The sequence below is a fragment of the Lentzea cavernae genome, from assembly GCF_014653695.1.
Classification (GTDB): Bacteria; Actinomycetota; Actinomycetes; order Mycobacteriales; family Pseudonocardiaceae; genus Lentzea; species Lentzea cavernae.
This window is the reverse complement of sequence record NZ_BNAR01000014.1, coordinates 79,595-136,074: the sequence shown is the minus strand read 5'-3', so window position 1 is coordinate 136,074 and position 56,480 is coordinate 79,595. Positions and strand designations below refer to the sequence as shown.

At 69.0% G+C, this 56,480-nt stretch carries 51 protein-coding genes and 1 tRNA gene (1 of these 52 cut by a window edge); 24 read left to right on the top strand and 28 right to left on the bottom strand.

Annotated features, from left to right (window positions below; genetic code table 11):
* A protein-coding gene (locus IE307_RS35090; RefSeq protein ID WP_191303824.1) for an amidohydrolase crosses the window boundary here: on the top strand, positions 1 to 294 show its 3' portion. It extends 918 nt beyond the left edge of the window; the window shows 294 of its 1,212 coding nt (coding positions 919-1,212); its start codon lies beyond the left edge, outside the window; it ends in the stop codon at positions 292 to 294.
* Here IE307_RS35090 and IE307_RS35085 read toward each other — a convergent pair.
* Positions 291 to 1,430: an acyl-CoA dehydrogenase family protein gene (locus IE307_RS35085; RefSeq protein ID WP_191303713.1), complete on the bottom strand. Its 1,140-nt coding sequence runs from the start codon at positions 1,428 to 1,430 to the stop codon at positions 291 to 293. The genes IE307_RS35090 and IE307_RS35085 overlap by 4 nt on opposite strands.
* An 83-nt stretch (positions 1,431 to 1,513) precedes the next feature.
* Here IE307_RS35085 and IE307_RS35080 point away from each other — a divergent pair, with 83 nt between their 5' ends.
* The 4 genes from IE307_RS35080 (at position 1,514) to IE307_RS35065 (ending at position 6,009) form a co-directional block, all read left to right on the top strand.
* Positions 1,514 to 2,104 (top strand): TetR/AcrR family transcriptional regulator, encoded by a 591-nt coding sequence (locus IE307_RS35080; protein WP_191303712.1) that lies wholly within the window; start codon positions 1,514 to 1,516, stop codon positions 2,102 to 2,104.
* Positions 2,105 to 2,109: 5 nt separating this feature from the next.
* Positions 2,110 to 3,042, top strand: coding sequence for a carbohydrate kinase family protein (locus tag IE307_RS35075; RefSeq protein WP_191303711.1), 933 nt, complete (start codon positions 2,110 to 2,112; stop codon positions 3,040 to 3,042).
* A 226-nt stretch (positions 3,043 to 3,268) separates the two neighbouring features.
* Positions 3,269 to 4,582: a citrate synthase gene (locus IE307_RS35070; RefSeq protein ID WP_191303710.1), complete on the top strand. Its 1,314-nt coding sequence runs from the start codon at positions 3,269 to 3,271 to the stop codon at positions 4,580 to 4,582.
* Between the two features lie 182 nt (positions 4,583 to 4,764).
* On the top strand, positions 4,765 to 6,009 hold the full coding sequence (locus IE307_RS35065) for a cryptochrome/photolyase family protein (RefSeq protein WP_191303709.1): 1,245 nt from the start codon (positions 4,765 to 4,767) through the stop codon (positions 6,007 to 6,009).
* On the opposite strand, the gene IE307_RS35060 is transcribed toward IE307_RS35065, so the two are convergent.
* Positions 5,999 to 7,180, bottom strand: a complete 1,182-nt coding sequence (locus IE307_RS35060; protein WP_191303708.1) for an ABC transporter permease — start codon at positions 7,178 to 7,180, stop codon at positions 5,999 to 6,001. The two genes, IE307_RS35065 and IE307_RS35060, sit on opposite strands and share 11 nt — an antisense overlap.
* On the bottom strand, positions 7,177 to 8,085 hold the full coding sequence (locus IE307_RS35055) for an ABC transporter ATP-binding protein (RefSeq protein WP_191303707.1): 909 nt from the start codon (positions 8,083 to 8,085) through the stop codon (positions 7,177 to 7,179). Before IE307_RS35055 ends, IE307_RS35060 begins: the two co-directional genes overlap by 4 nt.
* Before the next feature lie 129 nt (positions 8,086 to 8,214).
* On the opposite strand from IE307_RS35055, the gene IE307_RS35050 reads away from it, so the two are divergent.
* The 3 genes from IE307_RS35050 to IE307_RS35040 are packed head-to-tail and all read left to right on the top strand — an operon-like array spanning position 8,215 to position 10,686.
* Positions 8,215 to 8,667: a YbaB/EbfC family nucleoid-associated protein gene (locus IE307_RS35050; protein WP_191303823.1), complete on the top strand. Its 453-nt coding sequence runs from the start codon at positions 8,215 to 8,217 to the stop codon at positions 8,665 to 8,667.
* A 19-nt stretch (positions 8,668 to 8,686) separates the two neighbouring features.
* Complete coding sequence (locus IE307_RS35045; RefSeq protein ID WP_191303706.1) at positions 8,687 to 8,995, top strand: hypothetical protein; 309 nt, start codon at positions 8,687 to 8,689, stop codon at positions 8,993 to 8,995.
* A complete protein-coding gene (locus IE307_RS35040) occupies positions 8,992 to 10,686 on the top strand; it encodes a WXG100 family type VII secretion target (protein ID WP_191303705.1) in 1,695 nt (564 codons plus the stop codon). Before IE307_RS35045 ends, IE307_RS35040 begins: the two co-directional genes overlap by 4 nt.
* A 69-nt stretch (positions 10,687 to 10,755) precedes the next feature.
* Here IE307_RS35040 and IE307_RS35035 read toward each other — a convergent pair whose 3' ends face one another.
* Together IE307_RS35035 and IE307_RS35030 are read right to left on the bottom strand one after the other, a co-directional pair.
* Positions 10,756 to 12,141: a glycerol-3-phosphate dehydrogenase/oxidase gene (locus tag IE307_RS35035; protein ID WP_191303704.1), complete on the bottom strand. Its 1,386-nt coding sequence runs from the start codon at positions 12,139 to 12,141 to the stop codon at positions 10,756 to 10,758.
* Positions 12,138 to 12,713 carry a TetR/AcrR family transcriptional regulator gene (locus tag IE307_RS35030; RefSeq protein ID WP_191303703.1) on the bottom strand — a complete coding sequence of 192 codons (576 nt, stop codon included), beginning with the start codon at positions 12,711 to 12,713 and terminating at the stop codon, positions 12,138 to 12,140. The genes IE307_RS35035 and IE307_RS35030 overlap by 4 nt, the downstream gene beginning before the upstream one ends.
* Here IE307_RS35030 and IE307_RS35025 point away from each other — a divergent pair.
* The gene (locus IE307_RS35025) at positions 12,712 to 14,274 is read left to right on the top strand and encodes an FAD-binding oxidoreductase (protein ID WP_191303702.1); all 1,563 of its coding nucleotides are present in this window, start codon (positions 12,712 to 12,714) and stop codon (positions 14,272 to 14,274) included. The two genes, IE307_RS35030 and IE307_RS35025, sit on opposite strands and share 2 nt — an antisense overlap.
* Here the strand turns inward: IE307_RS35025 and IE307_RS35020 are convergent.
* Positions 14,271 to 14,627: a MerR family transcriptional regulator gene (locus IE307_RS35020; protein WP_191303701.1), complete on the bottom strand. Its 357-nt coding sequence runs from the start codon at positions 14,625 to 14,627 to the stop codon at positions 14,271 to 14,273. The genes IE307_RS35025 and IE307_RS35020 overlap by 4 nt on opposite strands.
* A 102-nt stretch (positions 14,628 to 14,729) precedes the next feature.
* Between IE307_RS35020 and IE307_RS35015 the strand changes: the two genes are divergently transcribed.
* Positions 14,730 to 15,050: a DMT family transporter gene (locus tag IE307_RS35015; protein WP_191303700.1), complete on the top strand. Its 321-nt coding sequence runs from the start codon at positions 14,730 to 14,732 to the stop codon at positions 15,048 to 15,050.
* Positions 15,047 to 15,391: a DMT family transporter gene (locus IE307_RS35010; protein WP_191303699.1), complete on the top strand. Its 345-nt coding sequence runs from the start codon at positions 15,047 to 15,049 to the stop codon at positions 15,389 to 15,391. The genes IE307_RS35015 and IE307_RS35010 overlap by 4 nt, the downstream gene beginning before the upstream one ends.
* Before the next feature lie 32 nt (positions 15,392 to 15,423).
* Here the strand turns inward: IE307_RS35010 and IE307_RS35005 are convergent, their stop codons facing one another.
* The 10 genes from IE307_RS35005 to IE307_RS34960 all read right to left on the bottom strand — a co-directional run bounded on the left by IE307_RS35005 (position 15,424) and on the right by IE307_RS34960 (position 24,046).
* Positions 15,424 to 16,431 carry an NADP-dependent oxidoreductase gene (locus IE307_RS35005; protein ID WP_191303698.1) on the bottom strand — a complete coding sequence of 336 codons (1,008 nt, stop codon included), beginning with the start codon at positions 16,429 to 16,431 and terminating at the stop codon, positions 15,424 to 15,426.
* Between the two features lie 84 nt (positions 16,432 to 16,515).
* Positions 16,516 to 17,229 (bottom strand): GNAT family N-acetyltransferase, encoded by a 714-nt coding sequence (locus tag IE307_RS35000; protein WP_191303697.1) that lies wholly within the window; start codon positions 17,227 to 17,229, stop codon positions 16,516 to 16,518.
* Entirely contained in the window at positions 17,230 to 17,673 is a 444-nt protein-coding gene (locus IE307_RS34995) for a hypothetical protein (protein WP_191303696.1), read from the bottom strand.
* Positions 17,673 to 20,489, bottom strand: a complete 2,817-nt coding sequence (locus tag IE307_RS34990) for an FtsK/SpoIIIE domain-containing protein (RefSeq protein WP_191303695.1) — start codon at positions 20,487 to 20,489, stop codon at positions 17,673 to 17,675. The genes IE307_RS34995 and IE307_RS34990 overlap by 1 nt, the downstream gene beginning before the upstream one ends.
* The gene (locus tag IE307_RS34985) at positions 20,489 to 20,740 is read right to left on the bottom strand and encodes a hypothetical protein (protein WP_191303694.1); all 252 of its coding nucleotides are present in this window, start codon (positions 20,738 to 20,740) and stop codon (positions 20,489 to 20,491) included. The genes IE307_RS34990 and IE307_RS34985 overlap by 1 nt, the downstream gene beginning before the upstream one ends.
* On the bottom strand, positions 20,740 to 21,000 hold the full coding sequence (locus IE307_RS34980; protein ID WP_030481403.1) for a hypothetical protein: 261 nt from the start codon (positions 20,998 to 21,000) through the stop codon (positions 20,740 to 20,742). Before IE307_RS34980 ends, IE307_RS34985 begins: the two co-directional genes overlap by 1 nt.
* Before the next feature lie 239 nt (positions 21,001 to 21,239).
* Positions 21,240 to 21,671 (bottom strand): hypothetical protein, encoded by a 432-nt coding sequence (locus IE307_RS34975; protein WP_191303693.1) that lies wholly within the window; start codon positions 21,669 to 21,671, stop codon positions 21,240 to 21,242.
* A 154-nt stretch (positions 21,672 to 21,825) separates the two neighbouring features.
* Positions 21,826 to 22,422, bottom strand: coding sequence for a DUF4232 domain-containing protein (locus IE307_RS34970; protein ID WP_191303692.1), 597 nt, complete (start codon positions 22,420 to 22,422; stop codon positions 21,826 to 21,828).
* A gap of 66 nt (positions 22,423 to 22,488) precedes the next feature.
* Positions 22,489 to 23,358 (bottom strand): gamma-glutamylcyclotransferase, encoded by an 870-nt coding sequence (locus tag IE307_RS34965; RefSeq protein WP_229905384.1) that lies wholly within the window; start codon positions 23,356 to 23,358, stop codon positions 22,489 to 22,491.
* Between the two features lie 343 nt (positions 23,359 to 23,701).
* Positions 23,702 to 24,046: a winged helix-turn-helix transcriptional regulator gene (locus tag IE307_RS34960; RefSeq protein ID WP_229905383.1), complete on the bottom strand. Its 345-nt coding sequence runs from the start codon at positions 24,044 to 24,046 to the stop codon at positions 23,702 to 23,704.
* A gap of 75 nt (positions 24,047 to 24,121) precedes the next feature.
* Between IE307_RS34960 and IE307_RS34955 the strand changes: the two genes are divergently transcribed.
* Entirely contained in the window at positions 24,122 to 24,880 is a 759-nt protein-coding gene (locus IE307_RS34955; RefSeq protein ID WP_191303690.1) for an NmrA family NAD(P)-binding protein, read from the top strand.
* A 459-nt stretch (positions 24,881 to 25,339) separates the two neighbouring features.
* On the opposite strand, the gene IE307_RS34950 is transcribed toward IE307_RS34955, so the two are convergent.
* From IE307_RS34950 to IE307_RS34930, 5 genes are all read right to left on the bottom strand, one after another.
* Positions 25,340 to 26,290: a LysR family transcriptional regulator gene (locus tag IE307_RS34950; RefSeq protein ID WP_191303689.1), complete on the bottom strand. Its 951-nt coding sequence runs from the start codon at positions 26,288 to 26,290 to the stop codon at positions 25,340 to 25,342.
* Positions 26,291 to 26,471: 181 nt separating this feature from the next.
* Positions 26,472 to 27,749, bottom strand: a complete 1,278-nt coding sequence (locus tag IE307_RS47525; protein ID WP_191303688.1) for a PhzF family phenazine biosynthesis isomerase — start codon at positions 27,747 to 27,749, stop codon at positions 26,472 to 26,474.
* Between the two features lie 14 nt (positions 27,750 to 27,763).
* Positions 27,764 to 29,158, bottom strand: a complete 1,395-nt coding sequence (locus IE307_RS34940) for a P-loop NTPase family protein (RefSeq protein WP_191303687.1) — start codon at positions 29,156 to 29,158, stop codon at positions 27,764 to 27,766.
* A complete protein-coding gene (locus tag IE307_RS34935; RefSeq protein ID WP_229905382.1) occupies positions 29,155 to 30,966 on the bottom strand; it encodes a dynamin family protein in 1,812 nt (603 codons plus the stop codon). Before IE307_RS34935 ends, IE307_RS34940 begins: the two co-directional genes overlap by 4 nt.
* A gap of 190 nt (positions 30,967 to 31,156) precedes the next feature.
* Positions 31,157 to 32,053 carry an IniB N-terminal domain-containing protein gene (locus IE307_RS34930; protein WP_191303686.1) on the bottom strand — a complete coding sequence of 299 codons (897 nt, stop codon included), beginning with the start codon at positions 32,051 to 32,053 and terminating at the stop codon, positions 31,157 to 31,159.
* A gap of 221 nt (positions 32,054 to 32,274) precedes the next feature.
* Between IE307_RS34930 and IE307_RS34925 the strand changes: the two genes are divergently transcribed.
* The 3 genes from IE307_RS34925 to IE307_RS34915 all read left to right on the top strand — a co-directional run bounded on the left by IE307_RS34925 (position 32,275) and on the right by IE307_RS34915 (position 38,512).
* Positions 32,275 to 33,498 carry an Hsp70 family protein gene (locus IE307_RS34925; protein WP_191303685.1) on the top strand — a complete coding sequence of 408 codons (1,224 nt, stop codon included), beginning with the start codon at positions 32,275 to 32,277 and terminating at the stop codon, positions 33,496 to 33,498.
* Positions 33,499 to 33,500: 2 nt separating this feature from the next.
* Positions 33,501 to 35,819, top strand: coding sequence for a helix-turn-helix transcriptional regulator (locus IE307_RS34920; protein WP_191303684.1), 2,319 nt, complete (start codon positions 33,501 to 33,503; stop codon positions 35,817 to 35,819).
* Between the two features lie 1,055 nt (positions 35,820 to 36,874).
* Entirely contained in the window at positions 36,875 to 38,512 is a 1,638-nt protein-coding gene (locus IE307_RS34915) for a bifunctional diguanylate cyclase/phosphodiesterase (protein WP_191303683.1), read from the top strand.
* Here the strand turns inward: IE307_RS34915 and IE307_RS34910 are convergent.
* The 4 genes from IE307_RS34910 to IE307_RS34895 form a co-directional block, all read right to left on the bottom strand.
* Positions 38,487 to 38,984, bottom strand: a complete 498-nt coding sequence (locus IE307_RS34910; protein WP_191303682.1) for a DUF2165 domain-containing protein — start codon at positions 38,982 to 38,984, stop codon at positions 38,487 to 38,489. The genes IE307_RS34915 and IE307_RS34910 overlap by 26 nt on opposite strands.
* A gap of 41 nt (positions 38,985 to 39,025) precedes the next feature.
* Positions 39,026 to 42,853 (bottom strand): nSTAND1 domain-containing NTPase, encoded by a 3,828-nt coding sequence (locus tag IE307_RS34905; RefSeq protein ID WP_191303681.1) that lies wholly within the window; start codon positions 42,851 to 42,853, stop codon positions 39,026 to 39,028.
* 260 nt (positions 42,854 to 43,113) lie between these two features.
* Positions 43,114 to 44,013 (bottom strand): LCP family protein, encoded by a 900-nt coding sequence (locus IE307_RS34900; protein ID WP_191303680.1) that lies wholly within the window; start codon positions 44,011 to 44,013, stop codon positions 43,114 to 43,116.
* Between the two features lie 46 nt (positions 44,014 to 44,059).
* Entirely contained in the window at positions 44,060 to 45,001 is a 942-nt protein-coding gene (locus tag IE307_RS34895; protein ID WP_229905381.1) for a nucleoside hydrolase, read from the bottom strand.
* Positions 45,002 to 45,029: 28 nt separating this feature from the next.
* On the opposite strand from IE307_RS34895, the gene IE307_RS34890 reads away from it, so the two are divergent.
* Together IE307_RS34890 and IE307_RS34885 are read left to right on the top strand one after the other, a co-directional pair.
* The gene (locus IE307_RS34890; protein ID WP_191303678.1) at positions 45,030 to 45,509 is read left to right on the top strand and encodes a GNAT family N-acetyltransferase; all 480 of its coding nucleotides are present in this window, start codon (positions 45,030 to 45,032) and stop codon (positions 45,507 to 45,509) included.
* 51 nt (positions 45,510 to 45,560) lie between these two features.
* Entirely contained in the window at positions 45,561 to 46,043 is a 483-nt protein-coding gene (locus IE307_RS34885) for a hypothetical protein (protein WP_191303677.1), read from the top strand.
* A 67-nt stretch (positions 46,044 to 46,110) separates the two neighbouring features.
* On the opposite strand, the gene IE307_RS34880 is transcribed toward IE307_RS34885, so the two are convergent.
* A tRNA-Arg gene (locus IE307_RS34880) sits at positions 46,111 to 46,186 on the bottom strand.
* 241 nt (positions 46,187 to 46,427) lie between these two features.
* Between IE307_RS34880 and IE307_RS34875 the strand changes: the two genes are divergently transcribed.
* From IE307_RS34875 to IE307_RS34860, 4 genes are all read left to right on the top strand, one after another.
* On the top strand, positions 46,428 to 47,195 hold the full coding sequence (locus tag IE307_RS34875; protein WP_229905380.1) for a hypothetical protein: 768 nt from the start codon (positions 46,428 to 46,430) through the stop codon (positions 47,193 to 47,195).
* Positions 47,196 to 47,205: 10 nt separating this feature from the next.
* Positions 47,206 to 47,943 carry an FkbM family methyltransferase gene (locus tag IE307_RS34870; protein WP_191303676.1) on the top strand — a complete coding sequence of 246 codons (738 nt, stop codon included), beginning with the start codon at positions 47,206 to 47,208 and terminating at the stop codon, positions 47,941 to 47,943.
* A gap of 38 nt (positions 47,944 to 47,981) precedes the next feature.
* Complete coding sequence (locus tag IE307_RS34865; RefSeq protein WP_191303675.1) at positions 47,982 to 48,575, top strand: Crp/Fnr family transcriptional regulator; 594 nt, start codon at positions 47,982 to 47,984, stop codon at positions 48,573 to 48,575.
* Between the two features lie 68 nt (positions 48,576 to 48,643).
* Positions 48,644 to 49,504, top strand: coding sequence for a hypothetical protein (locus IE307_RS34860; protein ID WP_191303674.1), 861 nt, complete (start codon positions 48,644 to 48,646; stop codon positions 49,502 to 49,504).
* Here IE307_RS34860 and IE307_RS47065 read toward each other — a convergent pair.
* On the bottom strand, positions 49,414 to 49,935 hold the full coding sequence (locus IE307_RS47065) for a hypothetical protein (protein ID WP_229905379.1): 522 nt from the start codon (positions 49,933 to 49,935) through the stop codon (positions 49,414 to 49,416). The genes IE307_RS34860 and IE307_RS47065 overlap by 91 nt on opposite strands.
* Before the next feature lie 460 nt (positions 49,936 to 50,395).
* On the opposite strand from IE307_RS47065, the gene IE307_RS34850 reads away from it, so the two are divergent.
* Together IE307_RS34850 and IE307_RS34845 are read left to right on the top strand one after the other, a co-directional pair.
* Positions 50,396 to 51,367: a hypothetical protein gene (locus IE307_RS34850; RefSeq protein WP_191303672.1), complete on the top strand. Its 972-nt coding sequence runs from the start codon at positions 50,396 to 50,398 to the stop codon at positions 51,365 to 51,367.
* Positions 51,364 to 52,074: a hypothetical protein gene (locus IE307_RS34845; RefSeq protein ID WP_191303671.1), complete on the top strand. Its 711-nt coding sequence runs from the start codon at positions 51,364 to 51,366 to the stop codon at positions 52,072 to 52,074. The genes IE307_RS34850 and IE307_RS34845 overlap by 4 nt, the downstream gene beginning before the upstream one ends.
* A 54-nt stretch (positions 52,075 to 52,128) precedes the next feature.
* On the opposite strand, the gene IE307_RS34840 is transcribed toward IE307_RS34845, so the two are convergent.
* Complete coding sequence (locus IE307_RS34840) at positions 52,129 to 55,329, bottom strand: penicillin acylase family protein (RefSeq protein ID WP_191303670.1); 3,201 nt, start codon at positions 55,327 to 55,329, stop codon at positions 52,129 to 52,131.
* A 451-nt stretch (positions 55,330 to 55,780) separates the two neighbouring features.
* On the opposite strand from IE307_RS34840, the gene IE307_RS34835 reads away from it, so the two are divergent.
* On the top strand, positions 55,781 to 56,428 hold the full coding sequence (locus IE307_RS34835) for a response regulator (RefSeq protein WP_030481367.1): 648 nt from the start codon (positions 55,781 to 55,783) through the stop codon (positions 56,426 to 56,428).
* The last annotated feature ends 52 nt before the right edge of the window (positions 56,429 to 56,480 follow it).

The window sequence follows — 56,480 nt, the reverse complement described above, 5'->3', positions numbered from 1 at the left end:
GTGCCCATTCACTTCCTGGTGCACCAGGCCACCTTGGCGGTGAAGGAGGGGTTGGACAGCGATGTCGCGTTGAAGTCGATCACGACGAACCCGGCGCGGATCATGGGGCTGGACGACCGGGTGGGGTCGCTCAAGGCCGGGCTTGATGGTGACGTGGTGATCTGGTCTGGCGACCCGCTCGACGTGATGAGCCGGGCGTTGCACGTGTTCGTGCAGGGGCGTGAGGTTTACACGTGGGACGAGGCGAAGGGTGAAGGGGTCGTGGCCGACCCCTTCTACCGTGAGCGTGGTTAGCGCAGGCCCCTGCCGATGACCAGGCGCTGGATCTGGTTGGTGCCCTCGAAGATCTGCAGGACCTTGGCCTCGCGCATGTAGCGCTCCACCGGGAAGTCGCGGGTGTAGCCCGCGCCGCCGAGCACCTGCACGGCGTCGGTCGTCACCTTCATCGCCGCGTCCGTGGCGACGAGCTTGGCGATCGACGCCTGCTGGCGGAACGGGAGTCCGCGGTCGCGGCGGCGGGCGGCCATCAGGTACGTCGCCCGTGCCGACTCGACGGCTGCCGCCATGTCGGCCAGGAGGAACTCGAGGCCCTGGAACTCGATGATCGGGCGGCCGAACTGGGTGCGGGTCTTGGCGTACGCGACTGCCTCGTCCAGGGCCGCTTGGGCGAGGCCCACGGCGCAGGCGGCGATGCCGAGGCGGCCCGAGTCCAAAGCGGACAGTGCGATCTTGAGGCCGTCGCCCTCGTTGCCGATGAGGCGGTCGGTGCCGAAGTGGACGTCGTCGAACGCGAGTTGTGCGGTGATCGAGCCGGTGAGGCCCATCTTGCGTTCCGGGGTGGCGGCTTCGAGGCCCTGGGCCTCGCCGGGGGCGAGGAAGCAGGAGATGCCTCGGCCCGCGTCCGGGGACGTGCGGGCCATCAGGGTGTAGAAGTCGGCGGCGCCGGCGTGGGTGATCCACGCCTTGGTGCCGTTCACGACGTACTCGTCGCCCTTGCGGACTGCCCTGGTCGACATGGCGGCCGGGTCGGAGCCCGCCTGGACCTCGGAGAGGGCGTAGCCGCCCAGCAGTTCGCCCTCGAGCATCTCGGGGAGCCAGCGGTCCTGCTGCTCGCGGGTGCCGAACGTGGCGAGGCCGTAGCAGGACATCACGTGCACGGACATGCCCACGGCGACCGTCATCCACGCGGACGCGACCTCTTCGAGGGCCTGCAGGTACACCTCGTAGGGCTGTTCGCCGCCGCCGAACTCCTCGGAGTACGGCAGGCCCAGCAGGCCTGACCTGCCCAGCAGGCGGAACGCGTCGCGGGGGAACTTCTCGTTCTCCTCGGCGTCCGCGGCGTGGGGCTTCAGCTCGTCTCGCGCGATCTCCTTGACCAGCGCGATCAGGTCTTCGGCCTCTTGCGTGGGGAGCAGCCGCTCGGCGGGCATCGTCGACCTCCGTTGAGTACTGTTAGCAGTACTCTAGTGCGCTGTGCAGTACAGCAGCCAGTGAATGTGGCAGGGTCCTCACCATGACGCGGGCTCTCACGCAGCGGCAGGCCGAGCTGCTCACCCGGTTGGAGGCGTTGTTCCTCACCGAGGGCTTCGGACATTTCACGCTGGACGACATCGCGGGCAGGCTGCACTGCTCGAAGTCCACGCTGTACGCGCTCGCCGGCAGCAAGGAGCAGCTGGCGGTCAGGGTCGTCGGCCGGTACTTCAAAGGGGCGGCCGAGCGCATCGAGAAGCGCATCGCGGGCCTCAACGACGTGCGCAAACGCATCGGCAGCTACCTCGCGGGCGCCGCGGAGGAGCTGAGCAAGGCCTCGGCGGCGTTCATCGCGGACGTGTCCGACTTCCCGCCCACGCGGGCCACGTACGAGCGCAACGCGCGCGCTGCGGCCGAGCGCATCAAGTCGTTCATCCAGGACGGTGTGGAGCACCACGTGTTCCGCGAGGTGCACGCGACTCTCTTCGCCGAGATGGCCGGGCTGCTCATCGAGGGCATCCAGACCGGGGTCCTCACGAAGCGGGCAGGCGTTTCGGACGCCGAGGCGTTCACCGCGCTGGGTGAACTGTTGTTGGATGGGCTCCAGAGGACGGGCGCTTCCCAGAAGGAGTAGAACGCGTGATCGTGGTTGCTGGTGAGGCACTCGTCGACATGGTGCCGGTGGGGGACGACGAGCTCACGCCGCTCGCCCCGAAGCTCGGTGGCGGGCCGTACAACGTGGCCGTCGCGCTCGGGCGGCTGGACGTGCCGACGGGCTTCCTGTCGCGGGTCTCGACCGACCACTTCGGCGAGCAGTTGGTGAAGCGGCTGCACGCGTCGAACGTGGGGACGGAGCTCGTCCAACGTGGACCGGAGAACACCACGCTCGCCGTCGTCGGCCTGACGGAGGACGGAAGCGCGCGCTACGCGTTCTACGTCGACGGCACCGCCGACCGGCTCGTCGAGGACCCCGGCCCGCTGCCCGCGGACGCGAAGGCCGTGTCGTTCGGCACGCTCTCCCTCGTCCTGGAGCCCGGCGCCTCGGTCTACGAGACGGTGCTGCGCCGCGAGAGCAAGCGCTTGCTCACGGCGCTCGACCCCAACATCCGGGCAGGGCTGATCCACGATCCGGGCGCCTACCGCGCGCGGTTCCGGTCGTGGCTGCCGGACGTCGGGCTGCTGAAGCTGTCGGTCGAGGACGCGCAGTGGCTCGCCGAGGCCGACGACGTGATCGAGATCGCAAGGACGTGGATTTCACAGGGACCCGCCGCCGTGGTCCTGACGAAAGGTGGCGACGGTCTCTCCGTGATCACGGCCACCGGACAGGTCGACGTGCCGCCCGTGAAGGTGGACGTGGTCGACACGATCGGTGCGGGGGACACGGTGCAAGGCGCCCTGCTCGCGTGGCTGCACGACCACGACGCGTTGAGCGCGGAGAAGATCCGCGGCCTCTCCGCGGAGGAATGGACCGCCGCATTGACGTACGCGGGTGCGGCCGCCGCGATCACATGTTCCCGTGCGGGTGCCGAACCGCCCTTTGCGAGCGAACTCACCGCCGCGTTGGGTGGATAAAACGGAGGATCGGACTACCGTGGGGTAGCCGCGCTAGAAACCTGGCATTGCGGATGTGATGCCGGTCCCATCTCACAGAATCGGTTCACACCGCTGCTGCGAGGCGGGCCTTCCGCCGACTAGCGTGAGTGGACTTGAAGACTCAGATCCCAACGGGGTGGTCCGAGACGACGGCTGGCCCAGCGTGGCCTGCCGCCACCCCGTCCGAGCGTTGAGAGGGACTTGAATGCCCGACGCGACGACTGCGCCGACCGACCCACAGACCGTCGCGCTGCGCCATGAGGGCGGAGAGCTCGAGATGAAGGTGGTGCCGGCGTCCGAAGGCGCCTCCGGCATCGAACTCGGCAAGCTGCTGTCGACCACCGGTCTGGTAACCCTGGACACCGGTTTCGTCAACACGGCCTCCTGCTCCTCCGAGATCACCTACATCGACGGTGACGCCGGAATTCTGCGTTACCGCGGGTATCCGATCGAGCAGTTGGCCGCGCGCTCGAACTTCGCGGAGGTCTCCTACCTCCTGATCTACGGCGAGCTTCCGACCGCCGCGCAGCTCGAGGACTTCTCCTCCAAGATCAGCAGGCACACGCTGCTGCACGAGGACCTCAAGCGCTTCTTCGACGGCTTCCCCCGCGACGCGCACCCGATGCCGGTGCTGTCGTCCGCGGTCTCCGCGCTGTCGACCTTCTACCAGGACTCGCTGTCGCCGTTCGACGCGAACCAGGTGGAGATCTCCACGATCCGCCTCCTCGCCAAGCTGCCGACCATCGCGGCCTACGCGTACAAGAAGTCGGTCGGCCAGCCGTTCCTCTACCCGGACAACTCCCTTGGCCTGGTGGAGAACTTCCTGCGGATGACCTTCGGGTTCCCGGCCGAGGCCTACGACCTCGACCCGGACCTGGTCCGCGCGCTCGACCTGCTCTTCATCCTGCACGCCGACCACGAGCAGAACTGCTCCACGTCGACCGTGCGCCTGGTCGGCTCCTCCGAGGCGAACCTGTTCGCCTCCATCTCCGCGGGCATCAACGCCCTGTTCGGCCCGCTGCACGGCGGTGCGAACAGCGCGGTGCTGGAGATGCTGGAGAAGATCAAGAACGACGGCGGCGACGTGCAGTCGTTCGTCAACAAGGTGAAGAACAAGGAGGACGGCGTCCGCCTGATGGGCTTCGGCCACCGGGTCTACAAGAACTACGACCCGCGCGCCGCGATCATCAAGAAGACGGCCGACGAGATCCTCGGCAAGCTCGGCGCCGACGACCAGCTGCTCGACATCGCGAAGCAGCTGGAAGAAGCCGCACTGAGCGACGACTACTTCATCTCCCGCAAGCTCTACCCGAACGTGGACTTCTACACGGGTCTGATCTACCGGGCGATGGGCTTCCCGACCAAGTTCTTCACCGTGCTGTTCGCGCTCGGCCGGCTCCCCGGCTGGATCGCGCACTGGCGCGAGATGATCAACGACCCGGCCACCAAGATCGGCCGCCCGCGGCAGATCTACACCGGCCCGACCGAGCGCGACTTCATCGCGATGGAGAACCGCTGATCATCAGCTAGTCTTCTGACAGGCTGAAGGCGCGTCACCGCTGGTGGCGCGCCTTCAGCCTTGCCAGGGGCCGTGGAGGGCGACGTCGTGGTGGACGTGGGGAGAACCTCGCCTGTGCCGCTTCACCCGTGCGGGGCGCCGCCCGTCATGCAGATCGCTCGCGGGCGCTTTAGCGTCGATCCGTGAGTTCTTCCCCGTCGCTCGTCTGGTTCCGCCGCGATTTGCGGACATCCGATCATCCGGCCATTCTCGTGGCCGCGGAAAGTTCACCTCGTGCACTCGCGTTGTTCGTTCTCGACGACCGGTTGCTGAAACCGTCGGGGCAGCCGCGAATCGATTTCCTGCACCGCTGTTTGCACGCCTTGAACGACGAACTGGGCGGCCGCCTGATGATCGTGCGCGGTGATCCGGTGGAGGTCGTTCCGCGCGTCGCGAAGGAGATCGGCGCGGGGAGCGTCCACATCTCCGCGGACTACGCGCCGTACGGGCACCACCGGGACGAGGCCGTCGACGAAGCGTTGGGGGACATCGAACTCGTCCGCTCCGGCTCGCCCTACGCCGTGGCGCCGGGCCGGGTGCGCAAGCAGGACGGCACGCCGTTCAAGGTCTTCACGCCGTTCCGCAACGCCTGGCTGGAGCACGGCTGGCGCAAGCCCGCCGACACGGATGCGTCCACTGTGGACTGGATGAAGCCGGAACGCACGGAGAAGATCCCGAAGGTCGAGGAGAAACTCCCGGACGCTCAGAGCCTCTGGGAGGAGTTCCGCGACGAACGGCTCGAGGACTACGACACGACCCGCGACCGTCCCGACATGGACGCGACTAGCAGGATGTCGGCGTTCCTGCGGTGGGGCGTGCTGCACCCCCGGACGCTGCTCCAGGACTGTGACGGAACGTATCGCAGCGAGCTCGCGTGGCGTGAGTTCTACGCCGACGTGCTGTGGCACAAGCCGGAGACCGCGCGGCAGAACTACGACCGCAAGTTCGACCGCATGCAGCTCGACGAGGACAAGGACCTGTTCGAGGCCTGGAAGGAGGGCCGCACCGGGTTCCCGATCGTCGACGCCGGGATGCGGCAGCTGCTGCAGGAGGGCTTCATGCACAACCGGGTGCGCATGATCGTCGCGAGCTTCCTCGTCAAGGACCTGCACCTGCCGTGGTGGTGGGGTGCGCGGCACTTCATGAACCACCTGATCGACGGCGACATCGCCTCGAACCAGCACAACTGGCAGTGGGTGGCGGGCAGCGGCACGGACGCCTCGCCGTTCTTCCGCGTCTTCAACCCGATGACGCAGGCCAAGAAGTTCGACCCGGACGGCGCCTACGTGCGGAGGTACGCGCCGGACTCGCCCGACATCGACCCGATCGTCGACCACGCGGTCGAACGCCAGGTGGCGCTCGACCGGTACCAGGCCATCAAAGCCTGAGGGCCTCGCGGAGCTTGACGCGGGCGCCGGTGCGCAGCACGGCGTTCGCGTAGACCTTGCCGCCCAGCCAGGTGATCGCGGCGATGGCCGCCAGGGCGAGCACGACCGCGAGCACGACCTGCCAGGCCGGTGCGACGCCCAGCGCCATCCGGCCTGGCATCAGGATCGGGGCGAACGGCGGCAGCAGCGACAGCACGGTGACCGTCGTGCCGGACGGGCTGCCGATCATCAGGTTGATGCCAGCCACGAACGCCACGATGATCGTCATGCTGATCGGCGTCAGCACCGACTGCAGCTCCTCCTGCCGCGACACCAGCGACGCGGCGGCCGCGAACACGGTGGCGTACAGGAAGAAGCCGAGCAGGTACCAGAGCACGCCGGTCAGCAGGGCCGCGCCGCCCAGGGTGCTCACGTCGATGACGTCGAACGCGGACGACAGGCCGAGGCCGACCGTGGAGATCACCAGCAGCTGCAGCAGGCCGACCGCGCCGAGCCCGATCACCTTGCCCAGCAACAACTGCCACGGCCGCAGGGTCGCGAGCAGGATCTCCACGACCCGGCTGGACTTCTCCTCGACCACGCCCTGCGCGACCATCGTGCCGTAGACCAGCAACGAGTAGTACAGCAGCGCGGCCACGATCAACCCGATCGCCAGGCGCTGACCTCGTTGCGGGTCAACAGGTTCCAGCGCGGTGACGTCCACCTTGACGCCCGCGAGGCTCTGCGCGACCTCCTGCGGGGTGGTGCCCGCCTCGGCGAGCTGCGCGATCAGCACCTGCTGGCGCAGCACGTCGTTCAACGTCGTCGTCAGCACCTCGTCGCCGGAGCCCTTGACGATCATCTTCAGCTCCGGCGGCGCACCGGTCACCAGCGCGTCCAGCGCGCCGTCGCGCACCTGCTGCTCGGCGTCGCCCGCGGTCGTGACGTCCCGCGTCTCCACGTCCACGCCGAACGCCCTGGCCTTCTCCCGCAACGGATCCGCGAGCTGCGTTGCCTGGCCCGACAGCCCGACGACGCTGCGCTGCTGGTCGTCGAACAGGACCGACTGCAGCACCACGTACCCGGCGAGCACGGCGATGATCACCGCGGTGCCGACGAGGAAGGACCTGGTGCGCACCTTCGAGACGAACTCGCGCTTCGCCACCAGCGAGACGGATCGGGCCGACGTCATGCGTTCCTGCCCTCGGTGGTCACCACGTTGCGGAACAGCTCGGTCAGCGACGGGCGCTGCCGGGAGAACTCGTGGACCGGGCCCACCGCGAGCGCCGCGTGCAGCACCGTCTGGTCGTCCACGCCGTCGGCGAGCTCGAGGACGCAACGCGTCCCGTTCTTCTCGATCACCCGCACACCACCCAGCGTGGCAGCCCAGTCCGTCGTCGGCGACTCCACCACCAGGCGGGGCGTGCCACCGGACCGGAGTTCATCGACCGTTCCACTGGCGACCATCGAACCGGCACCGACGATGCCGACCCGGTCGCACAGCCGTTCCACCAGGTCGAGCTGGTGGCTCGAGAACACCACGGGCACCCCGGCGGACGCCTTCTCGCGCAGCACCTGGCTCATCACGTCCACCGCGACCGGGTCGAGGCCGGAGAACGGCTCGTCGAGCACCAGCACGTCCGGCTCGTGCACCAGCGCGGCGGCCAGCTGCACGCGCTGCTGGTTGCCGAGGCTCAGGCGCTGCACCTCGTCCGAGCGGCGGTCGCGCAGGCCGAGGCGCGCGATCCAGTTCTCCGCGCTCGTGTGGGCCTCGTTGGTGCCCATGCCGTGCAGTTCGGCCAGGTAGACCAGCTGGTCGAGCACCTTCATCCGCGGGTAGAGGCCGCGCTCCTCCGGCATGTAGCCGATGCGGCGCCGCGTGTCGAAGTCGACGGTTCTCCCGTTCCACCGCACCTCGCCGGAGTCGGCGACGAGCACGCCCAGCGCGATGCGCATGGCCGTGGTCTTCCCGGCGCCGTTGCTCCCGACGAACCCGAAGAGCTCGCCGGCGCGCACGTCGAAGGACATGTCCCGCAGGGCGACGACCTCCCCGTAGCGCTTGGAGATCCTGTCGATCTCCAGCACTCCCTCAGGCACGGTGAACCCCTTCGTTAGCCCGGATGGCGGTAATCGCACTGAAAGTATCGATGAGCAGGGAACGGGTGAAACGATACGGGCGTCTACGGCGAATCGAACGAACGACCAATTCACTCAACGGGGGTGACCATGCAGCCCATCGACCCGGATCAGTGGCTCAAGCAGTACGGGGCCAAGATCGAGCAGGCCAAGCAGCACGCCGAACAGGCACGGGACCAGCTCGGTGGTGTGGGTGGCAGCGCCAGCTCACCAGACGGCCTGATCACGGTGACCGTTAACGCAACAGGTGTGTTGACCGATCTCCAGATCAAGCCCGAAGCGCGCGGCATGGACCCCAGCGAGATCGCCTCCGCGGTGCTCACTGCCTCGTCAAAGGCCCAGCGGGACGCCTCCGGGCGTGTCGTGCAGATCATGACGGACTTCGTCGGCGACAGCCCCGCTCTCGAGTTCGTGAAGGCGCAGATGCCGAACGGCTACAAGGGCGACGGAACCGACGAGGAAGAACCGAAGTCGGAGTTGGAGCGCAAGGACACGCGGCCTGACGACGACTACTTCACCAACCCGCCCGACGTCATGGCCTGAGTGCAGGAGGGGGTAAGTCGTGCAGCAGCACTTCAACATCGATCTCGACGAGCTGAGAACCCACGCCGCGAGCGTGGACCGGCTCATGGAACGGATGCGCAAGGCCACCGAGACGTGTGATCCGGGTGCCCTCACCACTGAGGCGTTCGGCGTCTTCCTCGGGTTCCTGGCCTCGAAGGTCCTCCAGGAGGCCGGCCTGTCGCAGGACATGCTGGGCAAGGCCGCCAACTCGCTCATGGACATGGGCAACGGGCTCAAGAAGACCGTCGAGCAGTACGAGCAGGTCGACCTCGACAACATGTTCGGCTTCAAGGGAGGCCGGGGATGAACGCCCCTGCGACGCAGTCCGGCAGCGGTGACACCGCTCAGCTGTTCAACACCATCTCGAACGCCTACTCGTCCATCGAGAGCGGCGACTGGGTCAGCGGCGGCCTCGGCATCGCGAACGCGGCCATGGGCATGGTCGGCAACGCCTCGAACCCGCTCAGCGGCTTCCTGTCCGCTGGCTTCAGCTGGGCCATCCAGCACGTCGACTTCCTGCGCGAGCCGTTCGACGTCCTGCTCGGCAGCCCCGAGTCCATCGCCAAGATGTCCGAGTCGTTCAAGAACGCGGGCAAGCAGGTCAAGGGCATCGCGACCGAGTACGAGAAGATCTGCGTCTCGCAGACCCGCGAGTGGCAGGGCAGGGCGGCCGACGGCTACCGCGCCGCCGCCAAGCGGCACGCGACCGGCCTGGAGACCCTCGCGAAGTCGGTCGACGGCATCGCGGGCGCGGTGAAGGGCGCCGGTGAGCTCGTCGGCACCGTCCGCAAGATGATCATGGACCTGATCAGCCAGGCCGTGTCCGACATGGTCATGAAGATCATCCAGTGGCTGGCGGCCTCGTTCCTGACCTTCGGCGCGGCCATCGCGGGCGCGATCGCGGACATCGTCACGACCGCGGTCAACTACGCGAAGAAGCTCTCCGACTTCCTGCAGAAGCTCGTCGGCTCCGTGCAGAAGCTGCTGAAGCTGGTCCAGTCGGTCTCGCAGATCGCCAAGGCCGCCGAGTCGATCATCGACGCGATCTCCACCATGGCGAACAACGCCAAGGGCGGCGCGGGCGGCGGTTCGGTCCGCAACACCTCCGGCGGCTTCGACGGCATCCGCGGCGACCAGCAGGACCGCGCGTCCTCGGGCGCGGGCGGCACGTTCACGAGCGGCGCCGGCGGCGGTTACGCCGGTGGCACGCTGCCCGCCGCGAGCGGTGGCTCGCAGGTCCGGCCCGGCTGGGAGAACCCCGGTGGCCAGGGCGGCTACCAGGGAGGTCCTGGCGGCCCCGGCACGAGCCCCGGTTCTCCCGGCAGCCCGATCTACACGCCTCCCGGCGGCCAGAGCGGCCGTCCCGGCGGTGGGGCGGGGTCCGGCTCCGGCGGCCAGTCCGGCACCGGCTACGTCCCGCCCGGCACGGGTACGGGTTCCGGCACGGGCACGAGCGGCCCCGGTCGCTGGGTCCCCGGTCACTGGGAGCCCGGCACGACCACGACGGCCGGTGGCAACACCGGGACCAAGCCTCCGGCGATCGGCGGCGTCCCGACCACGCCGAACGAGTGGTACCGCCCGCCGACCACCGACCACGCCGCGACGGCTGCCGCTGGAGGCGGCGCCGGTGGTGGCGGAGGTGGCGGCGTTCCCAAGGGCATGGGCGGCGGCGGAGGTGGCGGCATGCCCGCCGGCCTCGGCGGTGGCCCTGCCGGTGGCGGTGGTGCCGGTGGCACCGCGGCGACCCAGTTCGGCGGTGCGGCGGGCGTCATGGCGTCCGGCAGCGGCGGTGCTCAGGCTGCTCCCGCCGCCGCGGGTGGCGCCGGTGGCGCGGCCAAGGGTGGCGGCGGCATGGGCGCCGGGATGATGGGCGGCGCCCCGATGGGCGGTGCCGGTGGTCAGCAGGGCGGCAGCAACGAGCACAAGCGGAAGGTCCGGATCGAGGGCGAGGCGCTGGTCGACCCGCCCAAGGCCGCGAAGCCGGTCATCGGCGAGTGACCTCCGCGCCGATCCCGCACTGAGATCCTTGCGCTGAGAACGGGGCGTCCTTCGCGGGCGCCCCGTTTTTCACGCGTTCGCCAGGAGTTTCGCGATCTCCGGTGCTGCCTTCGCGCGGTCTTGGGGCACCAGTCCGATGCGCGTGCGCCGGTCCAGGACGTCGTCGGCGTCGAGCGCGCCCTCGTGCCGGATCGCGTGGACGACGTCGGCCTCGGTGACGCCGGGCGCGATCGGGGTGGTCGGCGCGGGCCTGTCGTCGACGAGGCGGATGTCCTTGGTGCGGCAGGGGATCTGCGTCAGGTTCGTGGCGTCGACCGCGTCCGCCGCCATCCTGCGGTACGTGGTGAGCTTGCCGCCGACGATCGTGATCACGCCGTTCGGCGCCCTCAGCACGGCGTGGTTGCGCGACAGGTCCGCGGTCCGGCCGTCGGCCTGGAGCAACGGGCGCAGGCCCGCGTAGCTCCCGATGACGTCGGCACGGGTGAGATCCCGTTGCAGCACCTGGGAAGCGGTCGTGAGCAGGAAGTCCACATCGGACTCGGGAACCACCGGCACGTCGGGGATCTCGTCCACCGGCTCGTCGGTGAGGCCCAGGTACGCGCGGCCGTTCGCCTGGGGCAGCAGGAAGGCGTAGCGGTTGCGCTCGCCGGGGACGGGGATGGTCAGCGCCGTCCCGGTGAGGCCGGCGGACCTCGCGTCGAGGACCAGGTGCGAGCCGCGCGACGGGCGCAGGTGCACCGGGGCGAGCGTGCCGGCCCAGACGCCGGTCGCGTTGATCACCGCCTTGGCCCTGACGGTGAACGTGGTGCCGGTGAGCGTGTCCTGGACCTCGGCGCCATCTCCTTGCAGCGTCACGACCTTCGCGCGGGTGATGATCCTCGCGCCGTGGCCCGCCGCCGTCCTGGCCAGCGCCACGACGAGCCGGGCGTCGTCGATGAGCTGGCCGTCGTAGCTCAGGAGTCCGCCGGTGAGCTCGTGCGGATCCAGCCCGGGAACCAGTGCCAGGGCTTCGTGCCTCGACACCCGGCGAGGGCCCGGCAGCACGTCCGACGGCGTGCGGGCGGCGATGCGCAACGCGTTGCCGGCGCGGAAGCCGGACATGACGAAGTGGCCCGCGGTGGCGTGCAGGGGGAACAGCATCGGCAGCGTGCGGGTGAGGTGCGGCGCCGTCCTGGTCATCAGGACGCCGCGCTCGACGGCGCTCTCGTGGGCGAGCCGCACGTCGCCCTTCGCGAGGTAGCGCAGGCCGCCGTGGACGAGCTTGCTGGACCACCGCGACGTCCCGAACGCCAGGTCGTGCGCCTCCAGCAGCACCGTCCTGAGGCCCCTGGACGCCGCGTCGAGCGCGACGCCCGCGCCCGTGACCCCGCCGCCGATCACGAGGACGTCGGCGACTTCCCGTTGCGCTGCTTCGAGGTCCTGCTCGCGCCGGGCGGCGTTCAGGGAGGTGTTCACGGCTTCAGGGCTCCGTCCAGCTGCTTGGCGAGCTCGTCGAGCAGGGCGCCGAAGTCGAGCCCGGACGTGGCGGGTCGCGTCGACAGGACCATCGACTGCGTGCTGAGCAGCACGACGCGCGCCTGCGTCTTGGCGTCACCGAACCGGATCGACCCGTCGAGGTGGCCCGCCTCGACCTGTGCGACGAGGAACTGCTCGACCAGCCGCTGCGTGCTGCCGAGCCGGTCGGTGAGGTACGGCAGCATCAGGTCCGCGTCGAGCTGCAGCACGCGTTGCATGAGGGGGTTGGCGTCGAGCAGCCGGATGGCGTCCACGGCCCGCTGAACGAGCTGCTCGCGGGCGTTACCGTGCCCACCGGCCCGTTCCACCGCTTCGAGGATCGCGGCGAACTCACGCGTCATCAGGGCCCGCACGAGGTGGTCGACGTCCGGATAGCGGCGGTAGAGCGTCATGCGGCTCACGTTGGCCCGTTTCGCCACGTCGGTGAGGGTCGTCCGGCGGACTCCCACCTCCAGAACACACTCACGGGTGGCGTCGAGCAGGGCTTCGTGGGTGTGACGTTGAGACGTCATGTGTAACACTGTAGCAGTGACCAGGGCTCGATGGACCTCCGAAACCGTGCCGTTGCCGCCGCATGCGCTGGCGTGGCTCAGCCAGCGCGTCGGGCTGGGCGAGCCGTTCGCCGAGGTACCCGTCGTGGTGCCTCCGTCCGCGCTCTCCGCCGACACCTTCACGGCGCTGGAGGCGGTCAGCGCGATCTCCGTCGAGGACGAGGACCGGCTCGGACGGGCCGGCGGGTTGTCCTACCTCGACCTGCTGCGCCGTCGCGGGCACGGGGAACCGGCCGTGCCGGACGCGGTCGTGCAGCCCGCCTCGCCCGAGGAGGTCGCCGAGGTGCTGCAGGTCTGCGTCGAGCACGACGTCGCCGTGGTGCCGTTCGGTGGCGGCACCTCCGTCGTGGGCGGGGTCGAGGCCCTGCGCGGGTCCAAGTCCGCCGTGGTCGCCCTGGACCTCGCCGGGCTCGGGGCGTTGGTGTCCGTCGATCCCGTGTCCCGGGTCGCCGTCCTGCAGGCCGGAGTCACCGGTCCGGAGGCCGAGCGGTTGCTGGGGGAGCACGGGTTCACGCTCGGGCACGTGCCGCAGTCCTTCGAGCGGGCGACCATCGGCGGGTTCGCCGCCACCCGGTCCGCCGGTCAGGCTTCGTCCGGCTACGGGCGGTTCGAGGACATGGTCGAGTCGGTCCGCGTCGCCACGCCCGTGGGGGAGTGGGTGGCCGGCGCCGCCCCCGCGTCGGCCGCCGGGCCCGACCTGAAGCAGCTCGTGCTGGGCAGCGAAGGGCTCTTCGGCGTCATCACCGAGGTGTCGCTGCGGGTCCGGGCCAAGCCCCGCGCGCCCCGGTACGAGGGTTTCGTCGTCGACGGCTGGGAGGCCGGGGCGTCACTGGTGCGGTCCCTGGCCCAGGCCGGGGCGCTGGCCGACGTCACCCGTCTGTCCGATGTGGACGAGACGGAGGTCGCGCTCGAGATGGCGGGCTCCAAGGCCGACGTCGTGAAGAAGTACCTGAAGCTGCGCGGGGTCAAGCAGCCCTGCCTGGTGATCCTGGGCTGGGAGTGCCGGTCCCGTGCCGCGACCACGAGTGTTTTGAGGGAGCACAAGGTCGTGCGGCTCGGGCGGGCGATGGGTGCCTCGTGGCTGCACGGGCGGTTCAACGGGCCCCGGCAGCGGGACGCCCTGCTGGACGCCGGAGTCTGCGTCGAGACGCTGGAGACCGCCACCCACTGGTCGAAGGTCTCCGAGCTCCGCGACGCCGTGCGGGACGCGTTGGTGGCGGAACTCGGGAACCCCGTTGTCATGTGCCACATCTCGCACGCCTACGAGACCGGGGCCTCGCTGTACTTCACCGTGCTGGTGCCCAGGGACCTCGCCGATCCCGTGGGGCAGTGGGCGAAGGCCAAGGTCGCCGCGTCGGACGGGATCTCCCGGCTCGGCACGATCACCCACCACCACGCGGTGGGCCGCGATCACCTGCCCTGGCTGGACAAGGAGATCGGGGCCATCGGGGTCGACGTGCTGCGCGCGGTGAAGGACCGGCTCGACCCGACCGGGATCCTGAACCCCGGCAAGCTGATTTAGGGCGCGGGGAGCGCGCTGACGTCCCGGCGGAGCGCTTGCAGGACGTCGAGCTCGCGGTCGATGTCGCGCCGCTTGGCCTCGAGCCTGGCGACCTCCTGCGACAGCAACGCCTCCATGACGCCGGTGCGCTCCTCGGGATCCGCCTCGAGGCACGGGAGCAGCTCGCCGATCGTGACGCTGCACAGCCCTGCGGCGAGCAGGTGCTGGATCATCACGACCCGCTCGACCGCGGACGGCTCGAAGACCCGCCACCCTCCCGCGCTGCGCGTCGAGCGGATGAGCCCCTGCTCCTCGTAGTAGCGCAACGATCGGGCGCTGACGCCGCTGGCCTGCGCCAGTTCGCCGATGCGCATGGGTCCTCCCGCCGCTCGGTCTTGCACTTGACACCAGTGTGAAGTCCCACCCTTGCCGGAGTGTTCCGCACGTGCTCGTGCGGGCCCTCCGAAAGGACTTCCATGCACTGGCTCCACCTCGCCGTCGCCGTCGTCTTCGAGACGGCGGTGGCGATCTGCGCGGGCAAGGCACGAGGCTTCGCCCACCGCGGCTGGACCGCCGCCACCCTCGTCACCGGCGGGCTCGCCACCTTCTTCCTCAGCCGCGCCCTGCTGACGTTCGACGTCGGGGTGGGCTACGCCCTGTGGACCTCGCTCGCCGGCGTCGGCATCACCCTGCTCGGCGCCCTGGTGTTCGGCCAGCGGCTCACGTGGCGCAAGGCCGCCGGCATCGCGCTCGTCATCGGCGGAGTGGTCGGGCTGCAGCTGGCCGGTGCGGCATGAGCGCCGACCGCACTGCCTGGCCCACCCTGCTGCTGGCCGGGGCCTTCGAGGTCGGTTACGCGCTCTCCGTCGGCGGCAGCGACGGCTTCACGGACCTGGCGTGGTCGCTCGTGGCCGTGGTCTTCTTCCTGCTCACCCTGTGGACGCTCAGCCTGGCGCTGCGCACCGTCGAGGTCGGCATCGGGTACGCCGTCTGGGCGGGGATCGGCGCCGTCGGGGCCGCCGTGCTCGGCCCGGTCTTCTTCGACGAGACCCTCACGCCGGCCAAGGCCGGGTGGCTGGCCGTGATCATCGCCGGGGTCGTCTGGCTCAAGCTCGCGGACCGCCCCGAACGGGAGTGAGGCCGCCCTCGTGACGGGCGGCCTCACGACGATCAGAAGCGGACGAGCATCTTGCCGGTGTTCTCGCCGCGCAGCAGGCCCAGGAACGCGGCCGGGGCCTGGCGGACGCCGCCCTCCACGACGGTCTCGGAGTACTTGAGCTCACCCGAGGCGATCCAGGCGGCCACCTCCGAGACGAACTGCTGCTGCAGGCCCTGGTGGTCGCCGACCAGCATGCCGCGCAGCGTCAGGCGCTTCGAGAGGACCTGGATGATGTTGCGCGGGCCCGCCGGGGGCGTGTCGGCGTTGTACTGGGAGATCGCGCCGCAGATCGTGACGCGGCCGTTGAGGTTCAGGGAGCTGATGGCGGCCTCGAGGTGCTCGCCGCCCACGTTGTCGAAGTAGACGTCGATGCCGTCGGGGGCCGCCTCGGCCAGCTGCTCGGCGACCGGGCCGTCCTTGTAGTTGAAGGCGGCGTCGAAGCCGAGCTCCTCGGTCAGGTACTTGACCTTCTCCGCCGAGCCCGCGGAACCGATGACCCGGGAGGCGCCCTTCAGGCGGGCGATCTGGCCCACGACCTGGCCGACGGCACCGGCCGCACCGGAGACGAAGACGACGTCGCCGGGCTTGAACTCCGCGGTGACGAGCAGGCCCGCGTAGGCGGTCAGGCCCGGCATGCCCAGGACGCCCAGGTACGTGGTGAGGGGAGCGACGTTCCCGTCCACCTTCACGGCGTGCTTGGCGCCGACGACGGCGTACTCGCGCCAGCCCAGGCCGTGCAGGACGTGGTCGCCCACGGCGAAGCCCTCGGCGTTGGAGGCCACGACCTCACCGACCGCGCCACCCTCGAGAGGAGCGCCCACCTGGAACGGCGGGACGTACGACTTGACGTCGTTCATGCGGCCGCGCATGTACGGGTCCACGCTCATGACCACGTTGCGCACCAGGATCTGGCCTTCGCCCGGGGTCGGCACCTCGACCTCGGCGATCTCGAAGTTCTCGTCGGTCGGCCAGCCCTTCGGGCGGGACGCGAGCCTGACTTCGAGTGCGGTGCTGGTCATGGTCGGACCATCTCCATTCGTCCATTTTGCGGATCAGTTATCCGTTTCAACCGCCCGTCACCGACGACTGTTCCGGAATGTGACCTAGCCCGCAGGAAGAAGCGTGGTGACGTCCCGGTAGGCGAAACCGAGCTTGCGGTACAGGGCGATCGCCGGAGCGTTGTAGTTCTCGACGAAGAGCGCGCACGTGCCGTACAGGCTGAGCAGGGAGGACGTGACGAACTGGCAGACCAGGCGGCCCAGGCCCCGGCCCGTGTGGGAGGGGTGGACGGCCACGCCCATCATGAAACCGACGTCCGCGGACGACCAGGCCTCGGCCGCGGTGGCCACCAGGTCGCCGTCCACGTGCACGCCCGCCCAGCGGCGGACGCCCTTCTCGCCGGGCCACGCCCAGGAGTCCGGGTTGGCCTCGCGCAGCAGGGGTTCCACACCGGCCGGGGTGGTGAGCCAGCAGGCCTGCTCGGGCAGGTCCAGCGCACCCGCGCGGTCCATCCAGCCGAAGGGCTTGTCCTCCACCCAGGGGGTGGGCATGACGGACATGACTTCCAGGGCCAGCGGGCGTTCCATCAGCGGTCGCAACTCCACGCCCCGGCCGTGTGCGGCGAGGAGGGACGCCACGCCCTCCGCCGGGCCGGAGAGGACCAGGCGGCGGCGCCGGGTCAGGGCAGGGGCGTGCACGGCCACGGCACCGTTGTGCTCCCATGCGGCACCGCCCGACGACAGCGCCTGGGCCGCCCAGCGGACCAACGGGTCGTCACTGGCGTCCTGCACGTCGGCGGTGGTGCGTAAGCGGCGCACTCAGTCCTTCTGCTTGCGGCGCAGCAGGGTTCGCTTCGCGAGCGAGTCCTCCAGCTCCTGGTACGCGAGGTCCATCGCCCGGTTGTACTCGCCCTGGGGCCGCGGCGGGACCGACTCGTCGGGCCGCGGCGGCGTGGTCATCTGCAACCAGCGCTCGTTCCACAGCTGCTCGACGGCGGCCTCCCAGTGCAGCGCGGCGCCCATCCGCACGACCCGCTCGCGATCGCGCACCTCGGCGATCTCGTGCTGGGTCGACGCGATCCGCTCCGCGAGTTCGGCGCACCGCACCTCGTCCAGCTTGCGCTGGCGAGCAGCAGCGTCCGCGGCGATGGCGATGATCTCCTTGTAGCGCTCGACAGCGGAGATCGCCGGCACCTCGATCACCTCCTCGCTCTGACGCTGCGACGGGACCGGGTCGAACATCGTGGTCATCATCGGGTTCATCACGCTTCTCCTGTGTCGAACGGGATGATCACTTGCGGTCGCGAGTGCTCGAACCTGTCGAAGAACAGGCCGCGGCGTGGTCTCGGCGACCACGACATCACCTGTTCCGGTCCGAGCGACAGCAGTTCCTTGCCCTGGACGTCGAACGCCACCCAGGCGCCGATGTCGTCGTAGACGCCGGGCGGGAGGCTCGCCTTCAGCCTCTGCACGCCGCGCCACCAGCCCAGCACGTGCGTGCGGTTCTCCGGGCCGTGCTTGAGGACGGTCCGCAGACTGTCCACACCAGACGTTCGCGTCGCCGGATCCTTCTGCTCCAGCAACGTCTGCGCGGCGTCGACGCCGTACAGCACCAGGTAGTGCGGCTTCAGCGGCGCGTCGGCCTGGCCCGTGTTGATCGTCTGCAGCTCGGCGGCAGTCCTGGCCAGCACGTCCTTGACCTCGTTGATGCCGATCACCGACGCGTCGTGCCCGTCGGCGCTCAGGCGCTTCACCAGGTGCAGCGCCGAGGGCATGGCTTCCTCGACCAGACAGGCCAGCGTGAACACCGCCTCGTGCGGGTGGTGCTGCCTGCCCAGTGACGCGGCCGCTCCGCCGAGCACGGCGGCCGCGTCCTGGACCACGGAGCCGATCACCGCGATGTTGCGGCCCGGCGTGCGGGCGAACCTCACCCGTGCCGCGCTGCCCGCGACGTCGATCACCTGTCCGAGGAGCACGGTGGGCGATGCCTCGCCCGGACGCAGATCGGCGAAGTCCGGCACGGCGTCGATCAGGGGGATCTTGCTGCCGTCGAACAGGCTCGGCGGCTGGCCGGGATCGCGGCGCCACAGCAGCTGCTGCAGTTCGTCCATGGTGTTCTTGGACGTCGAGTCCGGGATGCGGCAGATCTCGTTGCCGGGCTTGACACCCGACTCGTGGTTGATCACCGCGTGCCAGCGGGGCAGCTCCACGGCGGCGTCGTTCTGCGGCTCTGCCAGCACCCGGCGGGCCTTGGGCAGCGCGATGCGGACGGTGAACTGCTCGAAGATCGCCGACTTGCCCCAGAAACCCTCGATGCCCGAGACGTCCTGCGACGACAGCACGAGGTGGATGCCCTGCGAACGACCGCGGCGCGCCACGTCCTCCAGCAGTTGCGTCGCGGCCGCGGTGACCTGGTCGCGTTCCCCGAACAGGTACTGGAACTCGTCGATCATGGCGACGATCCGCGGCCAGCGACCGGCCGGGTCCTCGGCGCGCAGGTCCTGCAGCTTGGTGACCTCGTGCTGCTTGGCCGCGTCCGCGCGCCGGCGCATCTCGTCGGAGAGGTACCGCAGCAGTGCCACGCCGAACTCGCGGTCGGTGTTGACGTTCACGCCGACCAGGCGCGCGTGCGGCAGCCACGACGGGTCCTTGCGGCCCGGCGCGAACTGCGCGAACGACACGCCTTCCTTGAAGTCCAACAGGTACAGCTCGAGCTCGTTGGGCGAATAGCGCGCGCACAACGAACCGAGCATCGCGTAGAGGAAGTTCGTCTTGCCGGAACCCGAAGGCCCGCCGATCAACGCGTGCGGCGAGGTGTCGCCGAGCTGCACGCAGACCTGCTCGCCGTCGTCGAACCCCACGGGCGCAACGACTCCGGCCGACGAGTTCTCCGTCCACGGCCGGTCGGGGAGCAGGTCGCCGAACGAGCCCAGCCGCGATCGCCGTTCCTCGCGCTTCTCCGCGATGGCGGCACATGCTCGCGGCACCAGCGTGCGCGGCAGGGCCGGGTCCAGCGTGACCGTCACGTCCTTGCCGGTCATCGTGCAGGTGGCGGAACCGCCGCTGCGCAACAGGACCGTCTCGACCGGCGAGTTGATCGTGATGGGGATGTCCACGATGAACAGCTGCACACCGCACGCCAAACCGTTGCGCGCCACGCGTTGCAGCTGCTGCTGGTGTTCTTCCTTCAACGCCTTGCGGTTGCCGAACAGCACGGCGATCCGCCACGGTTCGGTGCGCCGGCCTTCACCGCTGACCGAACGCACGGTCAGGTGGCCGTCGACCAGGACCTTGGTGTGCACCTGGCGGATGTGCTCGGACAGCTCGTCCAGCAGCTCGTGCAGCCGCGCGGGGTCGTGCACCGTCAACAGGTTCGCGCGGGTCAGCGGGTAGAGCCCCGGCAACGACCCGGTCAGCTGGCCGACGTCCCACACGTGCACGTGCACGAGCCCCGGCTGGAAGTGCGACAGCACCCGCAGCAACAGGGTCTCCACCAGCGAGTCCGCGAGCTGGCGGGTGTCCGCGGTGGACGAGATGTGCAGGTGCGCCTGGTCCAGCAGCGGCACCGCGACGGGGAACGGGGTGGCCTTCGGCGCCGACGTCACCACGCCGGTGCCGATCCTCCACAGCTCCGGCACGCCCTCGCTGCCGTCGTGCGTGCCGGGGTGGCCGAGCCACGACTCGTGCGGCCACGAGGCGGGACCGGCGGCGACCGAGTTCACCAGTTCGGTGAGCTGGTCCGGGCCGGAGGAGGTCCACTCGTGGAACGACTGCCGCCAGTCGTACTCGATCTGGTCGAGCCGCTCCTTGAACTGCACCATCGAGAGCGGCGCCTGGCGGGGGTTCGCCACGCGCTTCTCGTCGACCGTCAGGAACGACGTCACGTCCTTCAGGGCGACGTCCTGAAACGCCTTGTCGATGCCCATGCCGCGCACCGTGAACTCGAACATGTCCTTGGCGTGCTCGGTGGCGAGCGCCCGGTGTTCGCGCGCCACGGAGCCCAGCGCGGCCGAAACAGCGCGCTGGAACTCCGCGAAGGCGTTCTCGATCCTCGCCCGCCGGTCGTCGCGCCTGCTCATCACAGCTCCACGGTGAGTCGTTGTATGCGCTCCAGGGTTCCCACCATCAGCTCCAGCTGATCGGGGAATCTTTCCTTGGCGCGCACGAACTCCGGTGGAAGCAGCGACTCGTGGTGGTTCTCGCTCGACTCGGCGAGGATGGCGACCGCCTCGTCGAGGCCCTCCTGCGCCGATCGCACACTGCGGTACGACTCACGCAGGATCTCGCTCGCCTGCTCGAGCGCGGCACGAACCTCGCCGATGGACGCCATCAAAGCCTGCTGTTGATGCCCTCGGCCCCGGAAATGCCGGCGCCGAGGTAGTTCTGCAGCTCGCTCACGCCGGACACGACCTGGGCGAACTGGGCGTTCGTCGTCTCGACGTCCGCCTGCACGGAGCCCTGCGTGACCGATGTCAGCAGCTGCTGCGCGTCCTCGGCGAGCTCAGCCGCCTGCTGGAGGGCCGACTGGCTTTGAGCCGCCTTGTCGATCGCCTGGGCAATTGCGGCACGGACCTCTTCGATGCTGGCCATGTCGGCTCCCGAACCCTCCGGAACAAGATGGTCTGACGACCACACTTAGTAGAGATTGTGCCCAGATTTTCACAGTTGAGAGCGAAGATCGGCTAACCGGGTGGATGCCTGAATCCACTCGAACGGGCCTTGCTTTAATGATCAGTTGAGCCCGCCGCTGGCTCCTCGTCCACGGGTGTAGCAACTCTCACGCCGACGCCTACAGCCCGTTGAGCGTTCATGCCGACCGGCCGGGTGAATCAAGACGGCTTCGCGGGCGAGATGTCACGCAAAGTGCCTGCACCGAAAGGGTCATCTCCGACCCACACCTCGACCAGAACGCGCTCGGCACCCGGCACGAGACCGTTGATGAGCTCGGGTTCGTCCAGCACGGTCCACGCCGTCGGCGGCTCGCAGGCCACCCGCGGTGTCGGGAAGTCCTCTCCCAGACCGCGCACGAAGGTGCGGACGGCCCGCGCCAGCGCCGCGGCGACGTTGTGGGTGGCCTTCTCCGTGCTCGGCCGGGTGATGACGACGGCCCAGCAACCGGGCTCCTCGTCCGAGCAGTCACGGGCGTCCACTATCTGGGCACCGGCACGGCTGAGGAGCGCGTCGCACGCGGCGCGCGCCTGGTGCTCGTTGGCCGCCTCGACCACGACGGTGATCAGCAGCACGAGGTCGTCTTGTTCCATGGCAGCAGAGATGGTGTCAGACGACGCGGCGCGCCGGCTCCAGCACCTGGGTGACACCTCCGCGACCGGGGCGTTCCGCACCGCGCCGGTGATGTGTCCAATCAGGACGACCGGCAGCTCGCCGTGCCGGAGCACGGCGAGCCGTCGGGTGCACCTACGAGGCGTAGAAGGCGCTGATCTCGATCCGGCCGCCCGAGCAGACGGGGCCGAGGGTCCACGGCAGGGACAGCGGTGCCGTCTCGTTCGGCGGGATCGCCGCGACCTTCGACGGTTCCGGCTGGCACGTGCCCTCCACCGGTTCGCTGCCCGCGGGCACGACGCTCCAGTGCAGGTTCGCGGAAGCCTTCGCGCCCGGCGCGAGCGTCAGAGCGGCGGGACCGGGGTCGGCCTTGCGCTCCAGCTTCGTGGGCACGGCACCGGAGGCGTTCTCCAGCTGGAAACCGCTGTAACCGTTCAACGTGCACGGCACGGCCCCGCCGTTCGTCACGACGAACTTGCCGTACCTGTTGCCCGCACCGGCGTCGGTGGGGACGATCTCGCCCTTCAGCAACGCCGAGTCGCAGCGCTTCCCGTCGGGCGTGACCGCCTGGGGGTTGTCCGACGCGGGCGCGGGCGAAGTGGACGAAGCGGTCGACGATGGCGACGACGGCGCCGTCGGCAGCGTTTGCGCGGCCTTGTCCGGTGTTCTCGTCCCGCAAGCCGTCACGGAAGCGAGCACCAGCAGTCCGCAAGCGATCAACCGTCGAGTCATGGGTGCACCTCCTACCACCGAAGGATGTGCCCAATTCTCAATGAACCCACACAACGTGCCGGAAATTCACCGGATCTGGTGGACGTCCCATCCGTCCGGAAGTTCCGACATGCCCTTGATGGCCGCGGTCCAGATGTACGTCCACGCGATGCGGCCGTCGGGCAGCACGACGCGCACGCGGCGGTAGTCGTCGCCCTCGTACTCGTCGAGCACCGGCAGCGCGTCCTCGGGCGAATCGAGCCGCAGCACGAAGCCCGGCACGCCGAGCCCGGCGCCGGGACGCAGCGCGGGATAGCCCTGGCCCGTGTCGAACAACGTGCCGGGCAGGTGGGTCGCCTCGGACTCCACGACGTGCGGTTCGATCATCTGCCAAGCGCTTGCGCCCGGCTGCAGCGTGCCGTAGACGAACAGCAGCTCAGGCCACGCGTCAGCGGACGGCTCGCCGTGCACCTCGGTCACGTCCAGTCCGTCGTTCATCGCAGGCCTCTCGCCCAGCACACGCGCGCCTCGTTGTGAGACGTCCGCGCAATGGACCATACGACCGTTGAAGAGCACCGGCATCCGCTTCTTGGAGCCCGCCGTGTACGCCAGAACGCTGTCGATGACGCCGCCGTTGTAGAGCACCACACGGCCCGTGTGCACGCGCACGAGGCGATAGCGCAGCCCGCGCCCCTCGCAGCGGTCCAGCACCCGCAACTGATCGGGCGTGGCGAACCAGATGGAGTGCTCCTCGGTGACGCCGGGCGCCCCCGCGAGCGTTGCCGGCCGCTGCCCGTCCCGCATGCGCAACCCCGCCGCCCAAACAGCAGAAAGGCCCTCGCACCGTGCGCGGAGCACGACCGCAGGGCCTTCGAGACCGAGCTCCTCGCGGAGCCACGTGAGCTTGCTGGGATTGGCGTTGGACCCGTAGCCGAGCACCGGCATCCGACCCGCCAACGGAGGCTCGCCGTGGTTCGCAAGCCATTGGTCTAGATCGATGTTCTCCGGCTCAACACGCCATCCCGACTCCATCGTGAGGTCCGGTCGCACTGGCCAGCCCGTTTCGTCGACGTGGACGAAACAGTGGTCTGGACGAGTGCCCGGATAGGGCTCCGCCGGATGGCTTTCGTCGGTGAACGGTTGGGCCATTGGTCCATTGTGCCAGTTCAAGGCCTCCGATCGCGCCCCCTGATCGTGACCCATCCGATCTCTGCCTCGCGATCTAGGCTCACGCGTGACAACCTTCACTACGCAATCGGGTGAGTAATCCGATGTCTGGGCCCGTCAGCTCCGGTGAACCTCAGGACGCGTCATAGCGCGCCTGCGCCTGCGTGACCTCCGGCTCGTTGGCGAGGATCCACGAAGCCAGCGCCACGAGGTGCCCAGCCGCCCCCTTCCCGAGGGGCGTCAGCGTGTACTCGACGTGCGGCGGGATGACCGGGAAGACCTCCCGGTGCACGAACCCGTCCCGCTCCAGCGTCCGCAACGTCTGCGTGAGCATCTTCTCGCTCGCCAGCTCCAGCTCACGCCGCAACTCGCTGAACCGCCACGCCTCCCCGTTGGACAGCGCCTGCAGCACCAGAACACCCCACCGGCTTGTGACGTGCTCCATGATCGCCCGCTCGGGACACATCGTGACCTGCATGCTCACCTCCACGTAAGTACCCAACTCCAAAGTCGGTACTTACGAAAGGTTAGCGCTGTCCCTAGCGTGGACGCCATGACGATCCTCATCACCGGGGCAACCGGCCAACTCGGCAGCGCAGTGGTCCGCCACGTCCTCGACCGCACGGACGAGCAGGTCATCGTGTCCGTCCGCGCGCCGGAGAAGTTCACCACCGAGGGCGTCGAGGTCCGCCAGGGCGACTTCGAACAGCCCGAGACCCTCAACTTCCGGGGCGCCGACAAGCTCCTCATCGTGTCCGGCGAAGCCCCCGACACCGCCACCCGCGTCCAGCAGCACGAGAACGCCATCGCCAAGGCCGTGGAACACGGCGTGGGCCACATCTTCTACACGAGCGTCACCGACGCGGACACCTCCACGGTGAGCGTGGCCGCCGTCCACAAGGCCACCGAAGAGGCCATCCGCGCCACCGGCATCCCCTTCACCTTCCTGCGCAACGGCATGTACCACGAGAACTACCTGGGCGTCCTCTCCGGAGACACCGTCGCCATCTCCACGAAGGACGGCCGAGTGGCCAGCGCGGCCCGCGACGACTTCGCCCTCGCCGCAGCAGCAGCCCTCACCACCCCGGGCCACGAGAACGCCGTCTACGAACTGACGGGCTCGACCTCCTGGTCCTTCCCGGAACTCGCCGGCGACAGGTACCAGGACGTCAGCGACGACGACCTGATCGCGGCGGGCGTCCCGCCGATCTTCGTCGACTTCTTCAAGGCCATCCGCGAGGGCGTTTTCGCCGAGGTCCGCCCAGACCTCGAAAAGCTCATCGGCCGCCCCTCGACGCCGATCAAGATCTGACGAACCACCCGCACAAGGCGACGAACGCACGCAAGGCGACCACCCCGCTGGAACCGGCACCAGCCGCAACAAGCCGACCCGCGCGGTGCCAACCGGTAGCCGACATCGCAAAGGCAACCTCGGACGAAACCTGGCGTGGCGATGCGCAGCGAGCCGTCCGAACTCATACGACTGGGCAGCGGTGCACCCCGGTCCTGCGATTGGGGCTTGACCTTGAGTGGCGGGGTGCTACCCCTCATCGGGCACGGCCGGGCGCTTTTCAGCCCGGCCTTTCCGGCCGTCAAGCACCCCGCCAGAGGCTCAAGGTCAAGCCCCAATCGCCAGCCCGTGATTCGTCACGACCCGCGCGCCCGTCCTCGCAAGGCGACCTCTCTTCCGGGAACGCGACCAACCCCGCTGGAACCGCGACAAACCAACGCAAGCCGACTGCGCACCACCCCAGCAAGCGAAGCGACGCGATCAGTTGAACTCCGGATGCGCCTCCGGATGCGCGTCCCACCACTTCCGGTAATCCGGATTCCGATCCAACACCGACCGATAAGCCGCAGCCGCACAAGCGAACACCTCATGCGCCCGCCCAGCCACCGGCGAATCCCGCCGCATGGCCACGAAGATGTCAGTCATCAACGGCATCCCCCGCAACCGCCGGATCACGATCCCCTCCCCGGTCCGCGAAGGCGCAGCGGCAAAAGACACACACCCCCCGGCCACCAACCCCCGAGCCATGCTCGCCTCCCCGGTGTGATGCGTGAGCCGGGGCACGAACCCGGCATCCGCACACACCTGGAACATCTGCGTCCGGCTCCCGATGTTCTGCTTCGGCGGCGTGACCCAGTCCCGATCAGCCAACTGCCCGAGATCAACCTCCTCGAGGCCGGCCAACGGATCCGTCTCCGACAACGCCACAAAAGCGGGCTCCGTCACGAGCTTCCGCAACTCGATCCCGGCCAGATCCCGGGCGTGCATCCCGTCGAAGAACTCGAACAACGCCACGTGCACCTGCCCGCCCTCGAGCATGTCCACGATCTCGGCGGACGAAGGCCGGACCTCCGCCCGCACGTCGGAGTTGAGCTCGCGCAGCCCCTCCACGAGCCGGGCGAAGTACAGGATCGGGATGCAGCCGAAGATCAACGGACCCCGCCGGTCCGCGGCCGGGGTCGTGCTCATCAGCTGCGCCATCTCGTCGAGGACCAGTCGTGCCGTGCCCAGCACTCGGCGGCCCAGGTCCGTTGGGACGCAACCGTTGCGCGTCCGGTCGAACAGCTGGCCGCCGACCAGTCTCTCCACCGTGCGCAACTGGGCCGACAGGGCGGGTTGGGTGAGTCCGAGCCGCGTCGCGGCCCTGGTCACGCTGCCTTCCTCGGCGATGGTTCGTACCGCGCGGAGGTGGCGGAGCTCCAGCTCGGGCATAAAGACCTTGTATCCCCCTTCTGAATGCGCCGCCACCCTTCGATCGGGGCATAGTGACTTCGATCGATCTTCCGGCCCGGCGCTTGCGGCAGCGCTCACGGGTCCGGCGCGGGAGGGTGCGCACCCCTCGGTTCGACGCTGCTGTCGCAACACCCTGCGCTTGCGGCAGCGGCGTCGAGCCTCAAGGAATGACGACGGCGGCGCCCGTGACGGTGACGCGGCGGTCTTCGCGGGTGGCGTCGACCTCCAGCCGCGACGGCCGTCCCATGTCCTCGCCCTGCAGGATCACGAACCGCTGCGGCCCTTCGAGATCGCGCAGGTAGCCGCCGAACGCGGCAGCGGCCGCCCCGGTCGCCGCGTCCTCCACGACGCCGCCGACGGGGAACGGGTCACGGGCGTGCACGACGTCCGCGGACTCGCGCCAGAACAAGTGCACCGTCGTGAGGTCGTGCGCCAGCATCAAGTCCCGCAACGCGTCGAAGTCGTAGTCCAGCGTGCTCAGCTGGGCGCGGTCCTTCAAGGGGATCAACAGGTGCCGAGCGCCGCCGAAGCCGACGTGCACCGGCCCGGACCCGATCTCGGAGTACCCCAGCGCCTCCAGAGCGGCCGACACCAGCGAGGGGTCGGCCGGAGCCGTCGAGGTCGGCACGCTCGTCAACGACGCGGTGCCACCGGAGGTCTCGATGCTGATCTCACCCGCCGGCGTGTGGAACGTCAGCGGCCCCTCGCCGATCCGCTCCGCCAGCGCGACCGACGTGGCGATCGTCGCGTGCCCGCAGAACGGCACCTCGGCCTTGGGACTGAAGTACCGGACGTCGAACTCCCGGCCGCCGGAACGCGGCACCACGAACGCCGTCTCCGAGTAGCCCACCTTCGCCGCGATCGCCAGCATCTCGTCGTCGGTCAGGTCGGACGCGTCGAGCACCACGCCCGCCGGGTTCCCGCCGGCCGGATCGGTCGTGAAAGCGCTGTACCGCAGGACTCCCTTGTCGCTCATGCTCCGGTCCAACGCGTAGTGGTGTTGAAGTCTTCCGCCCATGTCCTTGCTCGTGAAGTAGGTCAGCCCGGCCTTCTCCAGCACGCGCCCGGACGCGTCGTTGCGCGCGTCGGTCCCGGCCACGACCCGGTCGGAGATGGCGAGCGCCTTGTCCCGCAACTGCGCAGCGACCTCGGTGGCGACGCCGCGTCCCCAGTGCGCCGGGTCGATCCAGTAACCGATCTCGATCTCGCCCAGGTCGCCGTCGAGCATCTGCGCGAGCCCGATGACCACGCCGTCCTCGACGACCACGTGCAGCCCGAAGCCGTGGTCCTCCCAGTGCTTCAGCGCCTGCTCGTGCCGTTCGACCACGTAGTCGGGGGTCCAGGGCATGCCGTTGCCGACGTACGCCGTCATCCGGGGATCGGTCGCCCACCGCAGCATGTAGCCGAAGTGCTCGGGCTCCCACCGCACGAGTTCCATGCCGACATCGTGCCTCAGGAGAACTGGGGGAGCAGGCCCTCGCACGTGCGGACGACGATCTGGGCGGCCTTGCGCTGGTCGTGGGGCGCGTGCACGTCGGCGGCCTGCGCCTGCCACCGCAGCAGCGCGTCCAGCAACGCCTCGCGCAGCTCGCGGGCGTCGGCCTCGTACTCGAAACCCAGCCGTGCCGCCGGAGCCACGCCCTCGGCGCCGACGAGCCGCAGCGCCTCCGCCTGCAGTTCGGCCGGCAGCTTCGTGCGTCCCGACTGCAGCGCGGCGACGAGCCGGAGTTCGCGGAAGTCGTGCGCGGAGGCCACGACCCGTTCGAGGTCGGCCATCAGCTTGCGGGCGCTGGGCCGCGGCTCCATCCGGAACAGCACGTCGAGCGCCAGCATCGCCGAACGCGCCTTCAGCACCTCACGGCGTTCGGTGAAGTGCACCGCGATCGAGTCGCGCAGCTCGCCGAGCCCGCTGCGCTGCACCAACTGCCCGGTCAGCTTCACCTGCGAGTCGAAGCCCTGCCGGATCAACGCGGTGATCAGCCGGACGCCGAAGATCCCGAACCGCTCCAGCAACGCCTGCCGCACCGCCGGTTCCATCGTCAGCGGGAACGGGTCGCCGACGAACCGGTCCGCCGACAGCAGGTGGTCCTCGAGCTCCTCGCGGCCCAGCGACGACAGCACCCGCAGCGCCGCGAACTCGTCCTCCCGCAACGTCTTCGCGGCCACGGCGAGCAGCCCGGCGACCGAGACCACGTTCTGGCACAACGGTTGCACGGCCGGGTCGCGGCGGTAGCGGCGGGCGATCTGCTTGGCCGACGACAGCGCGTCGATCCGGCCGGCGCCGATCTCGTCGGCGCGCGCGAGCACCGCGACCGTGTGCACCGCGGCGGTGCGGGCGATGGGGTGGTCGTTGGCGGACTGGAGGAACTTCAGGTCCTCGTCCTGCACGTGCCGCATCAGGTACAGCAACGCGTCCGCGTCACCGAGCACCTGCTCCGGCGTCGCCTCGGACGGCGTGTCGATCAGCACGACGTCGCGCAGCGTCCGCGCCGGCCAGTCGACGACGACCCGGTCGGCGCGGTCGAACTGGCCGGTCTCGACGTGGTGGCGGTTGCCCCGCCTGCCGATCGTGAGCTCGTGCGGACGTCCTGGGCCGGTGAACACGTGCGCCCGCGGCTCGGTGCCGCCGCGGTACCAGACGAACGAGCTCTGCGGCGTGAACTCGTCACCGACCAGCGCGTTGACCACAGTGGACTTGCCGATCCGCGACCGCCCGGCCACCGCGATCCGCACGGGTTCGGTGTAGCGCTCGGCGTGCGAGCGCAGCCAGGCCGTGGCGCGGGGGCTGTCGCGGTAGACGCCCAGTGCCTCCTGCAGCATCGACCAGACGACGCGGTCCAGTGTCACGCGGTGAGCTCCATCGCGGGACCCCCGAGCGCCTGCACCCGCTTGTAGAGCGTGACGAGCCTGTCCAGCTCCTTGCGACCTTCACGCATCCTGCGCTCGCGGTCGGTCTGGTCGTCCTGCACCGCGCGCTTGGCGCTGCGGGCCGACTCCAGCAACGTCTCCTGCAGCTCTTCGGCGAGCGTGCTGAAGTGGTTGCGCAGCGAGCGCTGGATGTGTCGCCCGGAGTCGCGGACGTCCTTGGAGAACTTCATGAAGAAGTCGTCCACGTGCCGTTGCGCGGCGGCCTTCGCGGCTGCCTGGCGGCGCTTGAGTCGTTGGTCGGATTCGTCCAAAATGGACTTACCGCCGAACAGCGCGCCCGCGCCGAGCGAGATCACGTTGATCAGCGGCATGCCCGCCAGCGACGTGACCAGACCGAACATCAGCACACCGCCGTAGGAGCCGCGCAGACCGGTGAAGAGCTTCTGAGGCACCGAGAACGGCTCGATCTTCGGCTTCTCCAGCTTGCTCGCGGGCTCCAGCAGGTCGTCCGGCAGCACGGAACCCGGGATCAGGTCCTCGCGGTAGACGGGGAAGTTCCTCGCGACCTTCGCGGCCACCCACTCCGCGCGTTCCATCAGCCAGGCGAAGTTCGTGGTGGCGGCCTCGTTGAGGTTGTCCTCGAGCCACTGCTCGAACTTGTCCCAGCCGATCGCGGGGTCGGCCTCGTCGTAGGTCTTGTCGACCTCGCGCAGGATCTTGCGGGTCCTGTCGCGCAGGTCGTACTCGACGTCGGAGATCAGGTCGGCCATCTCGTCGTTGAGCACGTTCTGCCAGCGCGCGGACCGGCGCCGCAGCTCGTCGACGCGCCGCTGGGCCTCCTGCAGCGTCGAGATCGTGGCGACCGTGTGCGACGAGTCGTGGGCCGTCAGCTCCTCGCGCAACGGCGTGACGAGCTGGGTGATCGCGCTGGACGCCACGACGGCGACGGCGCGGCGGGCCAGCAGGTCCGCACTCGCCACGATGTCGCTCTGCACGCACGTCACCAGCTCCGGGAACCCGGACTCGGCGTTGAGGCGCTGGTCGCCGGACTTCGCGGCGCGCAGTCGCAGCGCGCTCGACACCGGGATGAGCTTCGCGCGGATGCCGGCGCGGGCGAGCAGCGCCCGGTTGCGCTCCACGACGCTGCGCCAGCTCGGCACCAGGTCGATCTTGGTGACGACCACCGTGACGTTCGGGCAGGCCTCCATGACCTTCTTGAGCAGCGTCATCTCCGCCGACGTCAGCTCACCCGTCGCGTCGGAGACCAGCAGCACGGCGTCGGCCTGCATCAGCGTCGCGAACGTGCTGGCGGTGTGCGCGGAGCGGGTGTCGCCGACGCCGGGGGTGTCGATCAGGACCAGGCCGCTGTCGAGCAGCGCGCGGGGGATGCCGATCTCGGCCCGCACGACGTGCTGCGCTGCGGCCTGTTTCGTCACCTGGTCGATCGGAACGGCGATGCGCTCGGTCGGCGTGTGGAAGATCGAGCCGCCCGCGGACGCGTTGCGGACCAGCGCCGCCGACGGCGTGTCGGCGTGCTGGACGAAGGTCGGCACAGTCGTCGTGATGTCGTCGCCCACCGCGCAGACGGGGGCGTTGAGCAACGCGTTGACGAGCTGGCTCTTGCCTTGTTTGGACTCGCCGACGACGAGAACGCGCAACTTGGGGTCCAGTTGCTGTGCCCGCTTTTCGCGCAGCCGGGCCTCCAGGTCGGGCCTCCGGTGCGTGACGCAGGCCCCGATCGTCTCGTCGAGCACGTCGAGCCAGGGCGGTGCCATCACCTGACTCATAGTGCCGTGTTCACCCCCTTGGGTGAAAGCCTGGATTGCAATACCGGTTTTGTTCGGGCTGGTGGGGCTGTTCGGACGGACGGTGACGTTGCTCACCGGACAAGACGTGAACCTTTTTGATCTTTTTGTCAGGAACGACGAACCGGCCCCGTCCACGAGGGACGGGGCCGGTCCGCGTGGGGAGGGTGGCTCAGCCGAGCAGGCCCAGGTCCAGGTCGCCGACGACCGGGACGTTGTGGGTCACGTCGGTGACGGTGCCGAGCACGTTGCCGAGGCCCGCGTCGCCGACCAGGCCGGTCGCGGTGCCGGCGACACCGGTCGCCGTGCCGACGAGGCCGGTGGCGGCGTGCTCGACGTCCGCGATGGTGTCGTTCGAGTGCACGGCGACGTGGCCCTGGCCGAGGGTGTCGAGGCCGCCGCTGTGCAGGCCGCCCAGGTTGAGGTCGCTGCCGCCCAGCACGCCGAGGGCGTCGTGGGCGAGGCCGGTCACGCCGCCCAGCTGGCCGAGCACGCCGTCGACACCGGGAACGGTCGAGGTGACGCCGTCCAGCGGCGCGTCGACGGTCGCGGTGGCGGTGTCGGCCACGTCGAGGACGGTGCCGGTGAGCGGGGACGCGGTCTGGTCGAGGACCGAGGTGACGTCGCCGACGACGGAGAAGTCGCCGCCGAGGCCCAGGCCGGCCGAGGTGATGTCGCCGAAGGTCGAGTTCGCGACGATCAGGTTCAGGCCGTCCGCGTCCGCGGCGAGCACGCCAGCCGACGAGGTGTGGAGGTCGCTGAGGCTCACGCCCGACGACGTCAGCTGAGACGCGACCGCCTGCAGCTGGCTGATGGCGCCGAGCGGGCCTTCGGCGAGCAGGTCGTCGGCCGGCAGGTTCAGCTCGAGGCTCTCGAGGGTGGGCAGACCGTCGACAGCGGGGACCAGGTCGAGCACCAGCGGGATGACTTCCTGCACGTCGAGAGCAGTGATGTCCGCCAGGCCAGCCTGCTCCAAGGTGCCCTGGGCGTCGTTCGCGAACGCGGTCTTCAGGGCCGGGTCGCTGAGGAGGTTGAGCACGAAGTCGTGGAGCGTGCTGGGCTGGGTCATCGAAGGAACTCCTGTTTGTGGCACGTGACTACGTCGGGGGTGTGCGGCTGAAAGCTATGAGAGCGGGGCCGCCACCTGCATCGGGGATCACTCCCAGTGAATCCCCGTTCCCCAATGGGGTGACGGTCGTTGACCCCCTAGGGGGTTAGGGGCCTCGCTTGAGTGCCTCTGGTTCACCCGTGTAGGTACTGGTCGCTGCTGCGAACAGGTGAGGTAAAGACTTGGCGTACGTACTCGGAGTTGATGTCGGGACCACCCGGACGACGGCTGCCGTGTGCCGCCTCGACGGTGCCCGGGATGCCGAGATCGCCCTGGTCGTGCCGTCGTTGCTGCAGCTCACGGACGCCGGGACGTTCTCGGTCGGCGAGCGCGGTGTGCCCGGCTGGTCGGCCTCCGGCTTCGCCCGGCGGGTCGGCGACGCGGTGCCGTTCTCGCTGGGCCCGGAGATGTGCCCGGCCGAGGAGCTCACCGCGTTGCTGATCATGTGGGTCGTCGGCGAGGTGGTCGCCCGGGAGGGTGAACAGCCCCGTCACCTGGCGGTGAGCCACCCGGCTGGGTGGGGCCCCTATCGCCGTGGACAGCTCCACGCGGCGATGCGGGCCGTCGGTCTGCACGACGTGACGCTCGTGCCAGAGCCGTTGGCGGCCGCCGAGAACCACGCCGTGCGTGCACGAGTGGTGCCCGACGCGACGTTGGCGGTGTTCTCGCTGGGCAGCCACGCGTTCTCCGCGTCGGTCGTCCGGCGGGCGCCGAACCGGACGTTCGAACTGGTCAACCACGTCGAAGGCGTCGACCACCACACCGGCGCCGACTTCGACGACCTGCTGCTGGGCCTGGTGCGCGGGCGGCTCGGCAAGGACGGCCACGTGTCGGCCGCCGAGTGCGAGGCGGCGAAGCGGGCGTTCGGCCCGATGGGCCAGTCCGTGGTGGTCAGCGGCGTCGAGATCGCCCGCGACGAGTTCGTCGAGGAGATCAGGCCGTCCGTCGACCACCTGGTCGGCACCTTCACCCGCGCCCTGGGACCGGCGCAGCCCGACGCGGTGCTGCTCGTCGGCGGCGGCTGCCGGATGACCGTGATCGGCGACGCGCTGTCGTCCTCGGTCGACTGCCGCGTCCTGGCCGAGGCCGCCCCCGAGCACTCGGTCGCCAAGGGCCTCGCGGTCGCCGCGCGGCTGGTGCTGGTGGGTCCCGACGCCGAGCCGGAACCGTTCGAGACGTCGGTCCTGGTGCACACCCGTGAAGCGTCGTTGCGCTTCCCCGTCGGCGAGGCCCCGCGGCCCGACGACGACGAGTTCTCCGCGCCACCGCCCCGCCCGCCGGTGGACGTGTCCCCGCTGGAACTGCCGCCGAGGCGGGTGAAGCGCGTCACGAGCGTGCTGAAGCCCGCCGGACGGCGCTCCGGTTCCAGCTCCCGATCCCGAGACGATGATGAGGACGGCCGTTGAGCGTGACCACGCGAGACAGGTTGGTGCTGGACGCCCCCGTGCGAGGCGTTCTCGACCGGATCAACGACGCTGACGCCGGCACCCGCCTGCGCGTCGTCGTTGCGGCGCCTGGTGGTTACGGCAAGACAGCGCTGCTTTCGGAGATCACCAACACCGCCGTGCGCGTCGTGGACGACGCGCACCTGCTGGACGATGCCGCTCTGCGCGCACTTGCCCCGGAACCGCTGCTGGTGCTTGCCCACCGCCCCTGGCCACGCCGCGCGGCGCTGGCCGAACTGACCCGCGGCGCCGTCGTCGTGCCGTTGGCGCCGCTGACCCGCGACCAGGTTCGCGACATGTTGAACGTTGGGAAACCCGTCGCGGACTTCGTGTTCGCGCAGACCGGTGGCGTGCCACGGTTCGTGGAGCGCCTCGGTGCCGCCTCCGAGGTCTCCGCCGACGTCCTCACCGCGTTCCGCGCCGAGCTCGACTGGCTGGACCCGGACCTGCAGAAGTTCCTGCTGGCCGCCGAAGCCGGCGCCGCCCAGCGGCTGGACCTGCTCTCCGCGTTGCTGGGCAAGGACTTCGACGAGGTCAGCGACATCATCGAGGCCGCGCGGGCGACCGGCATGCTCGCCGAGGACGGCACCCTGGTGCCCCTGGCCCTTCGCGCCGTCGGGTCGCTGACGCGCGCCGAGCGCCGCATCGCCGTGCGGCAGAAGCTGGCTCAGCTGCAGCTCGAACGCGGTGGGCCAGTGCTGGACCTCGTCCAGCCCCTGCTGGACGCCGGCATCGGTGGACCCGTGTTCCTCGCGGCCGCCCGGGAGGCGTTGTCCTCGGATCCCGCTCTGGCGGCCCGGTTGTTCAAGGCTTCCACCGGGGGTGGGACACCGTCCGCCGAGACCGCTGCCTCCTGGGCGACGGCTTCTGCCATGGCCGGGGACCTCGACGGGGCGTTGCGCCTCGCGGACCAGGTCATCAGCGCTTCGGACTCGCCGCATCGGCGGACCGCTGCCGAGGTGGCGGCCGTGGCCTTGGCGCACCGGGGGCAGCTGGCTCGCAGCACCGAGTTGTTCCGGTGGGCTGCCACTCCCTACGCCGCCGCCTTCGCCGGGATCGGGCTGATCGGGACCGGACACCTGTTCGAGGAGACGCCCCCGCAGCCCCCGACGATGCTCGGTGGCGCGGCGTCGTTGATGCTGCAGGGGGTTCGGCAGTCGGTTGCCGGGGCGGAGACCGCCGCACTGTCCACTTTGGTCCGCGCTTCGTCGATGCTCGAACCTGCTGGTGGGGCCGTGTTGTTGCCGGACAGTCCGGCTGCATTGGCCGCTCTCGTTGCGGTGCACTGCGGTGAGCCCAACGTGGCGGAGTCCGTGCTGGACCGGGCTGTGGAGACCGGTACTGGTGGGGTGCTGATGTCCGTGCGGCATCGGTTGTTGCAGGCCTGGTTGCACATGTTGCGCGGGAACCTGGCTGTCGCGCGCGAGACACTGATGTCCGTTCGGGGCGCTTTTGAGCCTCGTGACTGGATTTTCGCCGTGGCGCTCGAGGTCGGGGTGGCTCGGCGGAACTCTGATCTGGCGACGTTGCGGCGGACGTGGGAGCAGGCCTGTGAGGCTGTGCTCCGGCACCCGGTCGACCTGTTCAGCCTGTTGCCGTTGGGGGAGTTCGCTGCTGCTGCGGCTCGGTTGCGCGATCAGGAGCGGTTGGCTCCGCATCTTGCCCAGGCTTCTGCTTTGTTGCGGTCGCTGGGGAATCCGCCGTTGTGGGCTGCTCAGCTGCACTGGGGGTTGTTGCACGCGGCGATCATCGATGAGAACGCTGGTGCGGCTGAGGAGCATGCTGCTGCGTTGGCTTCGTGTGGTGGGGCCAGTCGGTACTGCTTGATCTTGTCGTCGGCGGCTGAGTGCTGGTTGGACGTTGTCGCTGGGAAGGTTGACGCTGATCGGGTTGAGGAGGCTGCTCGCGGTCTCCACGCTGTTGGGTTGTGGTGGGACGCATCTCGGTTGGCTGGGCAGGCTGCGATTCGGACTTCTGATCGGCAGGCGATGGTTCGGTTGCTGGATTGTGCTCGGTTGTTGCAGGGGCGGCCGGTTTCTGCTCGGAGGGTGGCTGAGGATGTTGTTCCGGTGGTGGAGGATGCCGGGAAGTTGAGTGATCGGGAGCGGGAGGTGGCTCAGTTGGTGGTGGAGGGGATGACGTATCGGCAGGTTGGGGATCGGTTGTTCATCTCTGCCAAGACTGTTGAGCACCACATGGCTCGGATGCGGCAGAGGTTGGGGTCGACTTCTCGGTCGGATTTGTTGGGGCAGTTGAGGCATATTTTGGGTGCTGGTAGCTGACGCGTTCGTGTCGTAGCGTTCCCGGCTTGCGTTGGCGGGTTGCTGCTGCGTGCTTCCCCTGGGGCTCTGCCCCAGACCCCGGCAATCTGAGATGGGGGCCTGCGCCGCTCGTAGGCTGATGGCACGCCTGTTTGTGTTGGGCGGCTGCCTGTTGCGTTGTGTGTTGCGTTGGCGGTGGGGTCCCATCACAAGTCACACCAAGAGCGGGCCACATGCAGGTAGGGGTGTCAAGCGGACGAAGAGCGTGTCCGCTTGACACCCCTACCTGCATGCAGCAAGAGCTGTGGTGCGACTCGTGATGGGACCCCACCGCCCAGGCCTCCGGCTAAGGGCAAGGACGGCTCGCCTGCGGCGTCGCGTGGGAAGGACGGCTCGCCTGCGGCGTCGCGTGTGAGGGTGGCTCGCCTCGCCTTGCGTCGTGTGCCGTTCACCGTTGCCAAGGGGCCGTTGGCCGCCTGTGGCCCGATGGTGGGTCGAGGGTTGGGCCGGTTCGTGAGAAAATTGGTCCGATTGAGCGAGTAAAGGCTGTAACGCTCAGGGATCGCTATACCCCCGTTGGGGGGAACGGGCGCGCGCAATGGGACTGTGCGGATTGCTGGCGGTAGGCTTCCGGACCGTTGCTCGCCTAGCAGGTCAGGTGGATTGGATTGCCCAGCCAGGACGACGCGAGACCGTCACGCCCTCTGGGACGTGACGAGCTGGCGCGCGAGTGGGCGGTCAGGATCAGTCGTACCGCTTACATACCTCTTTCTGCGGTGAAGTTGACTGATGAGTTGCGCGAGCTGCTGAACGTGGTGGCTGAGGCGCTGGTTGACGAGCCCGGTGTGGCGTCCTGGGTGGGTGGTCGGCTGGTGGAGATGCACTGCGTCGGGGCCGAGAGTTTGCCTGAGTCCGTTGACGTTCTTGCTCGGTTCGTCGTGCAGGAAGGGGCGGACGCTCGGACTGCCGCGCTGGTCATCGGGGCTGTGTCCGCTGCTTATACCGCTGCGATTCAGGCGTTCGTGCTGGAGCAGCAGGAGAGTGTGAGTCAGGCCCTGTTGCGGGCCAATAGGGCTGTGCAGCTGGATTTGCAGGCCAGCGAGGAGCGGTTCGAGGACATTTTCGCGCACTCGTCCACTGGAATTGCGATGGTCGGCCTGGACGGGGAGCTGGAGCGGGCCAACGAGGCGTTGTGCACGATCCTTCGTCGTGAAGACGTTGCCGGGATGACGTTGACCGATTTGATCGCGCCTGCTGATTTGCCGCTCGTCAACGACGCGTTGATGAGTTTGCGGTACGGGCGGATGCGGCGGGTGGAGGAGCGGCCTCGGCTCATCGACCGCGATGGTGAGCATTTTCGGGTGTTGCTGGCGGCCACGGTGCAGAAGGACGCGGAGGACGAGCCTCGGCGTTATGTCGTGATGATCGACGACGACAGCCAGCTCACGTTGCTCGGTGGGCGGTTGCAGTACCAGTCGTTGCACGACGCGTTGACGGGGTTGCCGAACCGGCAGTACCTCACCACGCGGCTGGAGTCGTTGCTGCACAGCGACATCGAGTTCGGTGTGACGTTGTACCACCTCGATCTCGACGCCTTCGCGGTGATCACGGACGGGCTCGGGCGCGAGGTCGGGGACAAGGTGCTGAAGCTCGTCGCCGAGCGGTTGAGCTCGGTGTTCTCCGGGGAGAAGGCGATGGTCGCCCGGCTCGAGGGTGACGAGTTCGCCGTGCTGGTCGAGAACGGTGCCGACACGCCTGACGTCGACACGACCATCCGGACGATCGAGCACGAACTGGCCGAGCCCGTGTACTTCGGTGAGCACGGGGTTGCCGTGTCGGCGTCGATCGGGGTGTTGCCGCGGTTGCATCCCGGTGATCATCCCGCCGAGGTCTTACGGGCCTCGGACATGACGTTGCGGCGGGCCAAGCGCATCGGGCGGCGGCAGTGGGGGCTGCACGACGCGACGCAGGACAAGCGGGAGCAGGAGGAGTTCGCGCTCGCCGCCGTGATGCCGGGGGCGTGGGAGAGCGGCGAGATCGAGGTCGTGTTCAACCCCGTCATGAAGCTCGACGGGTCGGCGCGGATCTGCGTCGAGGCCGAGCTCAACTGGCGGCACCGGGACGCCGGGGTGATCCAGCACGAGAAGTGCGTGTCGATGGCCGAGCACACCGGGCTGATGCTGCCGCTCGGTGAGTGGATGTTGCGGACGGCCGCCGAGTCGGCGTGCTCGCACGACGAGATCCTCGCGGTCTGCCTGACCGAGAGCATGGCCAACAGTCCCGATCTGGTGCGGGACGTGCGGCGCGTGCTCGCGGACACCGGGTTGCAGGCCGGGCGGTTGTTGCTCGGGTTCCCGGTGCACGTGCTCGCGTCCGAGGACAGTGAGGCCGCCGACAACCTGGACCTGTTGTCCGACATGGGGATCCACATCGGCGCGCGGGACTTCAAGGGTTCCACCGCGGAGATCGAGCTCGTGCGCTCGCTCGGGGTGACGGCCGTGCGGGTGAAGGGGCGGTGCCAGAAGCCGGACGAGCTGGTGTCGCACGTGCTCAACGACCTCGTCGGGTTCGTGCACGAGGCCGGTGGGCTCGTCGTGGTCGACCCGATCGAGGACGCTGAGCAGCGCGACTGGTGGAACGCGCTCGGCGCCGACGCCGGGGTCGGGCCGGTGTTCTGCGTGGAGCCGACTACGGAGTGGCCCGCCGCGGGCTGAGGTGCACGAGGATCAGCGCGAAGCCCGCGATGGTCACCATGCGCAGGGCGGCGGAGATGCCGTTCCAGTCCTTCGACTGCCACATCGCGAACCACTCGCCACCGACGGTGATGAAGCCGCCGAGGAACAACGCCACGACCATCAGAAGGCCGGCGGACGCGAACCTGCGGGCGCTGTCCTCCTTGTCGCGCAGGTACGCGATGGTGCCCGCGGTGAGCAGGACCGCGGAGATCGCCTCCCACACGATGATCGCGACGTAGACGATCGTGACGACGGCGGGGCTCGTGATCGCCCGCCACTTCAGGCCTTCGCCGAACGTGGTGTCCATGGCCAGGACGTGCTGCACGAACGCCTCGTTCGTGCCGTAGTCCGTGACGTTGCCGAGCACCACGAGAATCATGTTGAGGGCGATGAACCCGACGGTCACCGCGACGACCGCGCGCAAGCTGCCGACCCGAGCAAGAAGACGCATGGAGCGGACAGTAATCGATGGCGTGCTGTCCGTGAGGCGGTTCAGCAAGGGGAGCGGAACTCCACCTGCGGCAGACGGGTCTGCCACAGCTCCTCCGTGAGGGCGCCTCGCGTCGTGGCGCAGATGCGGTCGGCCTCGTGGGCGACGTCGATGTCCCACACGCGCAGCATGCCGTCGCCCGCACCCGACAGCGCCAGTGCCCGGCTGTCCGGACGGAACTGGACGTTCGGCTCGGCGCCGGAGGCGAGCGCCATCGGCCGGCCGCGCGGGGTCGCCGCGGCGGGATCGCCGATGTCCCACAACCGGAACGTCTTGTCCGAACTGCCGCTCGCGAGCGTCTTCCCGTCGGCCGTCACGGTGACCGAGAAGACCTGCTGGTTGTGGCCGGTGAGCACGCTGAGAGCCACCGGCTCCTCCCGGTCGCGCACGTCCCACAGCCGGATCGCCCTGTCGGTGCCCGCGGTGATCAGCGTCCTGCCGTCCGGTGTGAAGAGGGCGCGCTGCACGGGCTCGTGGTGGTCGTCGAGCGGCTTGCCGAGCAGGCGCGGCTGCCGGGGGTCCGCGACGTCCCACAGTCGGAACGTGCGGTCGCTGCTCGCCGTCACCAGGGTCTTGCCGTCGGGGCTGAACGCCGTGTCGTTGACGTAGGCGTCGTGCCCCGTCAGCGGCTCGCCCATCTCGGCCGGGTTCGCGGGATCGCTGATGTCCCACAGCTGCACCGACTCGTCGTCGCTGCTGGTCACCATGACCTGGCCGTTGGGCGAGAAGACGAGCTGGTTGGTGAACCGCGTGCGCAGCATGATCGGGGGCGTGAACGGCACGACGTTCGCGGGATCGCTCGTGTCCCACAGCTGCAGCGCCTTCTCGCCCGCGAGGGTGCCGAGCACCTTTCCGTCCGGGCGGAGCTGCACCCGGACGGATCCCTTGTCCTGGCTGACCTTCACCGAGCCGAGGGGCTTGGGCGTGAACGGGTCGGTGGTGTCCCAGAACCGCGCGGTCTTGCCGGCCTTGCCGCCGGTGCCGTCGGCGGTCACGAGCAGCTCGCCGTTCTTGCTGAACGACGTCACCCCGGCGTTCCCGGTGGGGACCCGCACCACGTGCCGCGGCAACGACCACAGCCGCACCGAGTTCTCGCCCGCGCCGGTGGCGAGGGCCTGGCCGTCCGGCGTGAAGCCGACCGCGAACACGCCACCGCTGGGCGCCGCGAGCGGTTTGCCTGCCTGGTTCGCGTTGACCGGGTCGGTGACGTTCCACAGCCGCGCGGTGCCGTCCGCCGCGCCGGAGGCGAGCAGCTGCCCGGCGGGGCTGAACTTCACCGACCAGACGCCGGCGGTGTGGCCGACGAGCGGGTCGCCGACCGGTGCCTGCGTGGCCGGGTCCCACAGGCGCACCGTCGTGTCGTCGGAGGCGGAGGCGAGGAGCGTGCCGTCCGGGCTGAACGTCACCGAGTGCACGCCGTTGGTGTGGCCGGACATCGGTGTGCCCGTCGCCGTCCTCGTGGCGACGTCCCAGAGCCGGATGACCTGGTCGTCGCCGGACGTGGCGAGCGTCCTGCCGTCCGGGGAGAAGGCGAGCGTGCGCACCGCCGCCGCGGCGCCGCGCAGGGGTTCGCCGAGCGGCTTCGGGTCCGCGGGATCGCGGACGTCCCACAGCCGTGCGGTCCTGTCCTCGTTCGCGGCGGCGAGGGTCTTGCCGTCGGGGCTGAACTCCAGCAGGTAGCTGGTGCCGTTGCCCGTCTCGATCGTCTTGAGCGGCTTGGGATTCGCCTTGTCGGTGACGTCCCACAGCCGGATCGTCTTGTCGTTGCCCGTGGTCGCGAGCGTCCTGTCGTCGGGGGAGAACACCGCCGAGGTGAGCCAGTCGTCGTGGCCGGTGATCACCGCGAGCGGCTTCGGGTTCGAGCGGTCGCGCACGTCCCACAGCCGGGCCGTGCGGTCGTAGCTCGCCGTCGCGAGGACGGTGCCGTCTCTCGTGAACGACGTCAGGTAGACCGCGCCGGTGTGCCCCTGCAGCGGCACGGCGAGCGGCGTCTGCTGGTTCGCGAGCAGCCGGGAGCCGACCTCGGCGTCGTCCGGCCGCATCCGGTGCGCGGCGAGCAGCAGCTGGGCCGCGAGCGACGGGTCGGTGTCGGCGAGCCTGTCCGCCTCGGCCACGACCTGGCGGAACTGCGCGTCGTTGCGCTGGTTCACGGCGATCACCGCCGCACCCGCCGCGATCAGCGCGAACACCGCCACGAGCGCGACCGCCGACCTGCGCAGCCAGACGCTCTTGCGGTGCTGGCGCTCGGACGTCCGCACGAACTCCTTGGCGATCGTGGTGACGTCCCGCTGCTGCCGCGCGCCCTCCAGCCGTGCGCCGCGGTAGAGCAGTGACGAGTCGTGGGCGTTCTCGGACCACGCCACCGCGTCCTCTTCGAGCCGCTGCCGGGTGAGGTTGCCCGCCCGGTCCTCGTCGATCCAGCTGCGCAACCGGGGCCAGGCGTGCAGCAACGCCTCGTGGGTGATCTCGACCGAGCCGGCGTCCGTCGTGATCAGCCGGGCGTGGGTGAGGACCTCGAGCGCGCGTTCGGTGGCGGGGAGGTTCGTGCTCGCCTCCAGCAGGCTGTGGCGGGTGGAGCGGCGGCGGGTGTCCTGCGTGTCGTCGCCGACCCTGACCAGGCGCAGGAGCAGCTGCCGCGCGGCGGCCCTGGCCGGTTCGTCGAGGTCGGACCAGGCTCGTTCGGCGGTGGTGGCCACGGCGCCCTGGATGCCGCCCGCGGCCCGGTAGCCGGCGATCGTGAGCCGCCCCGCCTGCCTGCGCTGCCACGTGACCAGCAGCGCGTGGCTGAGCAGGGGGAGCGCGCCCGCGTCGTAGGCGTCCTTGCCGCGGCGGTTGTGCGTGCCGAGGTCGCGCAGCATGAGGTCGACCAGACCGGCCTCCAGCTGCAGCCCGGCGGCCCTGGCCGGGTTCGTCACGGCGTCGCGCACCTCGGCCGCGGACATCGCGCCGAGCACCATCTGCCTGGACTGCAGGGCCTCGGCGAGCTCGGGGAAGTCGAGGCAGCGCGCGTAGAAGTCGGCCCGCACGCCGAGCACGACCGCCGTCTTCTCCGCCGCCGCGTGCAGGGCCTGCACGAGGATCCGCAGCCGGTTCTCGTCGCCGCCGAGGGTGAACGCCTCCTCGAACTGGTCGACGACCACCACCCGGTCGCCGACCGCGGCCTGCACCTCGTGGGCGAAGTCGGCCAGCGCGTCCGCGTCGGTCGCCTCCAGCGTGTGGGCCAGCTCCGGCACCTGGAGCGCGAACTCCTTGAGCGGGTCGGAGCCGGGCGAGATGACGACGGCCTCCTTGTCCAGCCGGGGCAGCACGCCCGCTTTGATCAAACTGGATTTGCCCGCGCCGGACGCGCCGACGAGCATTGTGATGCCGTTGTCGTGCAGCCTGTCGAGAAGTGCGTTCGTCGCCCTTTCGCGGCCGAAGAACCAATTCGCGTCCTGCGGCCTGAATGCGCTCAGACCCATGTACGGGCAAACGGAACTGTCGTCCGGGACCTGCGTCGCGGGTTCGGTGACGGGGCTCGCGAGCGCCTCTTCCCAGAGAGCGCGCCACGCGTCGAGTTCGTACAGGCCCTCGACCGCCGGCTGGGGCCTGCGCTTGCGGGCCTCGCCGACGAGGACCTCGAGCACCGCGCTCAGGCCGCTGAACCGGGCGGGCACGTTGCGCCCCCGCCGCCAGTCGCTCACGCGCTGGGCCGGCACCCGCAGCGGCCTGCCCTGCTCGTCCGTCCGGCGGGCACGCGCGACCGACTCCGTGACCCTCTTCAGCGGAGGGTCGCCCGCCTCCGCGTAGAGCAGCGCGAAGCGTTCAGCGAAGACGCCACGGGGTCCCAAGCCCCCTCCTCCCCGTCCGGACCGGAAAACGCGGACCGCCCGTCTGAGCTGCGGCGCACGCGCCGGACAGGTGGTCAGAGGCCCACCATAACGAGGTGGTCTGACAGCCTCGACCCGACGTCCTTCACGAGACCGGGAGACCGACGGGGTGAGAGTGGCTGACTGGGGCAGAACGTCCACGGCTGAGGAGTTCTTGGGGTCTCCTCAGCCGTGGCCGGCAGGTCCGCTTCCCGGCGAGTGGCAGGGCGCCGCCTGCTAGCTCAGGCCGCCTGCCAGAGCGCGTCCGCCTCGGGTTGCTTCGGCTGGACCCGGTTCGGGTCGGGCAGGTAGGTCTCGGTCGGCAGCGTCACGTAGGTGATGGCGTCCGGCTTCAACGCGGTGAGCTTGCCCGCGAGATCCGCCAATTTCGGAATCGAGCCGATTTCGCTGTCCGTCACGATGGACTTCGTGAGGACGTCGGCGAGTTCGAGCGTTTTCGCCGGACTGGCGAGCCAGTTCTCGTTCGCCAGTTTCTCACTCAACGCGCGCATGAACAGCTGCTGGTTCTTGATGCGGTTCAGATCGCTTCCGTCACCGATGCTGTAGCGGGTCCGCACGAATGCGAGCGCCTGCGTTCCGTCGAGCTTCGACGGCCCCGCCGGCACGTGCAGCCCGCTCTTGTCGTCGTCGATCGCCTCGGGAAGGGTGATGTCGATGCCGCCGAGCCGGTCGATCACGTCGCGGAAGCCGTTGAAGTCGATCTGCACGAAGTGGTCGATCCGGATGCCGCTGAGCTGCTCGACCGTCGCCACCGTGCACGCCGCGCCACCCGTGGAGAAGGCGCTGTTGAACATCGCGATGGCGGCCGGCGGGTTGTCGCCGCACCGCGGCCTCGGCACCATCGTGTCGCGCGGGATGCTGACCACGCGCGCCCGGTCGCCCTGAGCGTTCAGCTGCACGACCATGGCGGTGTCGGACCGGCCGTCGTCCTTGCCGATGAGGAGGATGTTGAGGGGGCGGCCCGGCGTCGACGGAGGCCTGGGGTGGGTGATCTCCCTGGAGAGGTCGACGGTCTTGAGATTGCTCTCGAGCCGCCAGTAGGAACCCCCGGCCACGACACCCGTCGCGATGACCACGGCGGCCCCCGAGACCGCGAGCCATCGTTTCAAGTGGACGTTCATACCTCCTACGGTCCCCGGCGTTTGTCCAGTTCGCGTCGGTGGTTCGTCATGGTTGTGTCACAGCGTGCCTCAGCTGGTCGAGGAACCTCGCGTTGTCGGCCGTGACGGCGTACCGGGCCTTCGTGCGTTCGGGGGCGACGTCACGCCCGAACGGGCTTCCCGGCGCGAGGAACCGTTGGTCGGCAACGATCTTGCCGCGGGTGTACCGCCCGGTGAGCTCGATCGCGAACCGGTCCTCGCGGTAAGTCGCAAGCCCGGGGTCGAGCAGCACCGCCGCCGCCAGCGGGTCGTGCGGGACGAAGCCGGCCTTGCCCAGGAAGCTGCCGTAGAAGTCGGCGTAGAACCCGAGGATCCGCCTCGGGTAGCAGTCGTGCGGCAGCCCGTCGAGCCACTCCTGGGGCGCGTGGCTGGCCATGGTCACGTCGAGACCGACGATCGTGAGGTCCTCGAACCCGGCCGCGAGCACCAGGTCCGCCGCCTCCGGGTCGTGCCAGAAGTTGGCCTCCGCGTGGGAGGTGATGTTGCCCGGCACGTTCAGCGCACCACCCATGACCACGACCTTGTCCAGGAGTTCAGGCAGCCGCGGCTCGATCTGCAGCGCCAGCGCGACGTTGGTGAGCGGCCCGATCGCGAGCAGGTTCAACTCTCCGGGATTGTTCCTGGCCAGGTTCGCGAGCTGCTCGGCGGCGCTTTCGCCGGTGGGGGACGTGGTGGGCTCGTCTCCCGCGTAACCGCCCAGGCCGTCCTCGCCGTGCACGCTCTCCGCGGTCATGAGGGGCTGCGCGAGCGGTTTCGCGGCCCCCATGGCCACGGGTACGTCGATGTTGAGCCGTTCGATGAGCCTCAGGGCGTTCGCGGTCGCCAGCTGCACCGGCACGTTGCCGTGCACCGTTCCGATGGCGACTATCTCGGTTTCCGGCTGGGCACGCAGGTAGTACAAAGCAAGGGCATCATCGATGCCGGGGTCCGCGTCGACGATGATCCTCATGCTTTCGATCATGCCATCGGGGGACGCCATGACAGTCCGTCTCGCCGTTTTTGACGACGCCCCTGCCGTCGCAGCCGTGCACGTCCAGACCTGGCAGTCCGCTTACCGCGGCCTCGTACCGGACGCCGAGCTCGACAACCTGTCCGTGGCGGACCGAACGGCGATGTGGAAACGCGCCATCCCACGCGGCGGCGTGTGGGTGGCAGAACTGGACGGCACCGTGGTGGGGTTCGCCGCCGTCGGCCCGTCCGACGAACCGGACGCCGCCTTCAAGCTGTACGCGATCTACGTGCTGCCCTCCGCTTCGGGGCGTGGCCTGGGATTCGAGTTGGCCCTCGCGTCGTTAGAAGGCCGGCAGGACGTGGCCCTGTGGGTGTTCGAGGAGAACCCGCGGGCGCGCCGCTTCTACGAACGGCTCGGCTTCCGCGCCGACGGCCCCGTGAAGACCGAGACCATCGGCGGGGCGGGCCTGAAGGAAATCCGCTACCGGCTCGGCGTTGCAAGCTGATACCGCCCGGCTCCTAAAATCAGCACTCCGATGCCGTCACGGGGAGCCGCCATGGTGTTCCGACCTGTGTTCCGCCGAGACCTGGAGTCACGCGAGGCCTCGATAGCCCGCGAGGTGTTCGGCGACGCCCTCGACATCAGCGCCCTGAGCCTCGCCGAAGGCGGCCTCCTGGGCAGCTTCGGCGTGGCCCGCACCCTGCCGCGCCTCGTCACGTTCCCCAAGGGCGTCCTGACCACGCCACAACACCAGGCCCGCTACGAGCGCTGGCTGGTCCACGAACTGACCCACGCCTACCAGTACCAACACGGCCGCAGCGTTCTCAGCCTGCTCCCGACGGCGCTCGCGGGGTTCTTCAACAAGAGCCTCTACGACTACGGCGGTCCAGAAGGCCTGCACGGCAAGACGTTCGCCGACTTCAACACCGAGCAGCAGGCCAACATCGTGGCTGACTTCTACTACCTCAGCCGGTACGAGCCGCACCGCGACCTCTCGGCCTACGAGCCGTACATAAAACACGTCCGGTCAGGCGGGTGACCGGCCGGAAAGATCAGGGCCCGACAGCGTTTCAGCATGTCAGGCCCTGATTTCACCCGGCGAAAGGTGGTGCCCCAGGCAGGATTCGAACCTGCGACACACGGTTTAGGAAACCGATGCTCTATCCCCTGAGCTACTAGGGCTGGCGACAGCAGTCTACCGGGGTGCCGCCACCGAGTTGACCAGCGCCCCCGCCTAGCGCCCCAGAGCCTCCGCTCACGCACGGTGAAGACCGAGCGAACAGGCCTGCGGCCGTTGGAGGGAAGTGAGGCAGGCCACCTTCTGCTGGGTACAAACGTCAGGTACGCAGGGCGTGTGAGCAGACCCTGGCCCGACTTCCGTCCTGGCCCGCTTGGCTCCCTCAAGGCCTGGTGGCGCAGGAGCATGCCCAAGAGAGCTGACGACATCACCTTCGTGCCGCCGGCGAGCAGTCATCAGCAGGAGTTCGCGACGCCGCTGGCGAGTGCGGTGTACGGGCTGGACTTCCAGCTCAGGCTGACGGTGGTGTGGCGCCTTGATCTGGCGACCGGGCTCAGGCACAACTCGCCTCGCAACGCTGCCATCCACCACGTTCTGCAGCGGGCCAAGGAGATCAGCGGCAAGGCGATGTTGGTGCACCACGCCGCCCTGCAGGTGCAGTTGGGGGACGAGCTGGCCGTTGAGCGGCAGGTGCCCGGGACGCACGTGTGGGCTCGGGCCGAGCAGGTGAAGGTCGCGGTGGACGACGACGACCTCGAGATGGCCAAGAAGCACATCGAGCTGCTGAGGAACTCCACGTTCAAGTTGGCCGAGAGGGATGTGGAGCGGGCTGAGATCCGGTACCTGCGCGATGAGGTGTTGACGGACGTCGGGACGGCGACCATCTGGTGGTTGCAGCGCAACGGGTACCAGGTGGAGGAGGCGGTCAAGCTGGCTGATCACCTCGGTGAGCTGGTGAAGATCGCGCAGCGGGAGCCGGCCAGTCATTGGGCCGAGTCGCTGGTGAGCAGCGTTGAGCGGGCCATGCCTGAGCTGGAGGACGCGCATCGGAGGGACCTGCGGTTGCACCTGGTCAAGGCGTTGAGCGTTTACGGTGGTGAGAGGGTGGCTGCCGAGTTCGCGGACCAGGTGGGGTTGCCTGCGGGCGAACCGCGCAACAACGGGCACGTCTAGGCTCAGCGGGGTGTTGACCCAACTTCGCAGTGCCGCGGTCGTCGCCGGGTTGCAGGCGCTCGCCCGGCTCACGCCCTATGCCGAGGCGGAACTCATCGGGCTCCGCAAGGTCGTCAAGCCGGGAGACGTCTGCATCGACGTCGGGGCCGCGTTGGGGCTCTACACGGTGACCCTGTCGAGACTGGTCGGTCCACAAGGGACTGTGCACAGCATCGAGCCGCTGGTGTTCGCGCACCCTGCGCTTTCGTACGTGCTTCGGCCGCGTGAAGGGGCCAACATCAAGAGGCACTCGGTGGCTCTTGGTGCCGAGAAGCAGGGGCGTGAGGTCATGAGCGTGCCGGTGCGGCACGGGAGTCCGGTGACGGGGCGGTCGTTCCTCACCGTGGGGGCCAACGGGCTGGGGTCCAACGAGGAGTTCGACCAGCACCTGGACGTGCTCGTCAAAACGGACACGCTCGACCACTTCGTCGAGGAGCAGGGGATCAACAAGCTCGACTTCGTCAAGGCGGACGTCGAGGGGGCCGAGCTCAAGGTTCTGGAAGGGGCGAAGGAGACCATCGAACGGCTCAAGCCCGCGTTCCTGCTGGAGATCGAGGAACGGCACGTCGAGCGGTTCGGGTACCACGCGAAGGACGTCGCGGACTTCCTCACGGAGCGCGGTTACCGGATGACCACGTGGCACGGCGGGGAATGGGTGCCGACGAACGACATCGGGGGCGAGGTCAGGAACTACCTCTTCCGCGCGTGATGATTGCGGTGCGCCTCTCGTTTGGATAGAGAAGAGGCGTGCGAGGGTTCCGGGCGTTGGTGCCTGCCGTGGTGTGGAACGAGTTGCGCGCCTCCGGGATCAGGCGCGACTTCAAGGCGAACGAGACGTTGCTCCTCGAAGGGGCGCCGGACACGTCGTTGCTGGTGTTGCAGCGGGGACGCGTCCGCGTGCTGAGTTCCACGTTGCTCGTGGCCGTGCGTGCTTCCGGCGACGTGCTGGGGGAGATGTCCGCGCAGGACGGCGGCACCCGGTCGGCCACGGTCGTCGCGATGGAGCCCTGTGTCGCGTTCAGCCTCTCGCGGGCGGCGTTCAAGCGGGTGCTCCAGAGGCACGGCGTCGACGACCGGCTCAGCCAGTACGTCGTCGCGAAGTTGCGGGAGACCGTCGCCGACGTTTCCTCCCGCGGCACGGAAACGCGGGTGCGGGAGTTGATCGAACGGATCGCGCTCCTCGCCGACGCCGATCATCCCGAGCCCCGGACCATCCCGTTGTCGCAGTCGAAGCTCGCCGAGTCGCTGGGGCTGTCGCGCAACGCGGTGGCCAAGGCGCTCGTGCAACTGTGCGAGCAGGACTTCCTGGACTCGACGTACCCGATCCGGCTCGCGGAGTGACCTGGGTCACTTCGCAGGTGGTATTCGGTGCGCATCACGGCTGACGGCGCACTGACACCGTGACCGGCATGACTGAGCCGGTGAAAGAACTGCCGCCGTACCGCGCGGTCCTCGTCGTGGACATGGAGAACTACAGCGGTCACACCGCCGCACAACAGCGCGAGTTCACCGAGATCATTCCTGACCTGCTCGAGCGGGCCTTCGAACGAGCGGGACGCCCCGACGTGTGGGAGGAGCGGCGTTTCCCGGACAGCACGGGTGACGGGTACGCGGTCGGGTTCCGGCCCGAGTCGCTGCCGCTGCTGATCGGGCCGTTCCTCGACGCGCTGCAGGGAGAACTCGCCTACTACGACCGAATCCTGCGCTCCGGTGACCGCAAGTCCAGGTTGCGGCTGCGGGCCGCGATCACCGTGGGGCCGCTGCACGAGTCGGACTCGCCCCGCCTCGGCGACGGGTGCGGCGACAGCAGGGTGGCGGCGCATCGGCTCGTTGACGCCGCGGAGGTGCGTCGGCTGCTCGAACTGTCAGACCCCGACATCACGTTCCTCGCCGCGATCATCTCGGACCGCGTGCACGAAGACGTTGTGCTGGGCGGGTATGCGACGAAAGCGCCGAGCGACTACGTGCGTGCCTCGGTGTCGGTGAAGCAGTTCCGCGGCGACGCGCACCTCCACGTCCCCAAGCCCTCCGGAGATCTGCTGTCCCGCGGTTTCACCGAGGAGCAGGAGGCCCGGGAAACGGAGGAGAAGGACGAGATGAGGTTCCACGGCGTCCAGAACACCGTCTCCGGCACGGTCTCGGGTGGTGTCGTGCAGGCCGGCAGCATCGGGAGTCTGAGTCAGGACCGCCACGACCACTCGAGCCGGATCAGCGTGCGCGGTGACAGCAACACCGTCGCCGGCCGCGACATCAGGGGCGGCAGGCCGTGACCACCTCGATCGAGGTCGACGGGACCCACAACACCGTCGCGGGCCGCGATCTCATCACCATCAGAGCCGGCGACGGCCTCGTGCGGCAGGTGTTCGGTGACCAGATCCTGCCGACCACCCTGGCCCGGCAACGGGAGCGGTTCGCCGCACCTGACGGCTTCGACGCCGCCGCAGAGTCTTTGCGTGTCAACAAGTTGCTGCCGCTCACAGCGACCAGCGGTGCGCGCACGGTGGCGTTGTGTCTTTTGCACGACGTTCATCGCGAGGCGCGCACCGTCGAACACGTCGAGGTCGAGCAGGGCACCGAACTCAGGCTGCGCAGGGTGGCTGAGGACGCGCTCGTGCTCATCGACTTCCGCACCGCGGAGGACACCCGTCCCGTCGTGGCCCAGCTCGGCGGTTTCCTCAGCGAACAGGTGCCGGACGGTCATGTCGTGGTTCTCCTGTCCGGCAACGAGAACGAGGAGTTCCACAGCAGGTACGGCCACCTGCACCGGCACCTGGCCTCGCCACAGCCCGAACGGGTGCTCCGCGCCCACCTGCGCCACGACCTGCCGAGCGACCAGCTCGACGTCCTGGTGAAGGACGCGGAGTGGCTCGACCTGGCCCAGGGGGCACGCCCCGCCGAGGTGGCGCATCTCGCCGACCTGGTCCTGCGGGCGTGGCGTGACGCGCCTCGCGGGAATCCGATCAGGGACGCGTTCGAGGCGTTCTACAAGTACGCGAAGACGTTGTCGAAGGAGTTCGACAACGCAAAAGCGCGGGATCGCAGCGTCCTGCTCGCGTTGGCCTTGGTGAACAACGGCCGGCACGAGTCGATCTATCGTGCGGAACAGATCCTGCTCGACCTCACAGCCCACGAGGACGACGAGCCGACCCAGGTGCTCGCGAGTGAGGGGATTCGTCAGCAGGCTCAGGAAGGTCGCCCACGCGACGAGCACCTCGAACCGCACCTGGCTCACCCGCCGGGACTACGACACGTCGGTGCTGAACCACGTCTGGCGAGGCTTTCCGCAGCTGCGCGGACACATGAGCGACTGGATCATCCAGGTGGCCTTCGACGACCAGGCCCACCTGGAACTGCAGACCCGCCGGGAGATCGCGGCCAGGCTGCTGGCCCTCTGCACCGATACCAGGGACGCGAAGCCGCTGCTCGCAGCCGTCGAGAAGTGGGTCTTCAGCAACCTCGCGCTGGCCACCGGACTGCTCGACGAGGCGGCGGTGGACGAGAACACCACGGTTCAGGTGCGTCGCCGGATGTACTCGTGGGCCAAGAACCCCGAACTTCCGGTACCGCTGGCCCGTGCGGTCGTCGAAGCCTGTGCGGCGACGTTCGGTGCACAGCACACCCAGATGGCGTTGACCCGGCTCGGCCACCTGACCGGCCACCTCCGGCCGGACGTGGTGCGGCGGGTCGAGGCCGCGTTGCTCGCGCTGGCGGGAGAGCACGGGAAGGCGGACGTCGTCCTGGCGCGGATGACGGAGTGGCTGCGGACGGGCGTGGGGCAGCAGTGGGCGGCCGCGGCGATCGTCGTGCGGGAGATGACCTTGCCCGGCAACGGTTTCCGGCTGGGTGAGGACTCCGGCATCGCCGCGTGGAGGGCGATTCTGCGCAGTTCCAACCACTCGGGGGTCGCTCACGGCCTGAAGGACTGGTTCTCCGCCGCGTCCGGCATGGGGCCCGAGGCGCGGGCGTCTGCGTTCAACCTGGTCCTGGACGCCGCGGGCAACGACATCGGCGCGCTCAACCTGCTGAGCATGTCGGTGGACTGGTGGAAACGCGAACAACCGGAAGGACGAGACGAAGTGCACGACGAACTGCGTGGCCGCATCGACGCCCAGCACCCGGTGGTGCGGCGATGAACTGGTGGCAGAACCTGCAACGCGGCCCTCAGCCACTGCCGCCACCGCGCATCTACCACCGTGAACAGTGGGCGGGTGTGCTCCAGGGAGCGGAGCCCGGCGTCGAGTGGCGTGCCGAGTGGACGGTCGTCTGGTGGGTGGAGGGCAGCCAGGGCTCGCATCCGGCTCCGGCCTCGATCGCCGCCGTCGCCATCCGGGATCGTGCTGCCCCTCTTGCACGTGCTGAAGGGGTGAGCATCGACATGATGCAGCACGTCCTGGCAGCCGAACTCGGTCACCTGAAGCCGATCACCGTCGGCAGTCCGGTGTGGGTCGGGGCGGAGAACGTGCACGTCGAGCTCACCGAGTACAGCGCGGCACTCCTGCTGCAGAGAAGGGAACGTGTCGCGGAACTGGCGGAAATCGCCCACCTGCGCGAGAACGTTCTTTCCGACCTGCCCCACGCGGTGCTCTGGTGGTTGCGGCGCAGTGGGTACAACGTCGAAGACGCACTTCAGAAAGAAGCGGTCTTCAAGCAGTTGATCAGAATTGTGAGTGCGGAGCAGACGGCACAACCGTGGGCTCTGCGACTCGCAGAGGCGCTGGGCGAGGCCATGCCCGGCCTCGAGCCGCAGAACCGGTGGGACGTGTTCGACCAGATCCAGCGCCTGATGAAGGGCTACGGCCACGAAGGTGCCGCAGACGAGCTGGCGAGGCATCTGGCCTGAAAAAGTAGAGGACGCCGACCCCTGGGGGTGGATCGGCGTCCTCATCTCGAAGGCCTACAAGCTGTAGACCTCAAGCTCGTACAGGGAGTACCCGTACTGCCCGGCTCGTTGCGTGCCGGTCAACCGGAGGTATCTCGCGTCCTGTGGTGTGAACGCTACGACATCATCGCCGCCATCGCCAGCACTTGTGGAGAAAACGTTCCGCCAGTTCGTGCCGTCATTGGAAATCTCGATGCGGTAGCCCTTCCCGAAGGCTGATTCCCAGCGCAACACCGCGCGACCGATTCGTTGCACAGAGCCAAGGTCGACCTGGATCCATTGGTTGTCGCTCCAGTCGCTGGCCCAGCGGGACGTCGGGTTTTCGTCGACGACGTGGGACGGCGGGAGGGTGTTCCAGCCCTTTTCGTGGGAGGACGCTGTGGCGGTGCGGCCGGCCGCCAGGTTGGTGGTGTTCTGGCCCCTGCGGGACGGGAACTGCACGACCTGCTGGTAGGTCGGGCGGTTCTGCCAGTGGATCTTGTCCTGGGTGATGCCGCCCATGGCGCGGTGGATGATCGTGTCGGCGCACCACTGGTCGCCTGCCGCGCAGTCGGCGTCACCTGGGTAGACGGTGTTCGCGGGCTTGGCGGCGGCCGCTTGCAGCGAGGCCACGAGAGCGGTTCGGCAGCCCGTCAGGGTGCCGCCGCCGCAGTACGTCTGCGGGAAGGCGCCCTGGACCGGGTCGCCGAGGACCTTGCGGAGGTCTTTGTCGACGTAGCCCCACCAGCCGTACTGGAACGAGGAACCCTTGTGCGGTGCGGCACCGTGCGTGTCGGACGGGGCCTCGTCCACCTGCTGTGCGCTCACGAGGGCGTTGTACAGGCCGTCGCCGAGCGAGGGCTTGAACTGGGCCTCGACGAGGAGCGGCCACCAGGCATCCAGAATTCGGATGGCTTCGGCGTGGTCGTAGGCCTTGCTGCCCTTGGCGGTCTCCTTGCGCAACGAGCCGGAGCGCTGCCAGTCCTTCAGCTTCTGCACGATCGGGGCCAGGGAAGCGTCAACCGGTGAGGACTCGACCACGCGCAGCAACTCCGGCAGCACCTGTTCTGCGCGCAGGTCGGCGACGGCCGCTTCGGCCATCGCGCGGGTCAGGGCGGCGCGGGTGACCTTCTGGCCGGAGGCGATCAGCGCGCGGACCCGGACGTCGAGCAGGTCGCCGCGGTGCACGGAGCTGTGGCCGAAGCCGCCGAACGTGAAGTCCTTGGCCTGCTTGTTGTTCCAGGAGATGTAGTAGTCCTGGTTGATCGAGTTCGGGTGGCCGGCGAACGGCATGTAGTCGGCGACGTTCTCGTCGCCGTTCCAGTTCACCCACTCGTACTCGGGCTTGGCCCAGGTCGGCAGGTTCGGATCCACTGTGGACCGGCGGACCGGGTTCAGGCCCGAGTTGAAGTACGCGCTGTCGCGGGAGTCCACGTAGAACCAGTTGAACGCGTATCCGATCTTGTTGGCCGCCCGCTGGAAGTCGGCGGCGGAACGGATCGCGGTCGGGTCGTTGAGCTCCTGGAAGCCGATGATCGAGTCGACCTCGTGCATGTAGGTCGAACGCAACGTCGTGTACGCCACGACCTTGCCGCCGACGGTCGCGCGGCTCGTCACCAGGCCGTACTTGGTCCGGTACATCACCAACGAGTACGAACCGGCCGGCGTGCCGTCGGCCACCGTCGGCTTCCAGGCGTTCTTGCGCTCCAGTCGTTCCATCGGCAGGCAGGCGCCGCGGTAGAGGTACGACGACGAGGCCTTCGTAGCGGGAGAACCGTCCGGGTTGCACAGTTCGACGGCGTACGTGTCGACGATGTCCTGACCGGACGAGGTGGCGCTCCACGAGTAGTCGATGCCACGGCCGAGCTGCACGTACATCGAAACGCCCGCGAACGAGACGCCGCGCGAACGGATGCCGGGGCCGTTGAGTTCCTGCAGGAGCAGCAACTGGGGTGCGAAGTAACCGGTCTGCGGGCCCCACACGGCGATCGGGTTGCCCGAATCGGTGTGCGCGCCGGAGACCGCGAGGGCGTTCGACATGCCGTGCTTCTTGTTCAGCAGGTCGGGAGGCAGCACGCCGTCCTCGAAGATCCCGCGGGCCTTCGCCACGTCCGATGGAGCCGGAACGGCGACGGAAGTGCCGGTGCCGCCCACCTCGTCGTAGACCATGCGCTCCGGCGTGATGCTGCCGGAGTCGGGGAGGGCGACGCCCTGGGGAGAAGCGGGCGAGGCCGAGTACGGGAAGGACTGTCCGTCGTGGAGGGTCAGGACGGCCTCGGGGTCGTTCTGCGCTCGGAACGCCTTCCAGACCTGCTCACCGGCGGTGGCGCCGTACTTGTTCTGCGCGGCCAGCTTCACCAGGGCCGACTGCACCTCGCCGCCGCCGCCGGCGCCGAACAGGCCACCGACCACGGCGGCGATCGCCACCATGTCGGTCGACTTGAACGGCTGGATGTCGTTCCAGTTCGTGATCGCGTCGGCGTGCCCGGTCAGCACGTACTCGCCGGGGAAGTTCCGCGCGGAGACCGACTGGGTGATGTAGGCGTTGATGCCCGCGGTGTAGTCGTTGACGTCGGCCAGCGCCTGACGCCCGCGCTCACCGCCGCCGGCCGCGGCCGACTCGATCTGCTTCTGCAGGTCGGCCTCGGTGTAGGGGATCTGGTTGTAGAAGCTCTGCTCCAGCACGCGGTTGCCCGGCGCGCCACCGGCGAAGCCGGTCAGCTGGCCGCGGCCGAGGTGGCGGAAGATGTCCATCAGCCACAGGCGGTCCTGCGCGGCCGCGAAACCGGCGCCGAACATCGTGCCGGACCGGGTGGTGCCGGTGATGTGCGGCATGCCGATCTTCTTGTCGCGCACGATCGTCACGTCGGCCCGCGGCTTGACGGTGCTCTCGACCTGGTCCGACGGCACGCCGAACGACGCGTTGTTGAAGAAGTCGGTCAGCTGCGAGTTCGTCAGGCCGCCGTAGCCGGAGACCAGGGCGTCGTACTTGCCGAGCTGGTCGGCCGAGTGCGCGGGCCTGGTGCCGAACGCCTTGTGGGTGAGGATCTCGGCCAGCGTCGCGTTGCCGTTGTTGCCGGGCGGCAGGACGTCGCCGCACTGACCGAGGCAGTAGTCGTCGACGGCGAACGCCGCCGCGCGCGGCGGTTCCTCGGCATGGGCGGACGGGACGACGAGCAGTGAGGCGGTGACGGCGGCGGTCGCCAGCAGGGTCGTCACCGGATTGGCTCTCCGCATCGCGCGAAGCTCCTCTCCGTGCAGGGCAGGGCTGTTGTGACGCACGTTACTTTCCGGTACGGCTATTGCGAAAGACCTTCGCGTTTTCCGGACCGTCACGGGTGGGCCTGTATCGATACCGAAACCCATTGGAAAGACATATGGGCAGAAACGAGCCGAATCAAGACATCTGAATCGGATTACCGAGGCCGTATCCGTGTTTCTGGTACGACATTCCACTCAGTGGGATTTCCGACATCGGTCACTCAGTGTTCCTACGATCCACTCAAGCGCCTGGTGGCATGCCTACGCAGCGAAGTCATGAGTTAATTCCGGTAACTGTGAACGCTGCCGGTGATCTCGAAAATCTGTAACCACATGATGAGATAACTGAGAATTAACGTGACCTTCGGCAGATGTACGCGAAGATCACGAACATGAGGGAGCACGGAACGCCAATGCGGGAGGCGTCGTGATCAAGGTTCTGCTGGCCGACGACGAGGACCTCGTCCGTTCCGGCCTTCGCATGATCCTGAGCAGCGTCGGAGACATCGAAGTTGTTGCTGAGGCAGATGACGGGCACCTGGTAGCCGACCTGGCACGCCAGCACCGCCCGCACGTGGTTCTGCTCGACATCCGGATGCGCACCTCGGACGGACTCGTGGCCCTGCGGAGGCTGCGGACCCTGCCTGACCCACCCCGGGTCTGCATCCTGACCACGTTCGACGTCGACGAGTACGTTTCGGAAGCACTGCGCCTCGGCGCGGCCGGCTTCCTCCTTAAGGACACCGAACCGGAGCAGCTCGTCAAGGCCGTGCGCGATCTTGCGCGCGGTGGAGCGGTGCTCGACCCCGGCGTCGCTGCGAGGGTCCTCGCGGCGGTGGCCGACGGCGAACGGATGGCGGAGCCGGCACGCAGGCTCCTCCAGAGCCTGTCCGAACGCGAGCGCGAGGTGCTCGTGCTGATCGGGCAGGGCATGTCCAACGCGGAGATCGGCGGCACCCTGCACCTGTCGGAGGCGACGGTGAAGGGGTACGTCTCGTCCGTTCTCGGCAAGATCGGCGCGGTCAACCGCGTGCAGGCCGCACTGGTGGCCTACCGCGGCGGCCTGATCGCCTGAGACGCGGGAGCCGTCCGAAACGATCTCGTCCACCGAGGGCTCGACCTCGACC

What these genes read in the sequence shown, in the direction of transcription:
- IE307_RS35085 (WP_191303713.1), bottom strand. Translation starts at nt 1,430, where the DNA reads ATGCCCGCCGAGCGGCTGCTCCCCACGCAAGAGGCCGAAGACCTGATC.
- IE307_RS35080 (WP_191303712.1), top strand. Translation starts at nt 1,514, where the DNA reads ATGACGCGGGCTCTCACGCAGCGGCAGGCCGAGCTGCTCACCCGGTTG.
- IE307_RS35070 (WP_191303710.1), top strand. Translation starts at nt 3,269, where the DNA reads ATGCCCGACGCGACGACTGCGCCGACCGACCCACAGACCGTCGCGCTG.
- IE307_RS35060 (WP_191303708.1), bottom strand. Translation starts at nt 7,180, where the DNA reads ATGACGTCGGCCCGATCCGTCTCGCTGGTGGCGAAGCGCGAGTTCGTC.
- IE307_RS35050 (WP_191303823.1), top strand. Translation starts at nt 8,215, where the DNA reads ATGCAGCCCATCGACCCGGATCAGTGGCTCAAGCAGTACGGGGCCAAG.
- IE307_RS35040 (WP_191303705.1), top strand. Translation starts at nt 8,992, where the DNA reads ATGAACGCCCCTGCGACGCAGTCCGGCAGCGGTGACACCGCTCAGCTG.
- IE307_RS35025 (WP_191303702.1), top strand. Translation starts at nt 12,712, where the DNA reads ATGTGTAACACTGTAGCAGTGACCAGGGCTCGATGGACCTCCGAAACC.
- IE307_RS35030 (WP_191303703.1), bottom strand. Translation starts at nt 12,713, where the DNA reads ATGACGTCTCAACGTCACACCCACGAAGCCCTGCTCGACGCCACCCGT.
- IE307_RS35020 (WP_191303701.1), bottom strand. Translation starts at nt 14,627, where the DNA reads ATGCGCATCGGCGAACTGGCGCAGGCCAGCGGCGTCAGCGCCCGATCG.
- IE307_RS35015 (WP_191303700.1), top strand. Translation starts at nt 14,730, where the DNA reads ATGCACTGGCTCCACCTCGCCGTCGCCGTCGTCTTCGAGACGGCGGTG.
- IE307_RS35010 (WP_191303699.1), top strand. Translation starts at nt 15,047, where the DNA reads ATGAGCGCCGACCGCACTGCCTGGCCCACCCTGCTGCTGGCCGGGGCC.
- IE307_RS35005 (WP_191303698.1), bottom strand. Translation starts at nt 16,431, where the DNA reads ATGACCAGCACCGCACTCGAAGTCAGGCTCGCGTCCCGCCCGAAGGGC.
- IE307_RS34995 (WP_191303696.1), bottom strand. Translation starts at nt 17,673, where the DNA reads ATGAACCCGATGATGACCACGATGTTCGACCCGGTCCCGTCGCAGCGT.
- IE307_RS34990 (WP_191303695.1), bottom strand. Translation starts at nt 20,489, where the DNA reads ATGAGCAGGCGCGACGACCGGCGGGCGAGGATCGAGAACGCCTTCGCG.
- IE307_RS34985 (WP_191303694.1), bottom strand. Translation starts at nt 20,740, where the DNA reads ATGGCGTCCATCGGCGAGGTTCGTGCCGCGCTCGAGCAGGCGAGCGAG.
- IE307_RS34980 (WP_030481403.1), bottom strand. Translation starts at nt 21,000, where the DNA reads ATGGCCAGCATCGAAGAGGTCCGTGCCGCAATTGCCCAGGCGATCGAC.
- IE307_RS34975 (WP_191303693.1), bottom strand. Translation starts at nt 21,671, where the DNA reads ATGGAACAAGACGACCTCGTGCTGCTGATCACCGTCGTGGTCGAGGCG.
- IE307_RS34970 (WP_191303692.1), bottom strand. Translation starts at nt 22,422, where the DNA reads ATGACTCGACGGTTGATCGCTTGCGGACTGCTGGTGCTCGCTTCCGTG.
- IE307_RS34960 (WP_229905383.1), bottom strand. Translation starts at nt 24,046, where the DNA reads ATGCAGGTCACGATGTGTCCCGAGCGGGCGATCATGGAGCACGTCACA.
- IE307_RS34955 (WP_191303690.1), top strand. Translation starts at nt 24,122, where the DNA reads ATGACGATCCTCATCACCGGGGCAACCGGCCAACTCGGCAGCGCAGTG.
- IE307_RS34950 (WP_191303689.1), bottom strand. Translation starts at nt 26,290, where the DNA reads ATGCCCGAGCTGGAGCTCCGCCACCTCCGCGCGGTACGAACCATCGCC.
- IE307_RS47525 (WP_191303688.1), bottom strand. Translation starts at nt 27,749, where the DNA reads ATGGAACTCGTGCGGTGGGAGCCCGAGCACTTCGGCTACATGCTGCGG.
- IE307_RS34935 (WP_229905382.1), bottom strand. Translation starts at nt 30,966, where the DNA reads ATGAGTCAGGTGATGGCACCGCCCTGGCTCGACGTGCTCGACGAGACG.
- IE307_RS34930 (WP_191303686.1), bottom strand. Translation starts at nt 32,053, where the DNA reads ATGACCCAGCCCAGCACGCTCCACGACTTCGTGCTCAACCTCCTCAGC.
- IE307_RS34910 (WP_191303682.1), bottom strand. Translation starts at nt 38,984, where the DNA reads ATGCGTCTTCTTGCTCGGGTCGGCAGCTTGCGCGCGGTCGTCGCGGTG.
- IE307_RS34900 (WP_191303680.1), bottom strand. Translation starts at nt 44,013, where the DNA reads ATGAACGTCCACTTGAAACGATGGCTCGCGGTCTCGGGGGCCGCCGTG.
- IE307_RS34895 (WP_229905381.1), bottom strand. Translation starts at nt 45,001, where the DNA reads ATGAGGATCATCGTCGACGCGGACCCCGGCATCGATGATGCCCTTGCT.
- IE307_RS34890 (WP_191303678.1), top strand. Translation starts at nt 45,030, where the DNA reads ATGACAGTCCGTCTCGCCGTTTTTGACGACGCCCCTGCCGTCGCAGCC.
- IE307_RS34885 (WP_191303677.1), top strand. Translation starts at nt 45,561, where the DNA reads ATGGTGTTCCGACCTGTGTTCCGCCGAGACCTGGAGTCACGCGAGGCC.
- IE307_RS34875 (WP_229905380.1), top strand. Translation starts at nt 46,428, where the DNA reads ATGCCCAAGAGAGCTGACGACATCACCTTCGTGCCGCCGGCGAGCAGT.
- IE307_RS34860 (WP_191303674.1), top strand. Translation starts at nt 48,644, where the DNA reads ATGACTGAGCCGGTGAAAGAACTGCCGCCGTACCGCGCGGTCCTCGTC.
- IE307_RS47065 (WP_229905379.1), bottom strand. Translation starts at nt 49,935, where the DNA reads ATGACCGTCCGGCACCTGTTCGCTGAGGAAACCGCCGAGCTGGGCCAC.
- IE307_RS34845 (WP_191303671.1), top strand. Translation starts at nt 51,364, where the DNA reads ATGAACTGGTGGCAGAACCTGCAACGCGGCCCTCAGCCACTGCCGCCA.
- IE307_RS34840 (WP_191303670.1), bottom strand. Translation starts at nt 55,329, where the DNA reads ATGCGGAGAGCCAATCCGGTGACGACCCTGCTGGCGACCGCCGCCGTC.